Origin of the sequence: Ensifer sp. NM-2, from assembly GCF_003024455.1 — a bacterium.
Classification (GTDB): domain Bacteria; phylum Pseudomonadota; class Alphaproteobacteria; order Rhizobiales; family Rhizobiaceae; genus Ensifer; species Ensifer canadensis.
The window spans coordinates 113,985-171,655 of record NZ_PVZR01000014.1 but is presented as its reverse complement, the minus strand read 5'-3'; the positions used below and the strand labels follow the sequence as shown (position 1 = coordinate 171,655).

The window sequence follows — 57,671 nt, the reverse complement described above, 5'->3', positions numbered from 1 at the left end:
GAAATGTCGAGCGCCTGCGCCGCGTTGCGTCCTGCCGCCACGGCCCGGATGCGATGTTCGGCCGTACTCCACGGCACCTTTCCGAGCAGCCAGGAACCGGGCGCTGACGTCTCGAAAAGCTCTGTCTCGGCTTCGGGAACAGCCGCCAGGCTGATAAGCCGCTCCTCGAAACAGAAGGGGCGACCGCCGGCGAAATGCCGGCAACTCACTTCGAGCAGTCTTGCAGACGGCGGCAGGTCGAGCCGACCGGCATCGCTGCCCTCGGCCTTGCGGATGCTGCGTTCATCCAGGTGAAAACTGTAATCCAGTCCAAGGGACTGAACCTCCAGCTTGACATCGTGGATTTCCATCACCGCCGACTGCACATGCGGGAAAGTGACGTAGCTCCCCGACTTGCGCCGCCGCTCGATCAGTCCGCGTTTGACCAGTTCGGTCAGCGCCTTGTTCACGGTCATGCGCGAACAGCCATATTGCTCGGTCAATTCATGCTCGAACGGGATGCGATGTCCAGGTGGCCACGCGCCGGAAAGAATGTAACCTTCCACATCCCCGAGGATTCTCTGGTGCAACGAAAGCGACTGGGGCTGGTTGCCCACTTCGTCGGCTGGCTGATCGCTCGGAATGTCGGCACCCTCAAATGGTTTGCTGTTGCCGGCAAGCTTAAACATTTCCCGGCGCCGCGACAGCCCTCCCCTCGCCCTTTCCCGCTTTTTCGCCAAAGCTTCCTCGGCCCTCGGGTTACGCGACGGGTGGCTGCAGCTTATGTAAGCGGCGCACGCACTTCCAACCGCGGACGCAAATCCTCGCGACACAGCTAACGGCAGCACCAATGACGCTTGCCGAGATCAGCCTCACTTCGGCGGCGTCCACCCCAAGCTGGGCGATAACTGCCCCGCGGCTCGCCCATTCCGGCGCCGGCCTCCACCATACTAACTTATTGTAATTTATGGCTTTATTTTCGTGTTCGGCATTGTTCGAAGCCGAGCGTTCAGCCGTTGCCGCCGAGTTGGCTCGATATCGCTTCTTGGACAAGAAGAGCGCGGGCGGTTGACAGCTGTCAACGTTGACGGCCAATCATTTTGGGCGCGTCATAAGCTCCCTGTTTCGCAACGAGGAGACGCAATCAAAAGAAGGTCCAGCGGCAAAGCGGCGTTCGGGCCGGACCCTGTGCGACGGCTGCATTGGCCACCGCACATTTTGGGCAACCAGGGTCGTATCAATAAAACAGATGCCAGGGCGTCAGGAAGGCGCGGGCCCATTCCTGATCGCGCTCGCGCTCACGATCGTCAGCCGGTTCGTGTGGCGTCAATTCAATGCGCGGCTTTACCGACTGCACGACGGCCTTCGGCGCTGGCGGCTCGAGGTAACCAAGTGTCATCCCGCCGAGATAGAACATGCTGCATCCCTTCCAGTCCACCTGACATCATCGTCATCGCACCACGATCTTGCCACAATTCAACTCGCTGTCAATAGTCGACTAAATCCATATTTTAATAGCCACAGTTTGCGATGGAGCATCAAGGCAGCGTTCTTCTCCCCCTCGGCTGCAAAACAGGTGCGCGCGCCGTTCACGGGGAGCTGTAGTTGCTGGTTGGAATCGGGCCGACATGTTAACAACCTGGTCGGCCGTCGCACGAGTTGTCCGCGGACAACTGGCGCCATTGCGCGCCCTCCGTTGCTTGAACCGGCAACACGGCCATTCGGCTATCCATTTGTACATTCAGGCCGAATCGGATCATAGTGCATCTGCGCATATTGCCTCGATATGACAATATTTGCGCAGTTTTTGGAGAACTCGATGTTGCAGCAGAAAATCCACGGCCTCGATGTACAGGAGCATTTGCCAACGCTCCTGGCTGCCGATGCCATGGAACTTGCGCACCAACTCCAGCAGCATCAGAAGAAAATCTTCCCGCCGCAAGCGCAAAAGACGTTGCGACTTTTCAGTCCGGCCGAGGCGGCCGCCTTTATCGGGATCGCCGAAGGCTACCTGCGCCAGATCGCCTCGGAGGGCCATGGGCCCGAGCCGTTGCCGAATGGACGCCGCATGTATGCGATCTCGGATATCGAGCGCATTCGACGTGTTCTCGACGAAGGTGGCAAGTCGGGAAAATACATTCCGCATCGCCGCGGCGACGAGCGGCTGCAGGTCATCTCGGTCATGAACTTCAAGGGCGGATCGGCGAAGACGACGACCTCGGCGCATCTTGCGCAATACCTCGCACTTCGCGGTTACCGCACGCTGGCGATCGATCTTGATCCGCAGGCTTCACTTTCGGCCCTGTTCGGTCACCAGCCGGAACTGGACGTTGGCGAGGCGGAAACGATCTATGGCGCCATTCGCTATGAGAACCCTCGCCCGATCGCAGAGATTGTCCGTTCCACCCATTTGCCCAATCTGCATTTGATCCCCGGCAACCTCGAACTGATGGAATTCGAGCACGAAACGCCGAAGGCCATGACCAGCGGTTCGGCGGAAACCATGTTCTTTGCGCGTATCGGCGACGTGCTGGCCGATATCGAGAGCTTTTACGACATCGTCATCATCGATTGCCCGCCGCAGCTTGGCTTTCTCACCATGTCGGCGCTGTGCGCGGCGACATCGGTGCTGATCACCGTGCACCCGCAGATGCTCGATGTCATGTCCATGTCCCAGTTTCTCTCGATGACCAGCGAATTGATGCGCGTCGTCGAGAACGCCGGCGGCCGGACCAGCTATGACTGGATGCGCTACCTCGTCACCCGGTTTGAACCCAATGACGGTCCGCAAAGCCAGATGACCGGTTTCATGCGCTCCATCTTCGGCAATCGCATGCTGCACAACGCCATGGTCAAATCGACGGCCGTTTCCGACGCCGGCGTGACCAAGCAAACGCTATATGAGGTGGAACGCTCGCAGTTTGTCCGCGGCACCTATGACCGCGCGATGGATTCCCTGACGCTCGTCAATGGCGAGATCGAGGACCTCCTGCGCAAGGTGTGGGGAAGGAAGTAACCCATGGCCCGCAAGAACCTGATCGGTGTTTCAGACAGTCATGCTGCAGATGGCGAGGATAATCGTCCGCTGGCCGGACGGCCGATCATCGGCCTCGATCCCGGCCAGCGACCACACGGCCCGATCGGCGGCATCACCCGGTCTCTGTCGAACATCACGCAGAAGGTGGAGCGAGCTCAAGAACTTGAACGCCAGCTTGCAGAAGGCCTGGCGGTGATAGAGCTCGACCCGGATCTGGTTGACGTTTCCTTCGTCGTCGATCGCCTCGGCGTCGCGGCCGATGTCGAACGCTCGCTGCTCGAACAGATCCGGGATCACGGACAACAGGTGCCGATCCTCGTGCGCCCGCATCCCAACGAGGACGGGCGTTATCAGGTCGCTTACGGCCATCGTCGTCTTGCCGCCACGCGTGAGCTTGGCAGCAAGGTCAGAGCTGTCGTCCGCGACCTCAGCGACGAACAGCTGGTGATTTCGCAAGGGCAGGAAAACAACGCTCGGACGGACTTGTCCTTCATCGAGCGGTCGCTGTTCGCCACCCGTCTCGAAGACCGCGAATTCTCGCGTGACGTCATCATGTCATCGCTTGGCGTCGACAAGGCGGCCCTGTCGAAGATGATTGCGATCGTGCGCCGGCTACCCATCGATGTGATCGAGGCAATCGGTGCCGCGCCGGCCATCGGACGGCGGCGCTGGGCGGAGCTTGCAGAGCTTGTTGAGAACGACGATGCGCTCATCAAGACCAACGCGTTCTTAGGGCGCACTGAATTCCTGGCAAGGGAGAGCGATCAACGGTTTGAGACGCTGTTTTCCTTCCTGAGCACTGTGAAGGCCCGGAGCCAGGCAGTTCCTTGGGTGGCGCCAGATGATACGCGCCCGGTGCGCATTCGAGAAACAAACAGCGAAACGACGCTTTCCTTCAACAAGAAGGTCGCGCCCGGTTTTGCAGATTTCGTGAGGCAGAGGCTCAAATCTCTGTACCTCGAATATCAAGAGGAAACAGGAGACTAACAGAGCAAAAGAAAAAGGCTTCCGAACGACTAGCGCAGCGGAAACCCTTCTCTCGTGTAGCAACTAGAGAATCCCATTTCCGCGAATCACTGTCAAGCGTTTTTAACGTCGTTTCGGCGAACGGACTTCTTTTGCCTTTGAAAAGGTGAAGAGAGATGGAGCGTGGAAATGTGACGACGCCCTTTGGGCGGCGCGCGATGACGCTTGGCATGTTCGCAAGCCAAGTCATCGCGAGCGAAATCGATTCGCAGCAGCCGATCGATAAATGGAAACTGTTTCGGACCGTCTGTGAAGCCAAGGCTGTCGTCGGCGTGTCCGACCGTGCTTTGGCCGTACTCAATGCGCTGCTCAGCTTCTACCCTAAGGTCGAGCTGACGTCAGGCAAGGGGTTGGTGGTGTTTCCATCAAACAACCAATTGGCCCTGCGCACCCATGGCATGGCAGGCACCACACTGCGTCGCCACCTGGCAACATTGGTGGAGGCCGGCCTTATCCTTCGCAAGGATAGCCCAAATGGCAAGCGTTACGCCCGTAGAGATACAAAGGGCGCCATCGGCGACGCCTTCGGGTTCGATCTGTCACCGCTGCTTGCACGCGCCCATCAATTGCAAACGGCCGCAGCCGCAGTCGCTCTGGCCCGACAGGAGGCGCAGCTTGCCCGTGAGCGTCTCAGCCTTTGCCGTCGCGATCTGACTAAGCTCATAGACGTGTTGCGCGAAACCGACCAAACTTCCAACTGGGACGACCTTCAAAGCCGTTATCTTCTCGCCGTCGACACCCTTCCGCGGAAACCTGGCCTCGCTGAAATCGAGCCTGTTCTCAAGCAACTGGACGCGTTGCGCGCGGAAGTGCTCAACCAATTGGAAAAACTGGTAAATCTTGAAAATTCGGACACCAATGATAGCCAAAATGGCTGCCACATACAGAGTTCACATCCAGACTCTTCTACTGAAGCTGAACCGGGCTTTGGAAGTGAAGCTGTGACGTTTTCGAACTCACGCCAAACGTCCGACAGCATGGCCGTTGTGCAGGCAAGCAATCGGACGGCAATTGCAACAGACGCGGCCTCCCAGACCGAAACACCGGAGGTAACCCGGGGTAAAACGCATCGACCTCCGCAAACCTTCCCGCTATCAACCGTGCTGAAAGCCTGCCCTGATATCGTCGACTATGGTCCTGGCGGGAAGGTGCAGTCCTGGCGTGATCTGATGATAGCTGCCGCTGTGGTCCGTTCCATGCTCAATGTCAGTCAGGGAGCGCATGATGAAGCGTGCCGGGTGCTTGGCCCAGAAGCGGCCGCGACGGTGCTCGCATGTATCCTGCAGCGCTCGCCGCACATCGCGTCTGCCGGTGGTTACCTGCGGGACCTGACGCGGCGATCTATGCGACAGGAGTTCGTGGTTGGGCCGATGGTCATGGCGTTGTTGCGTGCCAATCCCGGCAGTATGGCGCTAGCCAGCTGAGCTAGAACAACGCGGCTGTTTCGACGGACGTTGACAGCTGTCAACTGCGGCTAGTTGTGCGCCTCATTCGGCAATCAATGTCCAATGAGGCGGACTGGTGGCCGACCTGTGCAGGATGTTGAGATCGAGTTTGCCGGGTCCAACACCTCGCAGCAGCTGATCCCGATCCCTGCCAAATTGCAGCGTGCGCGGCGCTGAGTACCGGCTTGCGACGGGCAACGTTAGATCGGTCCCTTGGTGAGTTGACAGCTGTCAACGGTTTCACGTCAGGCCATTCGAATGGAAAATACCACAACCACCAGCCCGCTGCAGATCCGTACACTTAACCTCTATCGACGAGAGGGTCGTCCAGTTCGCGGACTTCTGATCAAGGTCTGCCCCACCGGCTCCTGTCCTCCCCGGCAGAAAGATGGCACAAACGCTGAGGCTGCAAGGTGTCTACACCCGCAAGCGGTCACAACCTCAACCGCGTCCTGAGGCCGTGCAGGCATGAAGCTGCCCAACCGCACCTTCAGACGAGCATTATTCTGTCAGGCATTGCATTGGGTGATTTTCCCCACGCGCTCGGGGTGTGACGGGGCGAAACGCGATCCGGCAAAGTTCTAATGCATTGAGGCTCCGGACATGCCGGAGGGTTGCCATATAAACCGTCGATAGATGTGATTGGTCGTTGGCCTGAGTTTGTTGTTACCCTCTGGCGGGGCCGATGTTGACAGCTGTCAACGCGTGACGGGCCGTTTTGTCGGAAAGTATCGCTCCTACACATTCGGCAGCATGAACGAACGCAAGCTGCTGCGTGGGCGCCATGCCCATCGCGATGCTAAGGCGAGTTAGTTTCGCCAGAGCGAGAAAGCGCCTGCGTGATAGGTTGCGCAATGCCTTTTCGGCCCAGAGAAGGGCAGGGGCCACCTGTCGCATAGACGCGTGTTGACAGCTGTCAACACGCAGGCGTTCGTCTGGCATCCCCAGCTCGAACCGCTATCCGTCCGCAATCCTGTCCGGCCTGACCCCTGTCGACTTCGATGACCAAAATCCCTTCACGACCGTCTTTCGAGACGTTAGCCGAATGGAAAGGAAATGCTGCTATGTTGGCAATGCTGGCCTTCCTGCGTTGCGAATGGCCCTCAAGAGCGTACAATGTGATGGTCGAATTCGTCGATTCGAATCCGGTTTGCGCTCATTTGAAGCGCTAAGAAGGCGATTCTACCCTTCCGTACTGGTCAACGCAGAAACCCGACGACAAACATCCCGGTATCCGCTAAAACGGCATGTCATGTGTGTCGGAAGAAAACTGTCCGTTTTCCTTCCGTTTGCCAGAAATAGCGTGTGATTGTAATGCGATACCAAATCCCGGAATTAGTGCTGCAGACGCTGTTTTCCGCAACGATCGAAGCTGAAGATCGGTTGGCGCGGCTGGATGAGCGTGCCGGCCGCCATCCCGTCGCCGAAGGCTTTCGCGAGCGTGGTCAGTTCTTCGATGCGGCCGGTGCCCTCTGGGTTGCCGGCGAGTTGGTCCATGTCGAGGATCTGGTGCTGCATGATGCGCATATGGATGCCCGTGCGCCGACACACGAGTTGACGATCGCGCATGCAGTCTTGCGTGCGCGCCGGAGGATCTGGTTGTCCGACCCTGATTGGGCGCTATCGTCCGCCGGTCTGGCGGTCCTTCGCGGCGAACAAGTCGGCGGCGAGACACCGTCGATCGAGATGGACCGAGGCGTTCCGCCGGGGACGGCGGATGACGATAATGTCATCGCTGACGGCGATGACGACGACAATCCGCTTTCCCTCGAGTTCGCGGAGATCGATGCTGCGATCGCGCGATCGCAACGTCTGCTCGATGAACAGGCGGATGAAGTCGGTGACAGCGGATTTGGGGGGACAGAGCGCCCGTCCGCCTCAGAGCCCAAGGGACAGTTGGGGCTGCTTTTCGATGACGAATGGGACGAGGGCGCGCGGCTCGAGGCGTGGCGATCCCTGATTGCGGCTGCGGACCGAATGCCGGCCTGCCTTGGCGCGGCGATGCTCTTCGATGCCTGGGAGCAGATCGAGCCGCTTCGCAGGCAGCATTGGCTGGGAGGGTTGCTCGTTGGCGCCTACCTGCGCGCGCGTGGTAAAGTGACGTCGCATCTCATCAGCTTCCATACGGGCCTGAAGACAATTCGCCACGAACGGCGTCGTGCAAGAGATCAGGAGGTTCGGCTGAGGGCGTTTCTGGAGGCTCTAGTCCTCACCGGCGAACTTGGCCTCAAGGAGTTGGATCGACTGTTTCTCGCCAAGACCCAGATGGAAATGCGCGTGCGCGACCGTCGCTCAAATAGCAGCCTGCCAGGCCTGATCGAGCTTCTGCTGTCTCGGCCGATCGTTTCCGCCGGGCTGGTGGCGCGTCATGTCGGCGTCACCCAGCGGGGCGCGCTCAATCTTGTCCGCGAACTTGGGGCCAAGGAAATGACCGGCAGGGGGCGTTACCGCGGTTGGGGGATATTGTAGCCGGTTGCGCAGTTGCACAGGCGGCAAACGGTCTTGACCGGATGTTCGGCTCACCGCGGCTTACATGGGGAACTTCGGGTCAAGAACTTTTAAAGGTCCATCGCATGTTTCCTTCGGTCGCTCTTTCGGCATCCAAGGCTGAGCCTGTTCGCGTGAACGGGCCTGTTTCCATTGCCGGTTCAAACTCACATTCGGTCGCCGCGCCGAGCGGCTGCACCATCATTCCGCTTGCGTTGCGGCAAAGGCTCAGGAGGACGAGACCATTCTTAGTAGCGGCGTTTGAAGCCATGTCGCGGATCGGTTCGTCCCCCCTGGATCCGCCAGGATTGATCGCTCCTGGAAGATTAGAGAATGTGGCTTGTGTGCATTGTCAGGCCGTCTTTAACACCGCGCCCTCGATGACAACGCCGGCGATCACATATTTCCATAGAGCAACCAACAATTTGCGTGCCAGCGCCACGATCGCGCTCTTCTTCGCGCGCCCACCGCTGGATTGCACGCGGGCCGTAAACCACTGGCTCAACGCTGATTGCGGCTGATGGCGCAACCACAACCACGACAGTTGGATCATCGTGGTACGCAGGCGCGGGTTGCCCGCCTTCGAGACGCCTTGCTCGTGATCGATGGTTCCACTCTGCCAGGGTGTCGGTGCCAGCCCCGCGTACGCAGCAACCTGTCGCCGGTTGTCAAAATGGCGAAACAGCCCTTCGGTCCAGAGAACAGCCGCGAATTCCAGACCAATGCCTTTGACTTCGCACAACATCGCCCCAGTTGGGATCAGCGTTGCCGCCACGCTGTTCTTTTGCGCCGCCAGGAGCGTATCGCGCTCGTTCTCCACCGCTGTAATTTGCTCTAGCAACAATTCAAGGCGATCAAGTTCACGGCTTATTTGAGTTTTGAGGTGGGTCGGCAAAGGACGGCCATCACCCGTGTGAAGCTCGTCCAGTTGCTTGCGCCGGTTCTTGCGCAGCGGCTCGTAACCACTTATGCCCTGACCGAAGAGCAGGCCTTTAATGCGATTGACATGTTTGACGCGCTCGGCGATCAGAACCTTGCGCTCCCGGCAAAGGCGACGGCGATCTTCTTCCTCGGGGCTTGGCGCATTGACCATGGCGCACACCCGCGGCTCTCCGCGTTTGAAAGCCAACAGCGCTCGGACCAGCGCCTCACCATCCAATTTGTCCGTCTTCGCTCGCCGGCGCCTGCGCGAGGTTGCTATCGAGGCTGGATCGACGACGTATCTTTCTATCCCGTTCGCCTTCAGCACACGATCGATCCAGAAGCCGTCAAGCCCGGCTTCCTGAATGCTCACGATCGGAACCTGATTGCCCGTACGAGATCGCACCTTCTCCTGGAGCTGAGTAAAACGACCCAGCAATGCCGTCACATCGCCGCCAACCACAGAGTGCTTCGACATCTTCTCGCCGTTTCCCGGCGACAACGATGTGATCGGCCAGGTTGAGCGAGAGAGTTCCAACGACACGAAAATTGCGGCAAGATCAGTGCGGATAGCGGTCGGCGAATGCGGTTGGGAAGTTCCAGCTTCCATGACGGCGTCTCCTATGAGGTGAGTGCGTTATTGCAGCCTCACTCTGCCAGAGCGCCGGCCGCTATTCACTCCCCATGGAATCTTTGTAGGTCAACTCAGGCGTCAGCTCTTGATCCTTGAACGACGGTGCCACGGTCGACGGCGGGCAGCAAAGATCGCAGCGCAGCCCGATTATTCGGCATAGTCCTACAGGTGATCCAGACCACAGTCTTGATCCGGGGGGCAACGAATGCCTGCCGCTCGCTGCTCCCTGTCGGCAATCAGCCTAGCAGGTTGCGGATCGTCCGCATGAAGGCGCGAGCGCCCACCTCGATCAGTGCATCGGGAAAGTCGTAGTCCGGATTGTGCAGGCGAGGGTGGTCCTCACCTGCACCGAGGAAGAACATTGCTGAGGGGGCGACGCGGCCGAAAAGGCCGAAATCTTCCGATGCCTTCATCGGCAGGGCGGTCGGGCCCGCGTCGTGGCTGATCCGCTCCTCGCCAAGAGCGCGGCGCAAATGGTCGACGGCCGCCGGCGCGTTGCTGCACTGATGGAAGATATCTTCGTAGCTGATCGACGATGTGAGCCCGCCGGCCGTCGAATGTTTATGGACGAGAGCTTCGGCACGCCTCACCAGCTCACCCATCCGCTCGTCCGTCAGCGTGCGCAATGTTGCCCAGATCTCGGCATGGCCGGGGCTGATGCCGAAGGCGGGTTCGCCGAGGCGCGCGTGGGTCACGGTTACCAGCGTGAAATCGGCATCGAGCGAACCGCCGGCGCCAAGTGCAGTCAACTCACTCAGGAGATGAGCCATGGCGGAGGTCGGGGCGACGCCATCTTCCGGGCAGGACGCGTGCGCGGTCTTGCCCGAAAGCACGAACCTCATGCCGCGCGAGGCGCAATTGACCGGCCCTTCGGCCAACGCAACGTGCCCCAGCGGCAGGCCGGGAAAGTTATGCAGCGAAAACACAAAGTCCGGTTTCAGCGGCTCGAATTTAGGATCCGCCAACACGGCGGCGGCACCGGCACCATTCTCTTCGGCCGGTTGGAAAAGCAGGATCGCCCGCCCGCGTGCCGGTCTTTTCCGGGAGAGCCCTTTGGCGAGCGCCATTAGGATTGCCGTGTGGCCGTCGTGTCCGCAGAGATGCCCCTTGCCGGTGATCTCGGATCGGTGCGGCGAAGTTGAAAGTTCTTCGATCGGCAAGGCATCGAGTTCGGAGCGGATCATCACGGTCGGACCATGGGTCGCTCCGTGATAAACGGCCGCCACCCCATGCCCACCGAGGTCAGTGACGATCTCGTCCGGTTGGCTCGACCCCAGCGCCCGTGCGACCATTCTGGCCGTCTCGACCTCTTCGCCTGATAGCTCCGGCTTGCGATGGAGTTCACGCCGAAACGCGGTGATCTCGTCCAGTTCGCCACCATTCAAAAACATGCGCAATATCCCAACCAGTGTCCGCCTCGGTGGGGCGTGTCGATCGAGCCCCGGTATCGGTGGGGAATGTGAAGCGGCGCTCCAGCTCTGTCTAGTCGGGAAAGTGCAAGTCGGCGAAGTGTCTGCATCGAGACCGCGAGTGCCGGGTAGTGTTGGAAGACGATATCGGTCGGGACCGCTGTAACCCAATCGACTTTCTCCACCGCCCGGAAAGCAGGCGGTGGAGAGATCGAGGAGGGCCGCTAAGGTCCCCATTCTCCCGAGGCGGCGTCCGCCACCAGACGCACCAGCATCTTGCCGTGGTTGGCACCCCTGAAGAGGTCGATGAAGGCGGAGGGAGCATTTTCGAGACCGTCGACCACGGTTTCGCGGATTTTGACCTGCCCCGCCTTCAGCCAACCGACCATATCGAGGAGCGCCTGGGCGTCTCGGTTTTTGAGATCGAGGGCCGCAAGGCCCTGCTGACGCGCCAGGGCCATGTGCTCTATCGGCGCGGCAAATCGCTCGTCGACGAAGCCACAAGACTGGAGCGTGCGGCGAGAAACCTCGCCAAGGGCCAGGAGCAGGAACTTCGCCTTGCGGTGGAGGGGCTGTTTCCCACATGGCTCTTGCTGCGCTGTTTGGACCAGTTCGCAGCCGAATACCCGGAGACGCGGATCGAGCTTTTCGAAACCGTCATGGGCGGCACGGACGAAATGCTGCTCTCGGGCGCCGTCGATCTTGCGATCTGCGCCGATACCCTGCCGGCCGGCCACAGGGGCGAGGTGCTGATGCGCTATCGGGCGATCGCGGCTGCCGCCCCGTTCCATCCGCTGCATCAGATCGGCCGCGAACTGGCAATGGAGGATCTGAAAGGGCACCGCCACCTCGTCATCCGTGACAGCGGGCTGCAACGCGTGCGCCATAGCGTCTGGAATGTGACTGAACAGCGGCTCACCGTCAGCCACAAATCAACATCCATACGGGCGGCCTGCATTGGCATGGGTTTTGCCTGGTATCCGGAAGACTGGATCCGCGAAGAACTGGCCGCAGGCCAGCTCAAGCCCTTGCCGCTCAGGGAAGGGGCGGAGCGCTGGGGCGCGATGTATCTGGTTTATCCCGATCCTGATGGTGCCGGACCGGGCGCCCGCCGGTTGGGCGATATCATCATCCACGCGGCACAGGGCGTCGCATGAGCGATTGACCTGGGTCGAACAGCTATCTTCGGGCGCCACCAACGAGCGAGATCGAGCGCGCCGCGGCGGTCACCAGCGGAGCAAAGCGTTCTTCCGTTTCCTCCGGCGTGTAGCGGCTGCGCGATACCGCGATGTTGATCGCGCCGTAAGGCGTGCCATTGGCATCCAGCACCGGTGCGGCGATCGACAGGTCGCCGTGGAAATATTCCTCGAATGCGGTGGCATAGCCCTTGGTCGCCGATTGTTTCAGCTTTGTCTTCAGCGCATCGATGTCCCATGTCGTGTGCGGCGTAAACGGGTAGAGATCCGATTTTTCGAGGATTGCATGGGCGGTCTCCTCCGGCAGGCCCGAGAGGATGGCGATCCCCGGAGCCGTGCAATAGGCCGGCAGCCGCGTGCCAGTGATGACGTCGTTGTTCAGCACGTGACGGCTCATGAAGCGCGACACGAAAACAATGTCGGTATCGTCGAGCACGGTCAGGTTGACGGTTTCTTCGGTGGCTTTGCTCAAGTGCAGAAGATAGGGCATGCCCCTTTCGACGAAGCCGCTGGCGCGGGTGTAGTGATAGCCGAAATCAAGCGCCTTCACCGTCAGCTCAAAGCGCTTCGTATCGGCGTTTTTGCCGAGATAGCCGAGCTTGGCGAGCGTGTGCGTGAAGCGCTGGGCGGCGCTCATGTCGAGCCCGGTTTCCTCGGCGATCTGTGACAGGCTGAGGTTCGGGCGGCGACCGTCAAAGGCTCTGAGAACCCTGAAGGCTTTCTCGACCGACTGCACCAGCAAGGGATCGCGGTCTTCTCCCGGCGTTTCGTTTTCGTCTGTCGCAGCCTTGTTCGCCTTGCGCGCCATGTATCCCCGTTCCCTGCGGTTTCCCACATATCGATAACAGAATCGCCAAGCATCGGAAAAGGTGCTTGACAGCTAAAATAAACCTAATCACACTATGACATAACAATTATCGCATTGCAATAGTTGTTTAATTGCAACGGAGAAAATCATGGACCGCTTCATCCTGACAGAACGGCGTGGCGAGGTCGGCGTCATCACGCTGAACCGCCCCGAAATCCTCAATGCCTGGCACAGCCCGATGCGCCAGCAGCTGGTTGCTGCCTTCACGTCGTTCGAAGAAGACGAGACGGTCCGCGCCATTATCCTGACCGGTGCCGGTGATCGTGCGTTCAGCGCAGGCCAGGATCTGAACGAGACGCGCACATTCGACGGTGCCCGTGGCCAGGAATGGGTGGGCGAATGGGAACGGCTCTATGATGCGATGCGCTCGCTGTCGAAGCCGCTGATCGCGGCACTCAACGGCGTTGCTGCCGGTTCTGCGTTTCAGGTGGCACTTCTCTGCGACTTCCGCGTCGCTCATCCGGGCGTGCGTATGGGGCAGCCGGAAATCAATTCCGGCATCGCCAGCACCACAGGCCCGTGGATGATGCGCGAGATGATCGGTCTTTCCCGCACCATCGACCTGACGCTCAGCGGTCGCCTGATGCAGTCGGATGAATGCCAGGCCATCGGCATCATCAACCGCATCGTTCCGCAGGAACACGTCATGGATGAAGCCCTCTCGCTTGCCCGCGAACTCGCCGCCAAGCCGCCGGTCGCCATGCGGCTTGACAAACAGCGCTTCAGGGAGATGACAGAGGCTGGTTTCCGCGACTGCCTCGAAGCCGGCGCTCGCATCCAGCGCGAAGCCTACGCCTCCGGCGAACCGGCGCGGATGATGGAACAGTTTCTCGCACGGCGTGCGGCAAGCAAGGCCTGACAAGGGCCAGGCCGCTTATGGGAGGCGGCGCGCAATCCAAAACAAGAGGGTAGAACAATGACCAGCAACAAACGCATACTGATTGACCGCCGCAGCCTGTTGAAAATCGGCGGAGGCCTGGGCGTCGCCCTGGCCGCGCCTGCCGTCTTCACGCGGTCCGCATTTGCCGCCGAAACCCTGACCGTCGCCGATCCCGGCGGCCCCTACAGCCCCGGTTACCGCAAGGCATTCTACGATCCCTTCGAACAGGCGACCGGTATCAAAGTTATCAATGTTGCCCGCGACGCCGAACCGACCGCCCAGTTCCGGGCGATGGTCGAGACCCAGTCCTATAGCTGGGACGTCTGCACGCTGACGCTTTCCGCCCGCGACATTCTCGAAAAGCGCGACCTGCTCGAGCCGATCAACCTGCCGGCAGCCGACGTTCCCGGGCTGATGCCCGACGCCCTGACCGAGCTATGGCTTGGCGTCGACGTCTATTCCACCATCATGGCCTATCGCACCGACCACTTCGACGCGGCCAACGGTCCGAGTTCCTGGGCCGATTTCTGGAATGTCGAGAAATTCCCGGGGCGGCGTGCCCTGCGCAAGAACCCGATCGATACGCTGGAGCAGGCGTTGCTGGCCGATGGCGTGCCGATCGCCGAACTCTACCCGCTCGACATCGAGCGCGCCTATGCCAGCCTCGAAAAGATCAAGCCGCATGTCGATGTCTGGTGGACAGGCGGCGCCCAGTCGAGCCAGTTGATCCAGAGCGGCGAAGTTGACCTGATCGCCCTGTGGAACGCCCGGGCCCAGGCGGTGATCGACGGTGGTGCGCCGGTCAAGATCGGCTGGAACCAGGGGCTCTACTCGATCGAGGGCTGGGGCATTCCGAAGGGCTCGCCGCGTGCCGATATCGCCCGGCAGTTCGTCAAGTTCTGCGCCGATCCGAAGCAGCAGGCGCTCTTTACCGAGTTCCTCGCCTACGGCCCGACGAACCTGAAGGCCTATGAGCATATTCCGGCAGAACGCGCTGCCGCCCTGCCCACCTCCGAGGCAAATCTGAAGGTCATGACCATTGCGCGGGAAGACTGGTGGAGCGCCAACCGTTCCGAAATGACCGAGCGCTTCAACGCCTGGATCCTGGGTTAAGGGGAAATCTGATGCTCGCGAAGCCCGAACAAGCCACTCGCCCAAAACTTCTCGTCGACGGATTGGCCAAGAGCTACGGCGCCACCGTTGCTCTCAAGCCCACGCACGTCGCGGTCCAGACCGGCGAGTTCCTGACGCTTCTCGGGCCTTCGGGCTCCGGCAAGACCACCTTGCTGCAGATGATCAGCGGGCTGGTCCTGCCAACGGAGGGCCGCCTGTTCATCGACGGCAGCAATGAGACGGAAACGCCGGTACACAAGCGCGACATCGGCCTCGTTTTCCAGCACTACGCCCTGTTTCCGCATCTGACGGTCGCCGAGAATATAGGCTTTCCCTTGAAGATGCGCGGCAAGATCACTGCCGAGATCGACAGGCAGGTCAAAGGCGCACTCGACATGGTTCAGCTCGGCCATCTGGCCGGGCGGTTCCCGCGCGAACTTTCCGGCGGGCAGCAGCAGCGCGTGGCGCTTGCCCGCTGCTTCGTCTACCAGCCGTCGATCATCCTGATGGACGAGCCGCTGGGCGCGCTCGACAAGAAGCTTCGCGAGCATATGCAGTTCGAGATCAAGCGGCTGCACCGGCAGACCGGCGCCACGATCATCTTTGTGACGCATGACCAGGAGGAGGCACTGGCGCTCTCCGACCGCATCTGCCTGATGAATCATGCCATGGTCGAGCAGATCGGTCCGCCGCAGGAAATCTACGCCCGGCCACGCACCGCCTTTGCCGCCGATTTCATTGGCATCTCCAACATCTTCCGCGGCCGCGTCGAGCTTGGCTCGGGCGGTGTCGCGCACCTTTCGACCCCGAGTGGACGCTTCCGGATCGATGGCACCGGCCTTTCCAACAATGCCGAGATGGCGCTGGTGGTGCGGCCGGAGCATCTCGAACTCGGCTCGACTGGCGCAAACGAGATCAGCGGTCGCGTCGCAGAGGTCGTCTATGCCGGCTCTGAAACCCGACTGCTCGTCGACATCTCTGTCGGTGAGCTGGTCACGGTTCGTGTCCTTCCCGGTAAGCCGTTGCCTGGTATAGGCGACAACATCACGCTGAACTGGGCGCCGGAAGCCGCCGTGTTGGTGACGCCATGACCGCGGCGGCTGTCTCCACTCCGCGCTCTGTGCGCTCCAACCGCTTCCGCTTTGGGCCGCTTTGGCTGGCAGCGCCCGGCCTTGCCTTCCTTCTGATTTTCTTCCTCGTTCCCGTCGCAAGGCTGATGGGCCTCAGCCTCGAGGACGCCGACACCGGCGCGATGACCGCCAGCCACTATGCGAGGATCTTCGAGACCGACGTCTATTTCCGCGTTCTGTTGATCACCTTCCGCATCGCCGGACTGACGACGCTCTTCTCTCTGCTTCTCGGCTATCCCCTGGCCTACTGGTTGTCGCGCTTGCCGGATCGGACGCGCGGCACGATGATCCTGCTCGTGATGGTGCCCTTCTGGACGAGCTACCTCGTCAAGAGCTTTGCCTGGGTCATCGTGCTGGGACGCACCGGGATCATCAACCAGATCGGCCTGGGATCAGGTGTGCTCAGCCAGCCGCTGGAGCTGTTGCACAATGAACTCGGCGTTATGATCGGCATGGTTCATGCCATGGTGCCGCTCGCCATCCTCACCATGCTGCCTGTCATGACCGGCATCGACCGCCGGCTGACGCAAGCATCGGCAACGTTGGGCGCGACGCCTGCGAAGGGCTTCTGGCTCGTCTATTTCCCGCTTTCGCTTCCGGGTGCGGCGGCTGCCGGCCTGCTGACCTTCATCTCCTCGCTCGGCTTCTTCATTGTTCCGGCCCTGCTTGGTGGGCGTCAGCAGACGATGCTCGCTCAATTGATCATCGTCCAGGTTCAGGAAATCCTGAACTGGGCCTTCGCCGGGGCTCTTGCCGCGATGATGCTGCTGGCGGCACTGGTGACGTGCTGGGTTTACGATCGGGTGTTCGGGCTCTCCAGCCTTTCGGGCGAGCCGTCCGACGGCAAGGCCGGCAAAACCGGTTTCCTGCGCGCCCTTGGCCTGGCGATCCTCGATCGGGTGGCGAGCATCAGCAGCGCCATTGCGTCCGGCAGCCACCGGCTGTTGGGAGCGGCGGTTTCAAGCCGCATGCTCGGCATCTACAGCGTCTTGCTGTTCGCCTTCCTGATGCTGCCGACGCTCGTCGTCCTGCCGATCGCCTTTACCAGTTCGCAGTTCCTCGAGTTCCCGCCGCCGGGATATGGCCTGGAATGGTTCCGGACCTATTTCACCTCCGACCTCTGGGTCGCGGCCACCATCCGCTCGTTCGGCGTCGCCTTCGCGACCGCCATCGTTGCAACGGTGATCGGTGGCTTTGCGGCGCTGGCGCTTGCCCGTTCGCGTTCGCGCTGGCGCGGCATCATCTTCGCCTTCTTCCTGGCGCCGATGATCGTGCCGCGTATCGTCATTGCCGTCGGCCTGTTCTACCTCTTTGCCCAGATGGGACTTGTTGCCACCGACCTTGGCCTGGTGATCGGTCACACGGTGCTGGCGCTGCCCTTTGCCTTCGTCGCCATTGCCGCTGTGCTGAAGAGCTACGACTGGCGGCTCGACCAGGCTGCGGCAACCCTTGGGGCAAATCGGGTTCAGGCCCTGCGGTTCGTGACCGTGCCGCTGATCAAGAGCGGCCTGACGGCAGCGTTCCTCTTTGCCTTCATCACCTCGTTCGACGAGCTGACCGTGGCGATCTTCGTCAGCGGCGGCGTCAAGACGACCCTGCCGAAGCAGATGTGGGATGACATGATCCTGCAGCTCAACCCGACGCTCGCGGCGGTTTCGGTCGTCGTCTTCATCGTCGTGACAACACTTCTCCTGGCGGCGGAAAAACTCCGCCGCTCCACCTGACACCATATCCGAGATCCTCCCATGACCGTATCTCTCGAAGGCTTCCTCGGAAGCTTCACGACCAAGGCTGCCCGCAAACCGGAACAGGTGTTCGCCCGTTTCAATGGCGAGCCGATCACCTTTGCCGCCCTCGATACGATGTCGGCAGCACTTGCCGCCGACCTCCGCCAACGCGGCCTGAAATCCGGTGACCGCGCCGCCGTGATGATGCGCAATTCGCGCCTGTCGCTGGCCGTGCTCTTCGGACTTGCCAGGGCCGGTGTCGTCTGGGTCCCGGTCAACGCCCAGCTTCGCGGCGAAGGCCTGCGCTATATCCTGGAGCATTGCGAGCCGGGCGTCGTCATCTGCGACGCTGAGCTTGCCGAAACCATCAATGAAAGCGGTGCTGCTGTGCCCGCTGCCGGGATAATCCTTGCAGGCGAACAGGCTGGCCCGGCGTCGCTGGAAGCAATTCTGTCGTCGGGTGGTGTCGCTTTCAATGAGGAGCCGCCTGCGGCCGACGATCTGTTTGCGATCATGTATACTTCCGGCACCACCGGCCGACCGAAGGGCGTGCTGGTGACCCACGGCATGATCCGGCTTGCGGGCGAGGCGGTGCGCACGCTTTCGGTGGGAGGGCCGGGCGACGTCTTCTTCGTCTGGGAGCCGCTCTATCATATCGGTGGCGCCCAATTGATCGTGCTGCCGATCATCGAGGACCTGTCGCTCGCCATGGTCGACAAGTTCAGCGCCAGCCGCTTCTGGGATCAGGTGCGCACCTATGGTGCCACCCATATCCACTATCTCGGCGGCATTCTGCAGATCCTGCTGAAGCAGCCGGAAAGCGAAGATGACCGCAAGCATCCGGTGCGCATCGCCTGGGGCGGCGGCTGCCCGAAGGAGGTCTGGCCGCAGTTCAAGGAACGCTTCGGTGTCGAAATGCGCGAATGCTACGGCATGACGGAGGCCTCCAGCATCACCACCTGCAACGCCACCGGCGTCGTCGGCGCCGTCGGGCAGCCGATGCCCTGGTTCTCGGTCGATATTCTCAACGAAAAGGGCGAGCCGGTGCCGGCAGGCGACAAGGGCGAGATCGTCGTGCGCACCTCGCTTGAGGGCGCACTGTTCAAGGGATATCTGCGCAATCCGGAAGCGACGGAAAAGACCCTTCGCAACGGTGCGCTTCATACTGGCGATTCCGGCTCCTTCGATGTCGACGGCAATCTCTGGTTCCACGGTCGGCTCACCGACAGTGTGCGATGCAAGGGCGAAAACGTCTCCGCCTGGGAGGTCGAGCATGTTGCCGCCGCCTACCCAGCGGTCGAGGATTGCGCCATGATCGGCGTTGCCGCCGATGTCGGCGAGCAGGACATCAAGCTCTTCGTCAAGCCGAAACCCGGCAGCGCCATCGATCCGATCGATCTGTCAGGATGGCTGGCCCATCGGCTCGCGCCCTACCAGAACCCGCGCTACATTGCCGTCGTCGACGAATTCGAGCGCACGCCGAGCCAGCGCATCATGAAACACCGGCTGCCCGCCGGTCTCGACAATTGCTGGGATCGGCTGGCACGACAGTAGGACCGAGGTGTCTAGGGCGAACACGGCGAATGAAGAGAGGCGACGAGATGGAACAGTCAGAGGAAATCGTGTTGGTCGGCTGCGGCAACATGGGTTTTGCCTTGCTCGAAGGCTGGCTTGATCGGGCCGGTATTCCTGCAGCCCAAATTCATGTGGTCGAGCCTGCGGAATCTCTTCGCCACCGCGCCGCCGCGCGTGGCGCAACGGTTTATGATGATGCGGCCGGCTTGCCGGCTGCCTTGCGGCCGCGCGCCGTCATAATCGCCGTCAAGCCGCAGGTCGTCGGCTCGATGCTTGGCGCCTACCGCCGGTTCAGGGACACGTCGGTGTTTGTAAGCATCGCCGCCGGCGTGCCGATCTCGACCTTCGAGAATACCCTGGGCAACGCCGCGATCGTGCGCGCCATACCCAATATGCCGGCCTCGATCGGCATGGGGGTGATTGCAGCCTTTGGCAGCACTCACATCGACGACAATCAGACGGGTTTTGTCACCGATCTTCTGGCGGCCGTCGGCAGTGTTCACTGGCTGGCGGAGGAACGGCTTGTCGATGCGGCAACGGCGATATCCGGTTCAGGGCCGGCCTATCTCTTCCATTTCATCGAGTGTCTGACCGACGCGGGAATTGCCGTCGGCCTGCCGCCGGAAACCGCTCTTGCCTTGGCAAAGCAGACGGTCAATGGCGCCGCTGCTCTTGCCAGCACCAGCGCATTTTCGCCGGCAGAGCTGCGCCAGCAGGTGACCAGCCCGAACGGCACGACCGCCGCCGCGCTCGAGGTCCTGACGGCTGAGCCAAGTCTGGCCGATCTGGTGAAGCGGGCGGCCGCGGCTGCGCATCGCCGGGCGTTGGAACTGGCCCTCGGCAACTGATCGCCAGCCGAGGATGTTTCCGCATCAGGGCGTGGTAAACGACGCGTCGCGCACGCCCGGAATGTGAAACGTCTGCTGGAAATAGGACCGCAGCGCCTGCATCGGCGGCGTGAATTCCGCTCCCCGCCGCCAGGCAAGGCCGACATCCATCGCTGGGACGGGATCGCGCACGTTGATCGTCTCGATGCGCCGGCCCTCGAGCGACCAGGGGCGATGGACCATGTCGGAGAGTATGGCAACGCCCTGGCCATTGGCGACCAGCGAGCGCACCGCCTCCACCGACGAGGTCCTGAGGATGACGCGCGGCTGGTAGGTCGACGTGCTCCAGTATTTCAGCGACGAATGCGCGGCCTCGTCGACCGTCAGCATGATGTAGGGCTCCTCGGCGATCTCGCGAAAACCGACGCTGTCGCGTTGCAGTAGCGGATGCTGGGCCGGCACCCAGAGCCGTCGCGTCGAGCTCATCAGCTTTTCGGTCGTCAGTGCCGGGTTGAGAATGTTCGAGCTCAAAAGCACCGCCATGTCGTAGCGGTTGGTGAGCAGGCCCTCCTCGATCGATTCCCGCTTGAGTTCGAACAACTGCAGCTCGAGTTTCGGAAACAGGCGTCGCAGCCGCTCGATATGCTGCGGCAGGAAGTAGCCGATGACGGTATAGGTGGCGGCGATCGCAAGTGTACCCTCGACGGCGCTGCTGACGATGTTCAGATGGGTCGCTTCGTCCACCTTCTTCAGGATCTCGTAGGCATGGGAGAGAAACTGCCGCCCCGCCATCGTCAAGTCCATGCCGCTTGGCGTGCGCAGGAACAGGTTGGTGCCGACGATGCGCTCCAGCTCCTTGATCGCCGTGGTCACCGCGGACTGGGAGATCGAGAGATCGACCGCCGCCTGGGATATCTGACCAAGTTCTGCCGTCGCGACGAAATAGCGAAGCTGGCGAAGACTGATCGACAAAGCCCATCTCCCATCTGATTATTTTATACAGCGGCTCGGAAAATCAGAAAGTCTGCCACGTCTTTGAGCAGTCGTCTGGTCATCCCTCAGGCATTTCACCGTAAGCCGCTCTAAACACGCTAATTTTCGCAGGCGTTTTTTGCAACTGCGAATTCTGAAATTCAGATACTCGGCATGTGAAAATAGAATTTTTCAAATGCTCTGTTTCACCCTAGCGTTCCCTGGAGGTCAGGGTTGCCGGGAGAGCAATCTCCAGGAGAGCGACCTGCAACAGAGGGATGAGGCATTGCTCGACGTCGTCGATATCAATTGCGATATGGGAGAAGCATTCGGCCGCTGGCGCATCGGCGATACCGACGATGCGGCACTGATGCCGCTGATCAGCTCCGCCAATATCGCTGCCGGCTTCCATGGAGGCGATCCCAATCTGATGGATGAAACGGTCCGGCTCGCCGCCGAACATGGCGTCGGCATCGGCGCCCATCCCGGCTATCGCGACCTGCAGGGTTTCGGCCGCCGCAAGATAGCAGGCACTGCCCGCGAGCTCGTCAACGACATGGTCTACCAGGTCGGCGCGATCCGCGAATTCGCCCGCCGGCACGGTGCCCCTCTGCAGCATGTAAAGCCGCACGGAGCGCTCTACATGGAGATGGCCGTCGACCGCGAACTCTCCCAGATCTTCATGCAATACATGCGCACGGTCGCGCCCAATGCTTTTGTCTTCTGCATGGCCGGATCGGCGACGGAGCTTGCAGCTCAGGAAGTCGGCCAGCCAGTCATTCGCGAGTTCTATGCCGACCGCGACTATGACGACAGCGGCTCGATCGTCTTTACCCGCGATGCCGGCCGGCCCGATGCCGCGGCGATCGCCCGCAAGGTCGTTCGCGCCTGTCGGGAAGGGCGGGTGCGCACGGTCACGGGCGCCGATATCGCGGTTCCGTTCGAATCCATTTGTTTTCATTCCGATACGCTCAGCGCGCTCGATATCGTGCGCCTCATGCGGGAGGGGCTGAGTGCCGAGGGCATTCGCATCGCTCCCGTCTCTCAGGTCAAAACCAGATAACATAGCGGAGGCAACCATGAGCAAGCACGAAATCCGATCGCCCCTTCCAGGAACCTTCTATCGCTCGTCTGCTCCGGATGTCCCGCCCTTCAAATCTGATGGCGACGATGTTTCTTCCAGCGATGCCATTGGCCTGATCGAAGTCATGAAGACCTTTCAGGAGATCCAGGCCGGTGTCGCGGGCGGCAGCATCCGCTTTCTCGTCGACAACGAAGAACCTGTGATGGCAGGCCAGGTGATCGCCGAGGTCGAACAATGAAACTTCGCTCGGTCCTTATCGCCAATCGCGGAGAAATCGCCGTCCGCATCATCCGCGCCGCCAAGGCGCTCGGTATCCGCACGGTTCAGATTTATAGCGCCGCCGATGCCGACATGCTGGCCGTCAAGCTTGCCGACGAGGCGATCGAGATCGGACCGCCGGCGCCGAAGAAATCCTATCTCGACATCGCGGCCGTGATTGCGGCGGCCAAACGCGCCAATGTCGATGCGGTTCATCCCGGCTATGGCTTCCTGTCGGAGAACGGCGACTTCGCCGACGCCGTGGTTGCCGCCGGCCTGATCTTCATCGGGCCATCAGGCGATGCGATCCGCCTTCTGGGTGACAAGGTCGCCGCCCGTGCCGTTGCCGAGAAGGCCGGCGTGCCGACCGTTCCCGGCAGCGACGGCCGTATCTCCAGCCTTGCCGATGCACATCAAGTGACCGAGCGCACCGGCTTTCCCGTGATGATCAAGGCGGCAGCCGGCGGCGGTGGTCGTGGCATCCGCATCGTCAACAATGCGGTCGAGCTGGAGACACAGTTTCCCCAGGCATCGGCCGAGGCGCTGGCCTCCTTCGGCGACGGCGGGCTCTATCTGGAAAAGGTGATCACCCGCGCCCGCCATGTCGAGGTCCAGATCCTTGGCGACGGCAACAACGTCGTGCATTGCTTCGAGCGCGAATGCTCGCTGCAGCGCCGCCGGCAAAAGGTCTGGGAGGAGGCTCCGTCCTTCCTGCTTCCGCCCGAGGTCAGGCAGAAACTCTGCGACAGCGCCGTCGCGTTGGCGCGCTCCGTCGGCTACCGCGGGGCCGGAACGGTGGAATATCTCTACGACGACGAGACCCGCGAGTTCTACTTCATCGAGGTCAACACCCGCATCCAGGTGGAGCACCCGGTGACCGAGATGATCACCGGCATCGATCTGGTCGAGGAGATGTTCCGCATCGCCGCCGGCGCGCCGCTCTCTGTCCGCCAGGCCGACATCGCCGTCAACGGCCACGCCATCGAATGCCGGATCAATGCCGAGGATCCGAGGCGCGGTTTCATGCCGGCGCCAGGCAGGATCGAAAGGCTCGACGTACCTGAGGGGGAAGGCATCCGTTTCGACACCATGCTCTACGAAGGCTACGTCATCCCGCCGTTCTACGATTCATTGCTCGGCAAGCTGATAGTCTGGGGCGAGAACCGAGCGGCGTGCCTCGCCCGCCTTTCGCAGGCGCTGGCGCAGCTCACGATCGAGGGCGTGCCGACCACGATCCCGTTGCATCGGGCATTGGCTGCCGACGCGCAGATCGCCAAGGGCGCCTTCCATACGCGCTTTCTCGAGACATGGCTTGAAACTGAATTTGCCGCCGATGGCGGCTGTGCCGCGGAGGTCGCGTGATGCCGACACGATACACGTTCGGAGGCGACGAGCACCTGTTCGTCGAATGCAGCGACGAGATGTCGTTGGAAGCCTTCTTCAAGAGCCTCTCCATGGCCAACGGTGTCAAGGAGAGCTGCGTCAAGGGGATCACCGAGATCTGCCCGGCCAATGCGTCCTTCCAGATTAAATTCGACCCGGATCAGATCAAGCCCGATGACGTGCTGAGGGAAGTGCGGGCGATCGAGGGCGCGGCCGAGCGGGCCGAACCCGTCATCCGCACCCGTATCGTCGAAATCCCGGTCTTCTACAACGACCCCTGGACGCACGAGACGCTGATGCGCTTTCGCGAGCGCCACCAGGAACCGTCAGGAACTGACCTCGACTATGCCACGCGGATCAACGGCTACGGTGACGTCGACGATTTCGTCGCCGCCCATTCCGGCTCGCCCTGGTTCGTGTCGATGGTCGGCTTCGTTGCCGGCCTGCCGTTCATGTACCAGATGGTCGAGCGGCAGCGGCAGATCCAGGTGCCGAAATATCTGCGCCCGCGCACCGACACGCCGCGGCTGACCGTCGGCCATGGTGGCTGCTTCGGCTGCATCTATTCGGTGCGCGGTGCGGGCGGCTACCAGATGTTCGGCATCACGCCGATGCCGATCTTCGACCCGACGCAGACCACCAGCTATCTCCGCGATTTCATGGTGTTCTTCCGTCCGGGCGACATCGTCAAGTTCAAGCCGATCGACCGGGACGCCTATGATCAGGCAGTCGAGGATGTCGACAAGGGGCGCTTCAGCCCGCCGGTCCGCGAGGTCAGCTTCGACCTGCGCGAGTTCCAGAAGGATATCACTGGCTACAACACCCGGCTGGAGGGCATGCTCAATGGCCATTAAGGTTCTGCATCACGGTCTGGCAACCACCGTCCAGGACCTTGGCCGTCCCGGTTACTTCCATCTCGGCATTCCACTCGGTGGAGCGATGGATCGCTATGCGATGCGGGCCGCCAACCTGCTGGTCGGAAACGACGAGGGTGCTGCCGGGCTGGAAGCGGTGTTCCTCGGCCCGAAGCTCGAATTTACCGAAGACACGCTGGTTGCGGTCACCGGAGCGGACATGCCGGCAAAGGTCGACGGGGTCGAGCAACCCGGGTGGACGGCTTTCCGCGTTCGCGCCGGCCAGACGCTGACGTTCGATTTTCTCAAGTCCGGCGCCCGTATCTATATCGCGGTTGCGGGCGGCATCGACGTGCCGCTGGCGCTTGGCAGTCGCTCGACCTACCCGATCGGCGCGCTCGGCGGCTACAACGGCCGGCCGCTGGCACCGGGTGACGAACTGCCGGTTGGTGCCGGCAATACCTCCGGTAAGGGTCGCTCGGTCGGCGCGCAGTTGCGGCGCCTGCCGGCCGCACCCGTGGCGCTGCGTGTCCTGCCCGGTCTCTACTGGGATCGTCTTTCCGACGAGGCGAAACAGAGCTTCTTTGCCGACGAATGGAAGGTGGCGCCGGAAGCCGACCGCATGGGGTACCGCTTCCGCGGCGGCCGCAAACTCTCCTTCGTCGAGCGCGAGCAGCCGTTTGGTGCCGGTTCCGACCCGTCCAACATCGTCGACAGTTGTTATCCCTATGGCTCGATCCAGGTTCCCGGCGGAACCGAGCCGATCATCCTGCATCGCGACGCGGTTTCCGGCGGCGGTTACTTCATGCTCGGAACCGTGATCTCCGCCGACATGGACCTGATCGGCCAGATGCAGCCGCATACACCGACCCGGTTCGTGGAGGTGACGATGGATGAGGCCCTCGCCGCACGGGCTGAGGAGAACGACCGGCTGGACGCGCTGCGCGCGTCGCTGAGCTGACGGTTCAGGGAAAACGGAGGGAAAGATGGAGCGCGGGCATCGAAGCAAGAGATCGGCAGCCGCGCTCGCTCCCTCGGGTCGCAATTGCGGGCGGCTATTCGACCACGCGTGTCAGATAGGCGGCGGTGACGCTCGGGCCCGGAATGATTGCGACGATCTTCATCTGCGCGATCGTGCGGTTCATCGAGGCGTCGATATGGTTCTCCAGCATCGCCGCCGCTGCGGCGGTCGCGCCACGCGTCATCAGTTCCACGATCAGCCGGATTTCCGCAATCACCGCGGGATCGCCGGGAAGGCCCAATTGCCGCAGCAGCCGTTCGGTCGCGGTGACCGGCAGCAGGTTGTTGCGGATCAGTTCGCGCAGCCGCTCGTTCGGCATCGCCAGCACGCAGCATTCGGTAAACTGGGTGCGGATTTCCTCAAGGCTCTGCCAGGCGTCCGCCGCCTGCGGGCCGTCGAGTTCCGTCAACCGGACGAAGAGGGCCGCAAGTCGCTCACGGTCGATATGGCCGGCGCCGAGCGCAAGCGCCTGCGGCTCGAGCAGGCGGCGCAGCATGAAATGGTCCTTGACGGTCTGGGCCGTCAGCGGGCCGGCAATCCAGTGCGAACTTTGGTTCTTGCGCACCAGCCCGCGCTCGCGCAGCCGTGTCAGCACATCGCGCACCACGGTGCGGCTGACGCTGAAGTGGTTGGCGAGTTCGTTTTCGATGATGCGATACTGGCCGAAGATGACGCAGCCGGCGACGTCGTTCTCGATCTCGGTGTAGATGCGCTCCCAGGACGAGCGGCTTTGCAGCGCCTCGTCGGCGTGTTGCGGAATGGTGAGCCCGAGCGATTTGATGTCGGTGCGGTTGGGTTCGATCGCGCGGCCTGGTGGGCCGACGAGATAGCCGCGCCCCTTGAAGCGGTGGACGAGCCCGTCGCTTTCCAGTTGCAAGAGCGCACGCTGAACCGGCGCACGCGAAATCTGCAGGATCTCGGCAATCGGCCCTTCGAGAAGAACGAGGCCGGGCGGCAGGATGCCTTCGGCGATGTTGCTGCGCAGAACGTCCTCGGCAATTTCGTAGCGGCGCTGGGTATTCTGGCCGAGGCGTGGCTCGCTCATGCGGTCGGGCGTCTTCCGTTTGGCTGGCAATTTCGTCCTCTTTCTTTACGCCACTTGCCGGGGAATGTGACAGCTGAAAATAAATGCATTTTGCATACACGTTGGCAAATTAAATGTGCATCTGTTTGCGGCATTTGGTGTTGATGGGGTGGATGCCTGCTGCCGGTGAATGGATTTTCGGTGAGTCAGGCGCAATCCGGTAGCGCCCACACGGAAGGGTGGAATCGTTCTACCTTCGGGATTGCAGGGTGTTTAGGGCGGCTTGATGCGTGTTCTAGCCTGGATGGCTGCCAGCGGAGCGAAGCCGTATTTCATTCCGGTCTAAATGACGAATAAAAGTCTATTGCATACAAAAATCATTCATGTCATTGTTCGTGACATGCAAGCGCTCAGAAGAAGCGTGCAGGTGGAACTTATTTTTTGAACCGCAAAGGACCTTCATCCCCGACGCGCATGTGACCATGCGCGAACGCGATCGCATGTCCGTTCGGATGCCTCGTCGGCTCCGGCGACGGCGAAGCTTTGGGTGGAGAACGTCCGGACGGCAAACTGGCAGGAAACCAATGTCGACGGTCCTTCAGCTCAAGAACATCACCAAAACCTACGGCGACATGCGCGCGCTCAACGGCATCGATCTTGCCTTGCCCGGCGACGCCTATATCTCGCTTCTGGGGCCGAGCGGCTCCGGCAAGACGACGCTCCTGAGGGTCATTGCTGGTTTTGAACATCCGGATGGCGGCGCCATCCTGTTTGACGGCAAGCGCATCGACACCGTGGCGCCGCACAAGCGCGGCATCGGCTTCGTCTTCCAGAACTTCGCGCTCTTCCCGCATCTCTCCGTCGCGCAGAACATCGCCTTCGGCCTGGAAAACAGGGAGGACGAGCCGGTCACCGACCGGCGCGTCGTCGAAGCCAGGGTGCGCGACATTATCAGCCTCGTCGGCCTTTCCGGTCTGGAAGGCAGGGCCGTCACCCAGATCTCCGGCGGCCAGCGCCAGCGCGTCGCCTTGGCGCGCACGCTGGTCACCGAGCCGCGCATGGTGCTTCTCGACGAGCCGCTCGGCGCGCTCGACGCCAATCTGCGCGCCAGGATGCGGGCGGAGTTGAGGGCTATCCGCGAGCGCTGCGGCGTCACCTTCCTGCATGTGACCGGCAGCGAGGCCGAGGCCTTGGCCATGGGCGACACGGTGCTGGTGCTGGAAAGCGGCCGCATCGCCCAGTCGGCGGATTCAGACACCGTCTACAACAGGCCCGCCTCTCCGGCGGTTGCCCGCTTTCTCAACTGCTACAATCTCTTTCCCGGGCGGATCGAAGGCGGCGCCTTCGTCGGCGGCGTCGGCCGGTTTGCGCTTGGGGCAGCGGCGCCGACGCGGGCGACGTCGCCGGCCTATGCGATCCGCTACGATCGTGTTTCGGTCCGGCCGCCCGAGGCAGCCATCACTGAGGACGAGATCCGCATTGAGGCCAATTTCGTCGCCAGCGAATATTCCGGCGCGGCGGTCAATTCCTTCTTCGCGCTCGATGACGGCCGGGTTTTCGAGGTCGAAAGCCATCTCAGCCATGCAGCGCCCGAGACCTATGCCGAAAAGGGCCGCTACGCGCTCGTGTGGAAGCGGGAGGACGCCCTTGTCTACGTCTGAAATCCTTTTGGAAAAACCCGGCGCCTGCGCGCCGCACCGTTCCTGCCCGGAGAATGAGAGATGAGCATGATGGCCGTTGCGGAGCAGACGGAAACAGAGACCGTCGCCGAGAAGAAACCACCGGGAAAGGCGCTTTGGCTGCTGGCACCCGGTGTCATCTGGATGACCCTGTTCCTCGTCCTGCCCATGCTGATGATGGTCTACGTCTCCTTCTGGACGCAGACGACCTTCACGATCGAACCGACGCTGACGCTGAAAAGCTGGATTACCTTCTTCACCAGCGACACCTATCTTGGGGCGCTGTGGACGACGGTGCGCATCTGGCTGATCGTGCTCGTTGCCACCGTGCTGGTCGGTTATCCCGCAGCCCTTTTCGTCGGGCTGTTCGTCAAGAACAAGGCGCTGCAGACGGTGCTTCTGGTGCTGTGCGTCATCCCCTTCTGGACCTCGTTCCTGATCCGCGTTCTCGCCTGGCGGCCGATGCTCGGCAAGGAGGGCGCGATCAACATGATCCTGATGAACCTCGGCATCACCGACGCGCCGATCGAGGTGCTGCTGTTTTCCGAACTGTCGGTGATCATCGGCATGACCCAGATCTACTGCGTCTTCATGGTCGGTCCGATCGCCTTCATGCTCGGCCGTATCGACACCTCGATCATCGAGGCCGCGCAGGATCTCGGTGCCGGCTTCTGGCGGATCTTCCGCACGATCATCCTGCCGCTGTCGATGCCGGGCGTGGTCGTCGGGGCGATCTTCGTCTCCGTCATGGTTCTCGGTGAATTCGCAACCTCGGCCGCCCTCTCCGGCCGCAAGGTCAACCTGCTCGGAAACATCATCGTCACCCAGGTCGGTTCGCTGAAATGGGCCTTCGCGGCGGTCGCCGGGGTCGTGCTTACCATTCTGATGGGCGCGGTCGTGGCCGCGCTGCTCAGGGTCGTCGATCTCAGGAAGGAGCTCTGATCATGAATGCCAGCGGCATGAAACTCAGCCTTGGCGCCTACACAGCGCTCTTCCTCGTCTTCCTCTATGGCCCACTCGTCGTGCTTGCCATCCTGTCCTTCCAGACGGGGCCGGAAGGCGGGCCGCAGTTTCCGATCATCGAATGGTCGACCTATTGGTACAAGCACCTCTTCGGCCTGACGCCGCCGTCGCGCATCGCACCGTTGCCGATCGAGCAGGCGCTGGTCCGCTCGCTGGGGCTGGCGGTGATGACCATGATCGTCTCGACGGTGTTGGGGGTCTCGGCGGCCCAGGCCTTCCGCCGCAAGTTCCGCGGCTCGGGCGTGGTCTTCTACCTCATCGTTCTCGGCATGATGGTGCCCGGCGTGCTGGTCGGTCTCGGCATGGCGCTCGTCGCCAATACGCTCGGCGTCGACCGCCACTGGTGGAGCACCGCTTTCGTTCTGCACGTGGTCTACACCTTTCCCTTCGCCTTCCTGGTGATGCTGGCGATCTTCAACCGCTTCGATCCGAGCATGGAGGAGGCGTCCTGGTCGCTCGGGGTCACGCCGGCGCGCACCTTCCGCAAGGTGACGTTCCCGCTGATCTTCCCCGGTGTGCTCTCCGCCATGCTCTTTGCCTTCACGCTCTCCTATGACGAGTTCTCGCGCACGCTCTTCGCTTCCGGCCGCGACTTGACGCTGCCGCTGGCAATTTACGGCACCTTCTCCGTCGAAGTGCATCCGAACGTCTTTGCCTTCGGCGTGTTGACGACGCTGTTCTCCTTCGCGCTGCTCGGCACCTATGCGGCGCTGATGATGCTTTCGGTGCGCCGCGCCAAGCGTATGGCGATCCAGGAGGAGGCGTGATGGCCAGCTCGGCTCTTGGTTCGGCAATCGTCACGGGTGCCGGTTCCGGCATCGGTCGCGCCATCGCGCTGCGGTTGGCGGCCGACGGTTATGCCGTCGTCGTCAATGATCTGTCGCCGGAGCGCTCAGAGGCGGTTGCAGACGAGATCGCTGCTGCCGGCGGAGTGGCGCTCGCGATATCAGGCGACGTCTCAAATGAAGCCGACGTCGCCGCGACGGCCGAGAAGGCAGCGCAATTCCACGGCCCCGTGGCGCTGCTCGTCAACAATGCCGGCATCGCCCATCAGGCGCTGTTCGAGAATCTCGAGGTCGCCGATTTCGACCGGATGTTTGCGGTGCATGTGCGCGGCACCTTCCTGATGACCAAGGCGGTGCTGCCGGCCATGCTTGCCCGCGGCGAGGGCGTGATCGTCAACATGGCCTCGCAGCTCGGCCAGATCGGCGGCGTCGAGCTCGTGCATTACTCGTCGGCCAAGGCTGCGATCATCGGCATGACCAAGGCGCTCGCGCGCGAAGTTTCGAGCCGCGGCGTGCGCGTCAATGCGGTCGCGCCCGGTCCTATCAACACGCCGCTCGTCATGGGGCTGTCCGAGGATTGGCGGGCCGCCAAGAAGGCGCAGCTGCCGCTCGGGCGTTTCGGCGAGCCGGACGAAATCGCCGCGACGGTCGCGTTTCTGGCCTCGCCGTCGGCGAGCCTGTTCGTCGGCCAGACGCTCGGACCGAACTCCGGCGACGTGATGCTCTGACAGGAAAGATGAAAATGCCAAATCCTCCCAAGACGTCCCGCATTGTCATCGTCACCGGTGCCGGCATCGGCATTGGCCAGGCGACCGCCAGAGCTTTTGCCGCCAACGGCGACCATGTCGTCGTGACCGATATTCTCGAGCCTGAGGCATCGGCCACGGTCGACGCCATCCGGCATGCCGGCGGCTCCGCCGAGTTCGCCTACTACGACGTCCGCTCGACGTCAGCGACCGACGCGCTGGTCGCTGATCTGGAAAAACGCCACGGTCGCATCGATGTCGTCGTCGCCAATGCCGGCATTGCCCATCGCACCCCGCTTGCCAGGCTGACCGACGACAAGTGGGATCTGACCTTCGACATCGACCTCAAGGGCATCTTCCGACTGGCGCGTGCCGTCGCACCCGGCATGCGCCAGCGCGGCGAGGGCAGCATCGTCGCGCTCTCCTCGATCATGGGCGTTGCCTATGGCTGGGACGAGCACGTGCATTACTCCGCCGCCAAGTCCGGCGTCGTCGGCCTGGTGCGGGGGCTTGCCGTCGAGCTTGCCGGCGACGGTGTTCGCGTCAACGGCGTTGCGCCCGGCTACATCCGCACAGCCCAGCTGCTTTCGGAGGAAAACTCGCTCGGGCCTGACGGCGCGGAAGCCGCTGCCGCCTTCATCCCTATGAAAAGGCTCGGAACGCCTGGCGATATCGCCGACGTCATCGCGTTCCTGGCATCCGACGGCGCGAGATACATGACCGGCCAGGTGCTGGTCGTGGATGGGGGCCTCCTGGTGGGGCGTTACTGAAACGCCGCGCACCGCGGCGAATGAACAAGGGGCGCGTGGCAAACGGGCTCCGGGGAACAACAACAACTGGAGAAGAGACAATGCCAAATATGGAACTCAATCGCCGCTCCCTCCTCAAACGGTCCGCCGGGATGATGGCGCTGGCGATGGGCGGCGGCACGCCGTTCCTGTCGTCGCGCGCTGCCTTTGCGCAGGCCGCCGACCTCGCAGGCCAGCAGCTGCGCACCATCGGCCTTTCGGTCACCGTTCAGGAGCGCATCCTCGAGCAGTTCAAGGCTGCTGCCGGCGTCGGCGGCACCTCCGGTACGGCGGCGACCTTTCCGGACGCCCAGACGAAGATCCTCTCCGGCTCCAAGGACTATGATTGCTGGGAGATCATCGCCGAGCGTCTGCCGTCGATCGTCATGACCAACAATGTCGAGCCCATCCCGGCCTCGGCGCTGAAGAACTGGGCCAACATCCGGGATACCTTCACGACGGCCAGCGACAAGTGGGATCGCTCCGCCCAGATCATCGGCCAGATCTGGACAGACGAAAGCCAGACGGCGCTGAACATGGTGCCCGCCGTCTATAACTACGATTCCATCGGCTACAATCCCGATGTGCTCTCGGCCGAGGAAGCCAACAGCTGGACCGCGATCTTCGATCCGAAGTGGAAGGGCAAGTCCGGCATCAACACCGACCCGCTGATCGCGATCGGCCAGGCGATGATGGCGATGAACTCGCTCGGCCTTTCCGACGTCAAGAACCCGGGCAATGCGACCGCAGCCGAAATCGACGAGGCTGCCGCCTTCCTGATTTCCAAGAAGAAAGAGGGCCAGTTCCGCGCGCTCTGGGGCGACTTCGGCGAACTCGTCAACCTCATGGCCTCGGGCGAGATGGTGGTCTGCGACGCCTGGCAGCCGGCGGTCATGGCGGTCAAGGCCCAGGGCAAGCCCTGCCGCTACGCCGTGCCGAAAGAAGGCTATCGCGGCTGGGCGATTGGCCCGGCGATGATTGCCGGCACGGCCAACAAGGAGGCTGTCATTGCCTATGCCGACTATTGGCTTTCGGGCGAGCCGGGCATCACCGTCTCCGAGCAGGGTTACTATTCGCCATCGACCAACATCAAGAACGTCATGGCGCCGGAGAAATATGCCTTCTGGTACGAGGGCAAGCCCTGGGTCGGCGCCGAGGAGCGCGGCATCAAGGAAGGCGACCTGCGCGACGGCGGCTCGCTCGAAGAACGCGCCAAGAACGTCGCCTACTGGCACCAGTGGCCGGACGAATACGACCACCTGATCCAGAAGTGGGACGAATTCCTCAACGCCTGATGAAGGACGGCCGGGGCGCAAGCCCGCCCCGGCCTTTCCCCCAACGCATCCGCTATTAGAACCGGAGAACGACTGTGATCTTCGACCTCGAACTCAACAATGTCGGCAAAGTCTACGACAACGGCACCCCCGCCGTGATCGATTTCAACCTGTCGGTTTCCAAGGGCGAGTTCATCGCGTTCCTCGGCCCGTCCGGCTGCGGCAAGACGACGACGCTGCGCATGATCGCCGGCTTCGAGCAGATCTCTTCCGGCGAGATGCTGATCAAGGGCAAGCGTATGAACGACATCCGGCCGGAACACCGGCCGACGTCGATGATCTTTCAGAGCTACGCGCTCTTTCCGCACATGACCGTGCGGCGCAATGTCGGCTACGGGCTCGACGTCAAGGGCATGGCCAAAGCCGAACGCGACGCCAAGGTCGATCGTATCCTGGCAACGCTTGGGCTCGAGGACATCGCCGAGAAGAAGCCGGACCGGCTCTCCGGCGGCCAGCGCCAGCGCATCGCGCTTGCCCGCGGTCTTGTCGTTGAACCGGATATTCTGCTTCTCGACGAGCCGCTGGGCGCGCTCGACGCCAATCTGCGCAAGGCGATCCAGAACGAACTGAAGCTGCTGCAGAAAACGCTCGGCGTCACCTTCGTCTTCGTCACCCATGCGCAGTCCGAGGCGCTCGCGCTTTCCGACCGTATCGTGGTGATGAACCAGGGCAGGGTCGAGCAGATCAGCCCGCCACACCAGCTCTACACCCGGCCAAACACCGCCTTCGTTGCCCAGTTCATCGGCAACAACACGATCTTCCAGGGCGAAGTCGAAGGCGCATCGGACGACCGGACGCTGGTTTCGACGCCGCTCGGGCAGCTTTCCGGCCGGCCGAACGGGGCCCTTTCCAAGCGGTCACGGGTCAATGTCGTCATCCCGGCCGAAGCGATCGAGGTGCATCCGGCGGCCCTGGTTTCGCGTGACCAGATTGCCCATGCGGTCGGCGGCAACGTCGTCAGCGCCAGTGTGCGCCGCTTCGACGTGGTCGGCCATGTATCCCACCTGACGGCGGGACTTGCGGACGGACGCACCGTTTCGCTCGAAGCCCATGTCGACAAGTACCAGCCCGATGCCTTTCCCGTCGGTGCGGACATTCTTTTGAGCTGGCAGCCGGGCGAAGCCACCGTCATCCCAGCCTGATCACGCGAGCGGGATGAGGAAAAGTGTGTGCGGTTTTCCGCCCGCATCCCGCTCTGACTTATGAGAAGAGAAAACACGAAGGAGACATACCATGGCCAAGGAAATCCTCTGCAGCTTCGGCATCGACGTTGACGCGGTCGCCGGCTGGCTCGGATCCTACGGGGGCGAGGATTCGCCCGACGATATCTCGCGCGGCCTTTTTGCCGGCGAGGTCGGCAGCCCGCGACTGTTGAAACTGTTCGAACGCTTCGGCATCAAGACCACCTGGTTCATTCCCGGCCACTCGATCGAGACGTTCCCGGAACAGATGCAGGCTGTGGCGGACGCCGGCCACGAAATCGGCATTCACGGCTACACCCATGAAAACCCGATCGCCATGACGCGCGAGCAGGAGACCGAAGTCCTCGACAAGAGCATCGATCTCGTCACCAAGCTCTCGGGCAAGCGCCCGACCGGCTATGTTGCGCCATGGTGGGAGTTCTCCAACGTCACCAACGAGCTGCTGCTGGAACGCGGGATCAAGTACGATCACTCGCTGATGCATGACGACTTCACGCCCTATTATGTCCGCGTCGGCGACAAGTGGACGAAGATCGACTACTCCAAGAAGCCGTCCGAATGGATGGTGCCGCTGCAGCGCGGCAAGGAGACCGATCTCATCGAAATTCCGGCCTCCTGGTATCTCGATGACCTGCCGCCGATGATGTTCATGAAGAAGGCCCCGAACAGCCACGGCTTCGTCAATCCGCGCGACATCGAGCAGATGTGGCGTGATCAGTTCGACTGGGTCTATCGCGAGATGGACTATGCGGTGTTTCCGATTACGATCCATCCTGATGTTGCCGGGCGGCCGCAGGTGCTGATGATGCTGGAGCGGCTCTATGCCCACATGATCAAGCATCCGGGCGTGAAGTTCGTGACCATGAACGAGATCGCCGACGATTTCGCCAAGCGCTTCCCGCGCAAGAAGTGAGCGACTGACGGGGGCGGTCCGAGCGCCGTCCCCGCTTTTTACACCGATTGGATCAAACGATGTGCTCTCTCTGCGGCGTCCTTGGAGGCAACGAACACTGGGCCGATGCGGTGGCGCGGCCAGGCGTCTATACCCGCAATGTCGAGCGCATCGATCGAAGGCGCGAGCGCGCCAACCGGGTGCGCATCGCCAATGCAATGCTGGCGCGCTTCGGTCTGACCATCTCCGATTGGCAGGGCGCGTCCTTCGTGTTGTCCACACGGACGGGCAAGACTGAGATCATCGAGGATCTCGGTCATCTCTGGCCGGCCGCCGAACGGCTTTGCGGCCGTCCCTGCGATCCGCTCGATGTGGCCCTGGTTACTGCTGCTGAGGCCGCGATCGATGACTGAGCCGCAGATCCCGCTGCTGACCCCGATCAACCTGCTCACGGGCTTCCTCGGCTCCGGCAAGACGACTCTGCTTGCGCGACTGCTCGCCGATCCGGCTCTTTCGGATGCAGCGGTCCTCATCAACGAATTCGGAGAGGTCGGGCTCGACCATCATCTTGTCGAGCGCATCGACGATACCATGGTGCTCTTACAATCGGGCTGTCTCTGCTGCACGGTGCGCGGCGAGCTTGCCGATGCCATCAAGGATCTGCATTCGAAGCGGGAGCGCGGGCTGGTTCCACCTTTCCGCCGCATCGTCGTCGAAAGCACCGGGCTTGCCGATCCGTTCCCGGTGCTGTCGACGATCAAATCCGACCCGGTGCTGCGCCACCATTTCCGCCCGGGCAACGTCATCACCACCGTCGATGCCGTCAACGGGCTCGGCCAACTCGGCACCTATGTCGAATCCAACCGGCAGGCTGCTGTTGCAGACCGGCTGGTCGTCACCAAGGCCGATCTGGCGCTGCCGGCCGATGTCGCCCGTCTTGTCGAGAAATTGCGCAACATCAATCCGGACGCGCCGCTGCTGATGGCGACCGATCTGTCCTTCGCCGTTGCCGAGCTTGTCGACGAGAACCTCGGCCTGCGCGCCGCCGCGCTGCAATCGACCAGCGGTTTCTATTGCGAGGCGCCGGTTCAATTGGCAACTGCGGAAGGCTCCGTGCACCAGTCCGCGGTGACCTCCTTCGTCATGACCGTGGAGCGCGCCATCGACTGGACGGCTTTCGGCCTCTGGCTGACAATGCTGCTCAACCGTCACGGCGAGAAGGTGCTGCGGGTGAAGGGCATTCTCAACATCGCAGGCGAGGAGCGCCCTGTCGCCATTCATGGCGTTCAGCATTTGGTCCACACGCCTGTTCATATGGAGCGCTGGCCGGACGAAGATCGCCGCTCGCGCATCGTGTTTATTGTTGACGGTCTGGATGTCGAACTGCTGAAACGGTCGTTCGAGGCTTTTGCCCTCGACCGGTCCTCCGTCGAGGATGCGGCCGTCCCGAAACGCAGTCTTCAGGAACGTCAGTCGTCTTCATGAACAAGCACCTGCCTGACCAAGCGACGATGGCGACGCCATCCCTCCATCTCTCCGGTCGCCCACGCCTGCGCGTGCTTGGCACGGCGATTTCTCTGCTCGAGGAGTTGCGGGTTCGCGCCGAGGCCGATCTCGGCATCGAGGTCGTATTCGACAACAACGACTTCCTGACCACTCAGCACAAGGCGGCGCAGGAGCCGGATAGTTACGACATCTACGACCAGTGTTTCCATAATCTGGATATCGTCTGGTACTGGCGGGCGATCCAGCCGATCGAGATTGGCCGCATCGCGCTCTGGGACGAGATCAACGATCTGACGAAGACCGGCCATATCGGCCCGAATGCCAGGCTGGGGCAGGGGGATGCGCCGGTAAAGAAGCTGTTCGTGCAGCCCAATCTCGAACTGGGCGACACGCCGTCGAGCACGATCTCGATGCTGCCGACGACGCATAATTTCGACAGCTTCGCCTACAGGACCGACGTTGCCCCCAATATGGTTTCGATGAACAGCTGGGCGGCGCTGCTCGACGAGCGCTGGGCCGGACGCGCGGCGCTTGTCGACGAGCCGGCGATCGGTATCTTCGATGCAGCCCTTGCCGCGCAGGCATCCGGCCTGATGTCGTTCGACAATATCGGCGCCATGACTGTTGACGAGATCGACCGGCTGATCGGTCTGCTTGAGGAGCGCAAGAAGAACGGCTATTTCCGCGCCTTCTGGCGGACGGCCGAGGATGCAGCGCGGCTGATGGTGCGCGGCGAGACCGATATCCAGAGCATGTGGTCGACGGGCATCAGCATCCTCAACGGCCAGGGCGTTCCGGTGGAACAGGCGGTGCCGGCTGAGGGATATCGTGCCTGGCATGGCGGCCTGTGTCTCGCACGCCATCTGTCGGGCCGCATGCGCGACGTCGCCTATGAGTATCTCAACTGGTGGATATCCGGCTGGCCGGGCTCGGTCGTGGCGCGGCAAGGCTACTACATCTCGACGCCGGAGCGTTCGCGGCAATTCATGTCGGTGGCCGAATGGGACTACTGGTACGGCGGTCTGCCGGCGGCATGCGACCTGCCGGGCCCGGACGGCACCATACGCATTCGGGCAGGATCGGTCAGGAGCGGCGGCTCCTACTGGCAGCGTGCCAACTGCATCGCGGTCTGGAATACCACCATGGACGAGCACAATTATCTGGTTCGCCGCTGGATGCAGCTGGTCGAACGATAGAGGGAAACGGGATGACGCAGGACTTCAGTGGACGGTCGATCGCGCAGCTGTCAGTGCTGCTGCAGTCCGGTGCGCTCGATCCGCGTGAGCTGACACGCTGGACGCTTGAGCGGATCCGCAGTCACGACGACCAAGCGATCTTCACCACGATCCTGCCGGAGCGGGCGATGCGGGAGGCGGAGGCCTCCGCCCGGCGCATCGCCGCCGGCCGTTCATTTGGGTTGCTCGACGGAATTCCCGTTGCGTGGAAAGACCTGTTTGCCATCAAAGGCGTGGCGACGACGGCGGGATCGGTGGTGCTGAAGGACGCGCCGGCGGCACAAGAGGACGCGGCGATGGTGACCGCGCTCGGCCATGCCGGCATGGTCAGCGTTGGTCGCGTCAACATGAGCGAATTTGCCTTCTCCGGGCTCGGCATCAACCCGCATTACGGCACGCCGCGCAATCCGCGGGCGCGCGATGTCGACCGCCTGCCGGGCGGTTCGTCCTCCGGCTCCGGTGCCGCCGTAGCCGCCGACCTCGTGCCGGTTTCGATCGGCACGGATACGGGCGGATCCATCCGCATTCCGGCCGCCTTCAACGGTATCGTCGGCTACAAGGCGACGCGCGGCCGCTATTCCATGCGTGGCGTCTTTCCGCTCGCCAAGAGCCTCGATTCGCTCGGTCCCCTCTGCCGGACGGTGCAGGACGCCGTCTGGGTCGATGCGGCGATGCGAGGTCTGCCCGCGCCGGAAATCCGGCGGGGCAGTCTCGACGGCCTGTCGCTCATGGTGCCGACAACGGTGGTTTTCGACGGTGCGGAAGACGGTGTCGTTTCGGCCTTCGAGGCAGCACTCGACCGGTTGCAACGGGCAGGTGCCCGTGTGCGCCGCCAGCCGTTTCCGGCATTCGAGCGCATTTTCGAGACCATGGCGCGGCACGGACCGCTGGTCACGGCCGAGGCCTTCGCGCTCCATCGCGACCGGCTCGAAGGGTCGCAGGCGGCATCGATGGACCAGCGCGTCGTGGCACGGGCCCGGCTCGGGCAAAACATAAGCCTCTCCGATTATGTCGAGACGCTAAACACGCGGGAGGCGCTGATCGCCGAGATCGCCGCCCATATTGGGTCGAACGAGCTTGTCGCTTATCCCACCGTTGCCCATGTGGCGCCACCCACGGCGCCGCTTCTCAATGACGACGCCCTGTTCGTCGAAACCAACGCCCGGACCCTGCGCAACACCTCGATCGGCAATTTCCTTGACTGGTGCGGCGTCTCTCTACCGTGCGGCATTGGCGCCGCCGGTATGCCGGTCGGCCTGCTGCTTTCCGCCCAGCCGCATCACGATGCGCATCTGTTGTCGATGGCGCTTGCGGCCGAGGCAATCGTTCGTGCCGATTGAGGGGCAGGTCGCTCGGAAACTACGCCTACCGACAAGAGCGAGCGCACTTTGCGACTAGCCGGGGCGGGAAAGAGATAGTCTACTGCTTGACGACCTTCCGGAAACGCCGGTCGCAAAGGCCCTGAAGAGGCCGCGACATTCAAGGCAGCCGGTCAGGAAGAATAGGCCGCGATCGGCCGTCGCCTTGGCAACACGGGAACAGCTGAAGCAGACGGACGGCGGACTGGATGGGAGCTTCGCATGGACGTGAGTTATTCCACGGCAGGCACGGTTGCGTTCGAGCGCAAGCGCTATTGGGACGAGGCGGTATCGAGCACCTACTTCCCGCTCGATCTGCGCTTCCAGAACTCGGCGGAGTTTTCCGGCGAGTTGAACGTCTGGGATCTCGGCGCGGTATCGCTGTCGCGGCTTGAATCCGACGGGCTGCTCTATCGCCGACAGAAACGGCACCTGCTGCATGAGCGCGAAGAAAGCTATCTGATCACCGTGCCGGAGACGGCGGAGATCAGCTTCGAGCAGGCCGGTAAGGCAGTGCGCTGCAAGCCGGGGGCCTTCCTCGTCGAGCGCAGCCATCTGCCGTACGAATTCAGCTATACGGCCAAGAACACGCTCTGGGTGCTGAAGGTGCCGATTGCCACGCTGCGTCCGCGTGTCGGCCTTCCCGAACGTATCGCGTCGCTCAGCTTCGATTCCACCCGTGGCACCGGCGCATTGTTCGTCGACATGATCCGGCTTGTTGCGCCGCGGCTTGTCGAGATGGATGCGCCCGCCCGCGACATGACCGGCAAGCACCTGGTCGATATCCTCGCGATGTCGCTGATCTCCGACGAACGCATGCTGACGTCGGACGCAGGCTCGGTTCAGGTCGGCCACCTGCATCGCGTCGAGAGCTACATTCGCGCCAATCTCGCCCGGGCCGATCTCGGTCCGCAGGTGATCGCCGATGCCTGCGGCATCTCGGTGCGCTACCTGCACCAACTGATGAAGAGGCAGGGCACGTCCGTGTGCCATTGGATCCGGGTCCAGCGGCTTCTGCGCTGCGACGAGATGCTGCGCGATCCCACCTGCCGCAAGCTGGTTTCGGAAATCGCCTATGCACTCGGCTTCAGCGACCACGCGCAGTTGAGCCGCCACTTCAAGGCGCATTTCGGCTACAGCCCGAGCGAAGCGCGCGAGCGCTCCCATCTGACGAGCCCGAGCAGCCCCGGCTGAGCCGGACGGCGACAAACCCCAGACGGACGTGAGCGGTCGCACGCCCGACCGGGCGAAGGGCGAAGCCTTGCCCGATTTTCAACGGATGCCCGCTTTTAAACGGATGAAAGACAGGAGACGGATTTTGCAGAACCTTCGAGTTGCGGTCGATGTCGGTGGCACCTTTACCGACATCTGCATCATGGACGAGACCACGGGCCGGATCCGGGTCGAAAAGACGTCGTCCTCCGCCGATCCGATCGACGGGATCATGTCTGGCGTCGAAAAAGCCGGCATCGACCTGTCGAAGGTGGCGCTGTTTTCGCATGGCACCACCGTTGCCACCAACGCCCTGATCACGCGGCGCCTGCCGCGCACGGCGATGGTTTGCACGAGAGGTTTCCGCGACGTCATCGAGATCCGCCGCGCCAACAAGGAAGACCTCTGGGATACCTACAAGGACGTAGTGCCGCCCTATGTGCCGCGGCGCGACCGGTTGGTGGTGACGGAGCGTGTCGACGCGCAGGGCGGGATCGTCGCCACGCTCGACGAAGACGAGGCCCGGGAGGTCGCACGCATTCTCAAGCGCCGCAATGTCGCGGCCGTCGCCGTCTGCTTCATGAACGCCTTCATGAACGGCGCCAACGAGCGCCGCATGAAGGAAATCTTGATGGAGGTGATGCCCGGCGTGCCGGTGTCGACCTCGTCGGAAGTCCTGCCCGAGATCTTCGAGCATGAGCGGTTCTCCACGACCGTCGCCAATGCGGCGTTAAGCCCCGTTGTCGTCGACTATACATCGCGGCTCGGCAAGCGGCTGCAGCAGGAAGGCTATGAACGCGATCTTCTGCTTTTGCACACAGGCGGTGGGGTAATGACCCCGAAGAGCGTCGAGGACTTTGCCGCACGGCTTGCCGGTTCCGGCATTGCTGCCGGTGCTATCGCCAGCAAATACATCGCCGAGCTCTGCGGCTTCCGCAATTCGATCGGGCTCGACATGGGCGGCACATCGACCGACGTGTCGCTCGCCTATGACGGCCAGTCGCGCATCACCAAGGACTGGTTCATCGAATTCGGCTATCCGATCCGCTTCTCCTCGATCGAGGTTCTGACGATCGGTGCCGGCGGCGGGTCGCTCGCCTGGACCGACGAGGCGGGATCGCTGCGCAACGGTCCGCAATCGGCCGGCGCCAGTCCGGGCCCTGCCTGCTACGCCAAGGGCAACCGCCAGCCGACCAACACCGACGCCAATGTCGTGCTCGGTCGCCTCGGTACCAGCCTTGCCGGCGGCAAGATCACGCTTGACGCGAACCTTGCCCTCGAGGCCGTCCGCGAAGGGGTCGCCGAGCCGTTCGGGCTAGAGCCGCATGCGGCCGCCGATGCGATCATCCGTGTTGCCAATGCTAATATGTCGGACGCGGTGCGGCTGATCTCGATCAGCCGTGGGTACGATCCACGCGATTTTGCGCTCGTCGCCTTCGGCGGTGCCGGAGCCCTGCATGGCGCGGCGATCGCTCGCGAACTGTCGATCCCCGCGGTCATCGTTCCGCCGAACCCCGGCGTCACTTCGGCGCTCGGCTGCCTGCTCGTCGACATGCAGCACGATTTTTCCGAAAGCTACCTGAAGGCGGCCGCCGACGCCGACGCAACGGCGATCGAAGAGGCCTTCCTCCGCCTCGAACAGGAAGCATCGGAGCGGCTTGCCCATGAAGGTGTCGCGGCTAAGGACGTGGTGCTCCAGCGCAGCATCGACATGATGTATCTCGGGCAGTGGCGTTCGCTCTCCGTCACCGCACCAGCGCCGGTCACCGACATCGCGCCGCTGGTCGAAGCCTTCCACCGTGAGCATCAGCGCGAATACAATTTCCGTCGCGACGAAACGCCGGTCAGCCTGTTCCGCATCAACTTGAAGGCCGTCGGCATGGTGCCGAAGGCGTCGCTGGCACGCCACGAGCCGACGGGAGTGATCCCCGAGCCGAAGACGCGGCGGAGCGTATGGTTTGAAGCCGAGGCCGCGCTCAATACGCCCGTCTACGATCGCGAAACCTTGCCCGCAGGGTTCGTCTTCAAGGGCCCTGCCATCGTCGAGCAACTCGATTCGACCGTCGTCGTCCCGCCGGGAACGACCGCGGAAGTGGACACCTATCTCAACATCATCATCCGCATCGAAGGTGAAGCGAATGTCTGAACAGCAAAACCTTGACCCGGTGACCTTCGAGGTCCTGAAGAACTCCTTCATCACCAGCGTCGATCAGATGGCCGAGCAGATCCTGAGAACCTGCTATTCCTTTGTCATCTACAACCGCGACTTCTCCAGTGCCCTTCACGATGCCGAAGGCAATTCGGCCGCTCAGGGCAACCAAGACATCGCGGTGCATGTCGGCACCCTGCATTTCACCTGCAAGGACGTCATCCGCGCCTTCGATGGCGACATGCATCCCGGCGACGTCTACGCCATCAACGATCCCTATGCCGGCGGCACGCATTTCAACGACGTCCGGCTGATCCGGCCGATCTTCGTCGACGGCAGGATCATCGCCTTCAGCCAGTCGAACGGACACTGGTCGGATCTCGGCGGCAGCGTCCCAGGCTCCTTTGATGTCGCCGCCAAGGAGATGTTCAGGGAGGGGATGCGCATCACCCCGATCCGCCTGTTCGACAAGGGGCGGTTCTGCAAGGATGTCGCCCACCTCATCGCTTCCAACACCCGCGACCCCGCCTCGATCATCGGCGACATCCATGCCCAGGCGCAGGCGACCCAGGTCTGCGAGCGCGAGATCCTGCGGCTGGTCGGCAAATACGGCGAGGGCACGGTGAAACAGGGGCTCGGCGCCGTGCAGGACTATGTCGAGCGCGCCATGCGCCAGCGGATCGCCGCACTGCCGGACGGCGAATGGGAAACGCAGGACTTCATCGACCGTGATCCGGCGGGCAACGAGGGCATGATCCCGATCAAGGTCAAGCTGACGATTAGGGGTGACCGGGCGATCTACGACTTCACCGGCAGCCACCCGACCATCGGCTCGATCTACAATTCCGCCTTCGGCGCGACCTTCTCGGCGGTCGCCGCGGGGATGAAGACCTTCTTCCCCGACCTGCCGCTCAACAGCGGCTTCTACCGGGTGTTCGAAATCATCGCGCCCGAAGGCTCGATCGTCGATGCGAAGTGGCCGGTGGCCGTCACCGGCTTCCTCATGCCCTTCGAGAAGATCATGAACGCGATCTACGAGATCTGGTCGAAGATCATCCCGGAGCGCGCCATCGCCTGTGCCTTCAACCTCGAATACCTGCTGACCGGCGGGCGTGATGCACGCGCCGCGGAAAAGCCGATCTTCATGTTCTACGACTGGCTTCCCGGCGGTTGGGGCGGGCGCAACGGCATGGACGGCTGCAATGTGACGACGGCCTGCTTCGGAACCGGCCTGATGGCCCAGCCGGTCGAGGGACAGGAACGGGCAAATCCGATCCTGACCACCGAGTTCGAGGTGCTGACGGATTCTGCCGGCCCCGGAAAGTGGCGCGGCGGTGCCGGTGTGCTCAAGACTTCCCGCATGCTCGAAGCCGAAAATACCGTCATTTCCTATATCTGCGACCGCGAGCGCGCCATCGTTTGGGGCATCGAGGGCGGGCTGCCGTCGATGCCGCACGGGCTAACGCTGACCCGTGAAAAGACCGGCAAGACGGAATGGCTCGGCGCTACTTTCTCCGATGTGGCAATCGAGGCGGGGGACGTCTTCTCGCGCCCGACCGCGGGCGGCGGCGGCTTCGGCGATCCGCTCGAGCGCGATCCGCAACGGGTGCTGGCCGATGTCATCGACGACTACGTCTCGGTCGAGCGGGCGGCGAAGGATTATGGCGTCGTCATCGATCCCGTCGATCCGGAAATCTGCGCCTACGAGATCGATGCCACCGCGACGGCCGAACTGCGGCGACAGATCCGGGCAGACCGGTTGGGTTGGCTGGGCGCAGATCCGGCCGAGGTCTCGGCAAAGTTCAAGGCGGGGGAAATCAATGCGCTCGACGCGGTGCGCCGCTATGCCGTGATCCTCGACTGGGATACGGGCGATCTGCTACCCGTCTCCACCGAACAGTTTCGCAACATGTATCGCAAACGCTCAGTGGCTGCCTGGCAGTAGCAACGCAAATGCTTGGTGGGTGGGCGGTTCGCCTACCCGAATACGGGGGGATGTCATGGCGGGTGTTACGATCGTTGCGGCCGCTGAGGCCGATAGGTCCGCATGGAACGAGCTTCATGCGGGATTTGCCGCCTTCTACGGGGTTGATCAGACCGACGAGATGCGGGATCGGGTCTGGGGCTGGATCCGCGACGGCCAGCTCGAATGCCGGCTGGCGCTCGATGGCTCGGGTCGCCCGATCGGGTTGACCCATTTTCGCGAATATATCCGGCCGCTGATGGCGGCGCGCGGGGGTTTTCTCGACGATCTCTTCGTTGCGCCCGAGGCGCGCGGCAGCGGCGCAGCACCGGCGCTGATCCGCGCCGTTGCCGATATCGGGCGAGAGCGCGGCTGGTCCGTCATCCGCTGGATCACGCGCGACAACAACTACCGGGCTCGCGGCCTTTATGATCAGCTGGCCACCAGAACGGATTGGCTGACCTATGATATCGCCTTGTAACCACGCACCAGAGTGATCATGCATCAAAACGGGAGACGCCGATGACCGCACAGCCTAATTCCACCGAAGCGCGGGACATGGCCTACCATCTCCATTCCTACACCAATCCGCGCAAGCTGGAGCGGGAAGGGCCGCTGATCATCGACCGCGGCGAGGGCATCCACGTCTTCGACAACAGCGGCAAGCGCTATATCGAGGGCATGGCCGGGCTTTGGAGCGTGGCCGTCGGCTTCGGCGAGAAACGGCTGGTCGAAGCCGCGCGCAGCCAGATGGCGAGGCTACCCTACTATCATACCTTCTCGCAGAAATCGCACGGGCCGGTGGCGGATCTGGCGGAGAAGCTGGTCGGCATGGCGCCGGTGCCGATGTCCAAGGTTTACTTCGCCAACTCCGGATCCGAGGCGAACGATACAGCGATCAAGCTGGTCTGGTATCGCTCCAACGCGCTAGGCAAACCGGAAAAGAAAAAGATCATCTCGCGCATCAAGGGTTACCACGGCGTGACGGCGCTGAGCGCCAGCCTGACGGGCCTCCCCAACAACCATCGATCGTTCGATCTGCCGTTTCCCAACATCCTGCACACGACCTGCCCGCATTATCGCACCGGTGCGGAGCCGGGGCAGGATGAGCTTGCCTTTTCGCGCTGCTGTGCAGAAGAGCTGGAGGCGCTCATCCTCGAGGAGGGGCCGGAGACGATCGCCGCCTTCATCGGCGAGCCGGTTATGGGGGCCGGCGGCGTCATCGTTCCGCCGGAGGGCTATTGGGCGGCCATCCAGGACGTGCTGCGGAAATACGATATCCTGCTGATTGCCGACGAGGTGATCTGCGGTTTCGGGCGCACCGGCAACATGTTCGGATCCGAGACCTTCGGCATGCGGCCGGATATCATGACGCTCTCCAAGCAGCTGTCATCGTCCTATCAGCCGATCGCGGCTCTCATGATCAACGACAACGTCTACGAGCCGATCGCCAATGAGGCAGATCGGATCGGTGCGCTCGGGCATGGATTTACCGCCAGCGGCCATCCGGTCGCCGCTGCAGTCTCGCTCGAAAACCTGGCGATCATCGAGGAGAAGGACCTGGTCGGCAATGTCCGCCGTCTTGCGCCGCATTTCCTCGGTCGGCTCAATGCGCTCGAACGGCATCCGCTGGCTGTCGAAGCGCGCGGCGTCGGCCTCATCGGTGCGCTCGAACTCGAGGCGGCGGATGGGGCGGCCGCAGGCGCAACGGGCGCGCGGGTTGGTGCGATCCTGCAGAGGAACGGCCTGATCTGCCGCAACATCGGCGATTCCATCGCCTTCTGCCCGCCGATGATCATCACCGCCGCCGAGATCGACGAGATGTTCGATATCGTCGAGGCGAGCCTTGAGCAACTCGGTAGGCAGGCGGCGGCATAAGCATCCCGGCATCGGGCCCGCATCATAGTGCGGGCTCACGGTACGCCGGGCTGCGGGCGTCTTCACGACGACGAAATCAGGAACGCCAGAGGCCGCCATGACGTGGCGACCATACCTGTGAGCCATCGCCCTTCGATCAGAACCGATATCCGACGAACAGCGACCCGGTCGGCTGCAGCTCGCGCTCGACAGTCCCGTTTGCCGTACCCCCAAGTCGCTGCAATCGCAGAGATCTTGATGGCTGCGATGCCTTCATTGAGCCGGCTTCCAGCCATTGGCATCCGCGCCGCCGGCGATCGAAGCCTCAGCAATGATGCCTGTCCTCGACCGCTTCTTCATCCTTAGTCGTAGCGAAAAGACGCAGATTGACACGCGTTCAATCCTGGACATATCATTAAGTCAAATTACTTGACTTATTAAATGCGTCATCGAAACCTGGAGGGGAGTTCGTCATGCCGGCAGTCGAGGAAATGCGGTCCAGACCAATTGTAACGGGGACCGGAAACATCATCAGCAGAGTTTCGGCAAGGGTGTTCGGCGGGGTCATGGCCGCGTCATTCGCCATGCTTGCAGCGGGCCAGGCGCAGGCCGAGTCCGTTCTGACCATGCATATCGAAGAGCAGACGAGCTGGGTGCAGAACTTCAACCCGTTCGACCTCGGCGGGCGGCGCCAAAGCACCATGGACTTCGTCTATGAGCCGCTCGTGATCTTCAACGACTATGACAGCGGCAAGCCGGTCTGGCGGCTGGCAACCGGCTACAAGTTTGCCGACGATCTGAAGTCGATCACCTATACGCTGCGCGATGGCGTCAAGTGGTCGGATGGCAAGCCGCTGACATCGGCCGACATGAAATTCACCCTCGAACTGATGCTCAAGAACCCGGCGGTCGACATCGTCGGCGTCGGCGAGAGTGTCGCTTCGGTCGAGGCGGTGTCGCCCACGGAGGTCAAGATCAACCTCAAGGGCGTCGATACACATTTCCCGGAATCGCTCGCCGACTTTCCTGTCGTGCCCGAGCATATCTGGAAGGATGTTGCCGATCCGCTCGCCTTCAAGAACGAGAAGCCTGTTGGTTCCGGCCCGATGACCGAGATCCGCCGCTTCACGCCGCAGGTCTACGAGCAATGCCGCAATCCCAACTACTGGGACGCAGCGACCCTGAAGGTCGATTGCCTGAAACTGCCGCAGATTGCCGGCAATGACCAGATGCTGGCGCTTCTGCCCGAGGGGGGCCTTGACTGGTTCGGCTCGTTCCTGCCGCAGATCGACAAGACCTATGTCGGCCTCGACCCGGAGCACAATGCCTATTGGCAGCCACCGGCCGAAACGGTTTCCTTCCAGATGAACCTCAAGTCGGCCAATGCCGGCAACGCCGAAGCCTTCAACGACATGACCTTCCGCCGCGCCTTCAGCCTGGCGATGGATCGCGTTTCCATGGTCGACATTGCCGGCTTCGGCTATCCCGTCGTCAATGCGCATGCGAGCGGCCTGCCGCCTCGCTTTGATAGCTGGCGCAACAAGGCGGCCGAGGGCGCCCAGGACGAATGGCTCGCCTACGACATCGACAGGGCCAACAAGCTGCTCGACGATGCCGGCTACAAGAAGGACGGCGAAGGGTTCCGCACGACGCCGAGCGGCAAACCCATCACCTTCCCGATCATCGTCCCCAACGGCTGGACCGACTGGATCGATGCGGTCCAGATCGCCACCGAAGGCCTGCGCAAGATCGGGATCAATGCTTCGGTGGCCACGCCCGAATACGAGCAATGGCAGAAGCAGATCCTCGACGGCTCATTCGAGGCCGTGATGAATTCGCGCGCCGACGGGCCGACCCCCTTCCGCGGCTATTTCCAATCGCTGTCGACCGCCTTCGGCGGACGGATCACCAGCGCGCCTTCGCGCTACTCCAATCCGGAACTCGACAAGGTGTTTGACGCATATCGCCGGGCGACGACGGACGAGGACCGCAAGAAGCTGTTCGACCAGGTGCAGCTGATCGTTGCCGACAATCTGCCCGTCGTTCCCGTCTTCAACGGTCCGACCTGGTACCAGTTCTCGACCAAGCGCTTCACCGGATGGGTCTCGAAGGAAGAGCCCGCGATGAACCCCGAGGATCACGACAACAACCGCATGCGGTTGATGCATCTGTTGCGGCTGAAGCCGGCCGAATAGGCTCAGGGAAGGGCTGACTGATGCGACTTCCTCGCCGACGGCTTGCCGTCTACTGCGTCGCGTTCCTGTTTGCGATCGTGATGAACTTTGCGGTTCCCCGGTTGATGCCGGGTAGCCCCGTCGACAGCATGATCGCCCAGCTCGGACCGCGGGCAACGCCCGCGGCGATCGAGGCGATCAAGGCGCGGTTCGGCGCCATCGAACAGCCGATGTGGCAACAGTTCGTCGACTACATAGTCGGGCTGGCGCATTTCGATCTCGGCGTATCGGTGAAGTACTACCCGCAAACGGTGCTCGAGGTTCTCGGGCGGTCGGCCGGCTGGACGGCGTTCCTGGTGGTAACCGCAATCGTCTTTTCGCTGTCGATCGGGGTCTCGCTTGGAGCCTTGGCAGCCTGGCGTCGCGGCGGCCGGTTCGACAGCTTCGTCTCGCCGTTCTCGGTGGTGATGATCGCTGTGCCGCCCGTGATCATCGCGCTGGCGACGCTGTTCATCTTCGGCGTCACCCTTCGCCTGCTGCCGGTCGGCTATGCCTACGATCCGAGCCTCGATCCGGGGTTCAATTTCACTTACTTCGGCAGTGTCTTTCTGCATGCGATCATGCCGGTGCTGACGCTCTCTCCCTACCTGATCGGCGAGTTCCAGACGACCATGCGCTCCAGCATGATCTCCGTGCTCGGCGAGGATTATGTCACCATGGGTCGCGCCAAGGGGCTGTCCGAATCCGCTGTCATGTTCGGCTATGCCGCCCGCAATGCCATGCTGCCGGTGCTGACCAACCTCGCGCTGATGCTCGGCGCCGTGTTCGGCGGATCGATCGTGACCGAAATCGTCTTCAATTATCCCGGCCTCGGCCTCACGCTCTATACCGCCAGCGTCGCGCGCGACTATCCCGTCATCCAGGGGCAGCTGCTGTTAATGACGATGGCCACGCTCGGGGCAAACCTGCTTGTCGACATTCTCTACGGCGTCGTCGACCCGCGTATCCGGGAGGGGCGCGCATGACCTCGGGTCTTACATTGTTATGGCGGCAGAAGAAGGCCGTTGCCGGTCTCGCCATCATCGTCGCGCTTTGCCTGATGGCGCTTCTGGCGCCGCTGATCGCCCCCGGCGATCCCGGCGAACGGGTCGGGCGCTCGCATCAGCCGCCAACGGTCGAGCATGTCTTCGGCACCACCAAGATGGGGCGCGACGTCTATTCCCAATTCGTCTGGGGTGCACGTCCGTCGCTCGCCGTCGGTTTTGCGACCGGCCTTGCGATCACAGCACTCGGCACGATCGTCGGGCTGGTGGCCGGCTATTTCGGCGGGCGCACCGATGCCACGCTCGATCTCGCGACCAACGCCGTGCTGGTCATTCCCAACATACCGCTGCTGATCCTGCTCGCGTCCTTCGCCGGCACGGTCGGGCCGCTGGCGATCATGGCGATCATCGCGCTCACCTCCTGGCCTTGGGGCGCCCGCATGACCCGCTCGCAGACTTTGGCGCTGCGCAACCGCGAATTCGTCGTTGCCGCCCGCATGGTCGGCGAGCCGCACTGGCGGGTGATCTTTGTCGAGATCCTGCCCAACCTCGTGCCGTTGATCGGCATCAACGTCGTCGGCAGCATCATCTACGCCATCGTCGCCCAGACGACGCTCGAATATCTCGGCTTCGGCGATCCGCTGCGCGTCACCTGGGGCACGATGCTCTACAACGCCCAGAACTCGTCGGCGATCATCATCGGCGCCTGGTGGGATATCGGTGCGCCGGCGGCCGGCATCGCGCTGGTCGGGCTCGGCCTCGCGCTTCTCAATTTCACTTTCGACGAGATTGCCAATCCGCAGCTTCGTTCCGGCCCTGCGCTCAGCCGTTGGCTGCGGCTCAACAGGCGGCGTAACCGCGCGCTGGAGGTGGGACGATGAGCGAGCCGCTGCTGCAGGTCCGCAATCTCGATGTCGATTACCTGCTCGACGACGGCGCCTTTCGTGCGGTCAGGAACGTTTCCTTCGACATCAACCGCGGTGAGCTGTTCGGACTTGCCGGCGAGTCCGGTTGCGGCAAGAGCACGATTGCCTACGCGATCACCCGCCTGTCGAAACCGCCGGCCTGGGTGGCCGGCGGCGAAATCCTGCTCGAGGGCCGCAACCTGCTGCAGATGCCGGAGACGGCCTTGCAGGACGTACGCTGGCGGCGCATCGGCATGGTGTTCCAAAGCGCGATGAACTCGCTCAACCCGCTGATGCGGGTCGAGGCGCAGTTCCATGACGTGCTGCACCGGCACACCGGCGCGACCCGGGCACAATCACGGGCGCGGGCCGAGGAGATGTTTCGCCTGGTCGGCATCCCGGCCAGCCGGCTCGATGACTATCCGCACCAGTTCAGCGGCGGCATGCGACAGCGCATCGTCATTGCCATCTGCCTTGCGCTCCGGCCCCAGTTGATCATCATGGACGAGCCGACGACGGCGCTCGATGTGGTGGTGCAGCGCGAAATCCTGGAGCAGGTCGTTGATCTTCAGAGCACCCATGGCTTCTCTGTCCTGTTCATCACCCACGACCTGCATCTGATGGCGCAGCTCTGCCATCGCATCGGTGTGATGCTGAAAGGCGAACTGGTCGAGGTCGGCGACGTCCGTCAGATCAGCCGTGCGCCGGCTCACGACTATACCCGCAAGCTCTGGGGCGCCATTCCGCAGCTGCCTGCTTCCGTCAAGAGAGTGGGGGCCGTAGAATGAACGTCATGCCCGTTGCTTCCCCTCTTGCGCCCGTGCCGACGGACGCCATCGTCCAGCTCGATGCGATCACCCGCAGCTTTGGTCACGTCGAGGCGCTGCGCGGTATCTCGCTGGCGTTGAGACCGGGGCGGGCGCTGGCGCTGGTTGGCGAATCCGGCTGCGGCAAGACGACATGCGCCCGCATCATTGCGCGCATGGACGCCCCGACGGCGGGGTCGATGCAATTTCGTGGCCGCGATATCACCGCCACCGGTAGTGCGGCTGCAGAGAAGGCCTATCGCCGCGCGGTGCAGATGGTGTTTCAGGACCCATTCGCCTCACTCAACCCGGTGTTCACGGTCTATCATCATCTGGCAAGACCGCTCGCCCTTCACGGGCATGCCAGGGGCAGGGCGCAATTGCGCGAAGCGGTCGACACGCTCTTGAGCGATGTCGGCCTCGATCCCGGCTTGACCGCACACAAGTTTCCGCACGCGCTTTCCGGCGGACAGCGCCAGCGCGTCAACATCGCCCGGGCGCTTGCGGTTCGGCCCGACGTTCTGGTTGCCGACGAGCCGACATCGATGCTCGACGTCTCGATCCGCCTCGACATCCTCGAACTCTTGGCCGGCATCAAGCGCGATCGCGATCTCGCCATGCTCTACATCACCCACGATATCGCCACCGCCGCGCATATTGCCGAAGACGTCGTCGTCATGTTTGCGGGCCAGATGGTCGAGTGGGGCGCGACGGAAGCCGTGATCGGTGATGCGCGCCACCCCTATACGCAGCTGCTGCTCTCCGCCGTGCCCGACCCGGATCGCCCGTTCGTGCCCGGCGCCAGCGCCCGCTTTCTCGGTCACGCCGAAGAGGTTCGCCGCATCAGCCGGCCGGTCTCGAGCGTGGTCGAACAGGTCGGTCCCAACCACTTCGTGCGCGCACTCGGCGTCGCCTAATTCCAACATCACAGGTTTGCTCATGGATTATCTCGTCAATCTGTCTCTGCTTCGCCCAAAGCCCGACCTCGACCAGCGGATGGATGCGGCAGGGGTGACGATCAGGCGTGCCCTGGCACCCGAGTTCGAGCTGGTGATCGCGTGGGTCCGGGAAAAATTCGGATCGGGCTGGGCCGGCGAGACCGCCGTCGCGCTCACCCGCCAGCCGCCAACCTGCCTTCTCGCCACGCGTGATGGAAAGCTCATCGGCTTTGCCTGTCACGAGGCGATCGCGCGCGGGTTCTTCGGCCCGACCGGCGTCGATGAAGCAGCACGCGGCGAAGGAATAGGCCACGCGTTGCTGCTTGCTTCTTTGCTCGATTTGAAGACGATGGGCTACGCCTATGCCATCATCGGCGATGTTGGTCCGTCGGCGTTTTACGAGCGGACCGTCGGCGCCATGCCAATCCCGAATTCCGCGCCCGGCATTTATGCCGGCATGCTCAAGATCGACGACTAACCCTTCTGGAGATGATGATGACGATCGCTACGAAACCGGTATTCCGTCTGGAAACGCTCTGGACGCCGGCAAAGACGGACACCCCAGCGGTTTATTCGCTGACACTGACGAACGCCTCCGATCGCCCGCTTCGGGATTTTCGACTTTGCGTTTCGGGACCTGCACGCATCGACCCTGCCGCCGCCGTCGAAGGCGGAGAGTTGTTGAGCCGGCTTTCCAACTATTCCGAGTTCGCGCCGCCGGCTGACCTGGTGCTTCAGCCGGGAAGCGTGTGGATCGTGAAGGCGCACGGTATGAGCTTCGAGCCGCAGCACTGGACCGACGGAGCCAACTCCGCCTATCTCGTCCTTGCCGACGGCAGCACCGCGCCGATCTCGGTCGTGCCGTCGCGCGCCCACGGCGACAACGCCGAGCTGAAACGTGGCGCGGTCATCTATCCCGTGCCAAAGGTAGCACCGGTTGCCGTTTCGGTCGTGCCCTGGCCGCAGGACGTATCCGTCTCCGGCCGCCTGACGCCGCCATCAGGGCTCGACCTTGCGCCGGAAGGGGCAGAAGCCGAAGCCGCAGCACGCGCATTTGCCGAGCTGACGGGGAGCCTGTTTCCGGTCGAAGGACTTGTTCGGCCGGTAGCGGAAGGCGGCCTTCCGGCCGCGCTATCGCTTTCGGGCGACCTTGCGGAGGAAGCCTATGTCATCCGCTTCTCGCTAGCTGGCGTCGCTGTGACCGGCGGCACGCGCACCGGTCTCCTCTATGGCCTGATCACGCTCGGGCAGATCCTGCGGGGTGCTAAGCTTCATCCCGGCACATTCCTGTTTCCGGCAGGCGGCGAGATTCGGGACGAGCCGGCGCTCGGCTGGCGCGGCACGCATCTCGACGTTGCCCGCCAGTTCTACAGCACCGCCGAGGTCTCGCGGTTCCTGCGGCTGATGGCCTGGAACAAGCTCAACCGCTTCCACTGGCACCTCTCGGACGACGAGGCCTGGCGGATCGAGATCGACGCCTATCCGGCGCTGACCGAGGTCGGTGCCTGGCGCGGCCATGGCCGCAAGATCCCGCCGTTGCTCGGCTCCGGCCCGCAGGTGACGGGCGGTTACTACACCAAGGCAGCCATTCGCGAGATCGTTGCATTGGCGGAAACCTTGGGGATCGAGGTGATGCCGGAGATCGACGTGCCCGGACACTCCTTCGCGATGCTGCAGGCCATTCCGGAGCTGCGCGATCCCAACGAAGCCGGCAGCTATTATTCCGTGCAGGGCTTCCCGGACAATTGCCTCAACCCGGCGCGCGAAGAAACCTATCGTGTGCTCGAAGTCGTCTTCGACGAACTGATCGAACTCTTCCCGTCGAAGATCATCCATGTCGGTGCCGATGAGGTGCCGCTCGGCGCCTGGTCGGGCTCGCCAGAGGCACTTGAGCGGTTGCGGGCGGTGGCTGGCGAAGAGGTGGCGACGACCCACGCCAAGCGGCTCAATGTCGTCACCAACACCCACGGGGCCGACGAGATCGACGGATCGGGTGCCGCCGTGCTGCAGGCGGAGTTCCTGGCGCGCGTCCAGGGGTTCCTCGCAAGCCGTGGCTGCGTTACCGGCGGCTGGCAGGAGGCGGCCCATGGCAACGTCATCGACAAGCAGAAGTCGCTGCTCTTCGGCTGGCGAACGGTCGAAGCCAATGCCGAGCTTGCCGGCGAAGGCTACGACATCGTCGTTTGCCCGGGACAGGTCTACTATCTCGACATGGCCAACAGCCCGGCCTGGTCAGAGCCCGGCGGCAGCTGGGCCGGCTGGTCGGACCCGGAAAAACTCTACCTGTTCGACCCGATCGAAGGCTGGACCGATAGCCAGAAAAAGCATCTGCGCGGACTGCAGTGCTGCATCTGGTCGGAGCCGATGACCGATCGCGGTGTGTTCGATCGCCTGGTGTTCCCGCGGCTGTCGGCGCTGGCCGAAACCGGCTGGACCCGTCCGGAGCGCAAGAATTTCAAACGCTTCGAGGCGCTGGTCGGGCTGATGCCGGTTCTCTACGGCTTTTACTCTGACCAGTAATCCTGTGGCTGAACGGGGGTGTCAAAGCCGTTTGATGCCCCGTTTCCCGTGCGTTTTTGGGTGGGCAGACGTCGCGAATCAACGTTTGCGGCGCGACTGCCACCCGTGACATAAGGGCGCCGCAACGTTTCGGGCCCCTAAAATATGATTCGTATCGAGAATATCAGCAAGCAGCTCAGCCACCGGATCCTCTTCATCGAGGCATCCGCGGCGCTCAACAAGGGCGAGAAGGTCGGCCTCGTCGGCCCCAACGGCGCGGGCAAGACGTCGCTCTTCCGAATGATCACCGGAGAAGAGATGCCGGACGAAGGCCAGGTCGCCGTCGATAAGGGCGTGACGATCGGCTATTTCAACCAGGATGTCGGCGAGATGTCGGGGGGCAGCGCCGTTGCCGAGGTGATGAACGGTGCCGGGCCGGTGAGCACGGTTGCCGCCGAGCTGCACGCGCTTGAAGCCGCCATGGTCGACCCCGACCGTCTCGACGAGATGGATGCGATCATCGAGCGCTACGGTGAGGTGCAGGCACGCTACGAAGAACTCGACGGCTACGCGCTGGAAGGCCGTGCACGGGAAGTGCTGGCGGGCCTCAGCTTCTCCCAGGAGATGATGGACGGCGACGTCGGCGCGCTTTCTGGCGGTTGGAAGATGCGCGTCGCGCTCGCCCGCATTCTGCTCATGCGCCCTGACGTGATGCTGCTCGACGAACCGAGCAACCACCTGGATCTGGAAAGCCTGATCTGGCTTGAGGCCTTCCTCAAGGGCTACGAAGGCGCGCTGCTGATGACCTCGCACGATCGCGAGTTCATGAACCGGATCATCACCAAGGTGATCGAGATCGATGGCGGCTCGCTCAACAGCTATTCCGGCGACTATGCCTTCTACGAGCAGCAGCGGGCGCAGAACGAAAAGCACCAGCTGGCGCAGTTCGAGCGCCAACAGGCGATGCTCGCCAAGGAGATCAAGTTTATCGAGCGCTTCAAGGCGCGCGCCTCGCATGCAGCCCAGGTGCAGAGCCGGGTCAAGAAGCTCGAAAAGATCGACCGGGTCGAACCGCCCAAGCGCCGTCAGACCGTGACGTTCGAGTTCCGGCCGGCGCCGCGCTCAGGCGAAGACGTGGTCAACCTCAAGAACGTGCACAAGAAATATGGCGAGCGCAGCATCTATGAGGGCCTTGATTTCATGGTGCGCCGTCGTGAGCGCTGGTGCATCATGGGCATCAACGGCGCCGGCAAGTCCACGCTTCTGAAGCTGGTGACCGGCTCGACCGATCCGGATGAGGGCAGTGTGGCGCTCGGCGCCAGTGTCAAGATGGGCTATTTCGCCCAGCACGCCATGGATCTGCTCGATGGCGAGCGCACGGTCTTCCAGTCGCTGGAAGATGCATTCCCGCAGGCAGGGCAAGGTCCGCTCAGGGCGCTGGCCGGTTGCTTCGGCTTTTCAGGCGACGACGTCGAGAAGAGATGCCGGGTGCTTTCTGGCGGCGAGAAGGCACGATTGGTGATGGCGATGATGCTGTTCGATCCGCCGAACCTGCTGGTGCTCGACGAGCCCACCAACCACCTCGATCTCGACACCAAGGAAATGCTGATCAAGGCGTTGGCGCAGTACGAGGGTACGATGCTGTTCGTCTCGCACGACCGCCATTTCCTGGCGGCGCTGTCGAACCGCGTGCTGGAGCTGACGCCGGACGGCGTGCATCAATATGGCGGCGGTTACACCGAATATGTCGCCCGCACCGGCCAGGAAGCGCCGGGTCTGCGCAGCTAAAATCAATCGGTCGCGGCGTCGCCGTGACGACTCTCCGAAACGACAAGAGCCGAAGCACGTTGCGCGTGCTTCGGCTCTTTTTGCTTCCGACGATCCTATCTCGAAAAAAGCTGCGCTCGTTCGGATGACAAGCGTCAGGCGCGTTCTTCCCAGACCTTTGCCAGCTCGACCAAGGTCTTGACGGCCCGTTCCATATCCTGGCGGCTCACCCATTCCAGCGGCGAGTGGAAGGCATGGCCGCCGGCGAAGATGTTGGGGCAGGGCAGGCCCATGAACGACAGGCGCGAACCGTCGGTGCCGCCGCGGATGCTGCCGCGCACCGGCGTCATGCCCGCACGCCGCACCGCCTCGAGCGCATTGTCGGCGATCTCGGGATTGCGGGCGAGGATCGCCTTCATGTTGCGGTACTGCTGCTTGACCTCGAAGGTGTAGGATGACCCCGGATAGGCGGCGATCACGTCCTTGACGATGCCTTCGAGCATGGCTTCCTTGGTCGCCAGGCCCTCGTCCTCGAAATCGCGGACGATCAGGCTGAGGCTGGCCTTTTCCATCGTGCCGGTGACGCCGGTCGGGTGAATGAAGCCTTCGCGGCCTTCCGTGCTTTCAGGGGCGATGTCCTTCGGCAGGCGATCGATGATGGCGCCGGCGATCTTGATGGCGTTCTCCATCTTGCCCTTGGCAAAGCCCGGATGGATGGCAACGCCTGAAATGGCGATCTCGACACCGTCGGCGGAGAAGGTCTCGTCTTCGATATGGCCGGCGGTTTCGCCGTCGATGGTATAGCCGAACTGGGCGCCGAGCTTCTTCAGGTCGACCTTGTCGGCGCCGCGGCCGACTTCTTCGTCGGGGGTGAACAGGATGCGGATGGTGCCGTGCCTGACGTCGGGATTGTCCATCAGGAATTGTGCTGCCGACATGATTTCGGCAACGCCGGCCTTG

The 57,671-nt window shown here is 62.6% G+C and carries 49 protein-coding genes (2 of these 49 cut by a window edge); 41 read left to right on the top strand and 8 right to left on the bottom strand.

All coding sequences use genetic code 11. The annotated features are described in order from the left end of the window. Positions 1–668: the 5' portion of a histidine utilization repressor gene (gene hutC, locus C6558_RS25015; protein WP_082523472.1), read on the bottom strand. 133 nt of this gene lie to the left of the window's left edge; 668 of the gene's 801 nt are visible here — the first part of the coding sequence; the start codon lies at positions 666–668; the stop codon falls past the left edge of the window. Positions 669–1,216: 548 nt separating this feature from the next. Beyond that, the gene (locus C6558_RS25010) at positions 1,217–1,396 is read right to left on the bottom strand and encodes a hypothetical protein (protein WP_025429633.1); all 180 of its coding nucleotides are present in this window, start codon (positions 1,394–1,396) and stop codon (positions 1,217–1,219) included. Positions 1,397–1,798: 402 nt separating this feature from the next. Between C6558_RS25010 and repA the strand changes: the two genes are divergently transcribed. From repA to C6558_RS24985, 4 genes are all read left to right on the top strand, one after another. Continuing rightward, positions 1,799–2,995 carry a plasmid partitioning protein RepA gene (repA, locus tag C6558_RS25005; protein WP_025429634.1) on the top strand — a complete coding sequence of 399 codons (1,197 nt, stop codon included), beginning with the start codon at positions 1,799–1,801 and terminating at the stop codon, positions 2,993–2,995. A gap of 3 nt (positions 2,996–2,998) precedes the next feature. After that, on the top strand, positions 2,999–4,003 hold the full coding sequence (gene repB, locus C6558_RS25000) for a plasmid partitioning protein RepB (protein WP_025429635.1): 1,005 nt from the start codon (positions 2,999–3,001) through the stop codon (positions 4,001–4,003). Between the two features lie 155 nt (positions 4,004–4,158). Then, positions 4,159–5,466 (top strand): plasmid replication protein RepC, encoded by a 1,308-nt coding sequence (gene repC, locus C6558_RS24995; RefSeq protein ID WP_057205828.1) that lies wholly within the window; start codon positions 4,159–4,161, stop codon positions 5,464–5,466. Positions 5,467–6,801: 1,335 nt separating this feature from the next. Next, positions 6,802–7,956, top strand: coding sequence for an RHE_PE00001 family protein (locus tag C6558_RS24985; protein WP_025429638.1), 1,155 nt, complete (start codon positions 6,802–6,804; stop codon positions 7,954–7,956). 370 nt (positions 7,957–8,326) lie between these two features. Here C6558_RS24985 and C6558_RS24975 read toward each other — a convergent pair whose 3' ends face one another. Both C6558_RS24975 and C6558_RS24970 read right to left on the bottom strand, forming a co-directional pair. Next, positions 8,327–9,505 (bottom strand): IS110 family transposase, encoded by a 1,179-nt coding sequence (locus tag C6558_RS24975; RefSeq protein WP_107027878.1) that lies wholly within the window; start codon positions 9,503–9,505, stop codon positions 8,327–8,329. A gap of 260 nt (positions 9,506–9,765) precedes the next feature. Continuing rightward, positions 9,766–10,920, bottom strand: a complete 1,155-nt coding sequence (locus tag C6558_RS24970; protein ID WP_025429640.1) for an amidohydrolase — start codon at positions 10,918–10,920, stop codon at positions 9,766–9,768. Between the two features lie 299 nt (positions 10,921–11,219). On the opposite strand from C6558_RS24970, the gene C6558_RS24965 reads away from it, so the two are divergent. Next, positions 11,220–12,095 (top strand): LysR family transcriptional regulator, encoded by an 876-nt coding sequence (locus C6558_RS24965; protein WP_084815180.1) that lies wholly within the window; start codon positions 11,220–11,222, stop codon positions 12,093–12,095. 22 nt (positions 12,096–12,117) lie between these two features. Here C6558_RS24965 and C6558_RS24960 read toward each other — a convergent pair whose 3' ends face one another. Further along, positions 12,118–12,942 (bottom strand): IclR family transcriptional regulator, encoded by an 825-nt coding sequence (locus C6558_RS24960; RefSeq protein WP_025429642.1) that lies wholly within the window; start codon positions 12,940–12,942, stop codon positions 12,118–12,120. Between the two features lie 148 nt (positions 12,943–13,090). Between C6558_RS24960 and C6558_RS24955 the strand changes: the two genes are divergently transcribed. From C6558_RS24955 to proC, 6 genes are read left to right on the top strand one after another with little or no spacing between them, the layout of a single operon-like run. Continuing rightward, positions 13,091–13,861 (top strand): enoyl-CoA hydratase/isomerase family protein, encoded by a 771-nt coding sequence (locus C6558_RS24955; protein WP_025429643.1) that lies wholly within the window; start codon positions 13,091–13,093, stop codon positions 13,859–13,861. 57 nt (positions 13,862–13,918) lie between these two features. After that, a complete protein-coding gene (locus C6558_RS24950; RefSeq protein ID WP_025429644.1) occupies positions 13,919–14,995 on the top strand; it encodes a polyamine ABC transporter substrate-binding protein in 1,077 nt (358 codons plus the stop codon). An 11-nt stretch (positions 14,996–15,006) separates the two neighbouring features. After that, the gene (locus tag C6558_RS24945; RefSeq protein ID WP_107027877.1) at positions 15,007–16,086 is read left to right on the top strand and encodes an ABC transporter ATP-binding protein; all 1,080 of its coding nucleotides are present in this window, start codon (positions 15,007–15,009) and stop codon (positions 16,084–16,086) included. Further along, a complete protein-coding gene (locus C6558_RS24940) occupies positions 16,083–17,849 on the top strand; it encodes an ABC transporter permease subunit (protein WP_057205839.1) in 1,767 nt (588 codons plus the stop codon). The genes C6558_RS24945 and C6558_RS24940 overlap by 4 nt, the downstream gene beginning before the upstream one ends. 21 nt (positions 17,850–17,870) lie before the next feature. After that, positions 17,871–19,406 (top strand): AMP-binding protein, encoded by a 1,536-nt coding sequence (locus tag C6558_RS24935; RefSeq protein WP_025429647.1) that lies wholly within the window; start codon positions 17,871–17,873, stop codon positions 19,404–19,406. A 47-nt stretch (positions 19,407–19,453) separates the two neighbouring features. Then, positions 19,454–20,275 (top strand): pyrroline-5-carboxylate reductase, encoded by an 822-nt coding sequence (gene proC / locus C6558_RS24930; RefSeq protein WP_057206143.1) that lies wholly within the window; start codon positions 19,454–19,456, stop codon positions 20,273–20,275. A gap of 24 nt (positions 20,276–20,299) precedes the next feature. On the opposite strand, the gene C6558_RS24925 is transcribed toward proC, so the two are convergent. Next, positions 20,300–21,226, bottom strand: a complete 927-nt coding sequence (locus tag C6558_RS24925) for a LysR family transcriptional regulator (protein WP_025429649.1) — start codon at positions 21,224–21,226, stop codon at positions 20,300–20,302. A 286-nt stretch (positions 21,227–21,512) separates the two neighbouring features. On the opposite strand from C6558_RS24925, the gene C6558_RS24920 reads away from it, so the two are divergent. From C6558_RS24920 to C6558_RS24900, 5 genes are read left to right on the top strand one after another with little or no spacing between them, the layout of a single operon-like run. Then, the gene (locus C6558_RS24920; RefSeq protein ID WP_107027876.1) at positions 21,513–22,289 is read left to right on the top strand and encodes a 5-oxoprolinase subunit PxpA; all 777 of its coding nucleotides are present in this window, start codon (positions 21,513–21,515) and stop codon (positions 22,287–22,289) included. A gap of 16 nt (positions 22,290–22,305) precedes the next feature. Continuing rightward, on the top strand, positions 22,306–22,548 hold the full coding sequence (locus C6558_RS24915; protein WP_057205843.1) for an acetyl-CoA carboxylase: 243 nt from the start codon (positions 22,306–22,308) through the stop codon (positions 22,546–22,548). Then, positions 22,545–23,930: an acetyl-CoA carboxylase biotin carboxylase subunit gene (locus tag C6558_RS24910; protein WP_057205845.1), complete on the top strand. Its 1,386-nt coding sequence runs from the start codon at positions 22,545–22,547 to the stop codon at positions 23,928–23,930. Before C6558_RS24915 ends, C6558_RS24910 begins: the two co-directional genes overlap by 4 nt. Continuing rightward, positions 23,930–24,805, top strand: a complete 876-nt coding sequence (locus tag C6558_RS24905) for an allophanate hydrolase subunit 1 (protein ID WP_057205847.1) — start codon at positions 23,930–23,932, stop codon at positions 24,803–24,805. Before C6558_RS24910 ends, C6558_RS24905 begins: the two co-directional genes overlap by 1 nt. Then, positions 24,795–25,766: a biotin-dependent carboxyltransferase family protein gene (locus tag C6558_RS24900; protein ID WP_107027875.1), complete on the top strand. Its 972-nt coding sequence runs from the start codon at positions 24,795–24,797 to the stop codon at positions 25,764–25,766. The genes C6558_RS24905 and C6558_RS24900 overlap by 11 nt, the downstream gene beginning before the upstream one ends. Before the next feature lie 94 nt (positions 25,767–25,860). Here C6558_RS24900 and C6558_RS24895 read toward each other — a convergent pair whose 3' ends face one another. Beyond that, positions 25,861–26,871: a GntR family transcriptional regulator gene (locus C6558_RS24895; RefSeq protein WP_025429655.1), complete on the bottom strand. Its 1,011-nt coding sequence runs from the start codon at positions 26,869–26,871 to the stop codon at positions 25,861–25,863. A 563-nt stretch (positions 26,872–27,434) separates the two neighbouring features. On the opposite strand from C6558_RS24895, the gene C6558_RS24890 reads away from it, so the two are divergent. From C6558_RS24890 to C6558_RS24770, 25 genes are all read left to right on the top strand, one after another. Further along, positions 27,435–28,511 (top strand): ABC transporter ATP-binding protein, encoded by a 1,077-nt coding sequence (locus tag C6558_RS24890; RefSeq protein ID WP_025429656.1) that lies wholly within the window; start codon positions 27,435–27,437, stop codon positions 28,509–28,511. Positions 28,512–28,580: 69 nt separating this feature from the next. Then, positions 28,581–29,471 (top strand): ABC transporter permease, encoded by an 891-nt coding sequence (locus tag C6558_RS24885; RefSeq protein WP_371412298.1) that lies wholly within the window; start codon positions 28,581–28,583, stop codon positions 29,469–29,471. Positions 29,472–29,473: 2 nt separating this feature from the next. Continuing rightward, the gene (locus C6558_RS24880; RefSeq protein WP_025429658.1) at positions 29,474–30,319 is read left to right on the top strand and encodes an ABC transporter permease; all 846 of its coding nucleotides are present in this window, start codon (positions 29,474–29,476) and stop codon (positions 30,317–30,319) included. Continuing rightward, a complete protein-coding gene (locus C6558_RS24875; protein WP_025429659.1) occupies positions 30,319–31,065 on the top strand; it encodes an SDR family NAD(P)-dependent oxidoreductase in 747 nt (248 codons plus the stop codon). The genes C6558_RS24880 and C6558_RS24875 overlap by 1 nt, the downstream gene beginning before the upstream one ends. A gap of 14 nt (positions 31,066–31,079) precedes the next feature. Further along, entirely contained in the window at positions 31,080–31,853 is a 774-nt protein-coding gene (locus C6558_RS24870) for an SDR family NAD(P)-dependent oxidoreductase (protein ID WP_025429660.1), read from the top strand. Positions 31,854–31,933: 80 nt separating this feature from the next. Next, positions 31,934–33,166, top strand: coding sequence for a PotD/PotF family extracellular solute-binding protein (locus C6558_RS24865; protein WP_025429661.1), 1,233 nt, complete (start codon positions 31,934–31,936; stop codon positions 33,164–33,166). A 74-nt stretch (positions 33,167–33,240) separates the two neighbouring features. Next, positions 33,241–34,347 carry an ABC transporter ATP-binding protein gene (locus C6558_RS24860; protein ID WP_057205859.1) on the top strand — a complete coding sequence of 369 codons (1,107 nt, stop codon included), beginning with the start codon at positions 33,241–33,243 and terminating at the stop codon, positions 34,345–34,347. A 91-nt stretch (positions 34,348–34,438) separates the two neighbouring features. Then, the gene (locus C6558_RS24855; RefSeq protein ID WP_107027874.1) at positions 34,439–35,320 is read left to right on the top strand and encodes a polysaccharide deacetylase; all 882 of its coding nucleotides are present in this window, start codon (positions 34,439–34,441) and stop codon (positions 35,318–35,320) included. A gap of 59 nt (positions 35,321–35,379) precedes the next feature. After that, on the top strand, positions 35,380–35,712 hold the full coding sequence (locus C6558_RS24850) for a hypothetical protein (RefSeq protein ID WP_025429664.1): 333 nt from the start codon (positions 35,380–35,382) through the stop codon (positions 35,710–35,712). Beyond that, positions 35,705–36,784 carry a GTP-binding protein gene (locus C6558_RS24845; protein WP_057205863.1) on the top strand — a complete coding sequence of 360 codons (1,080 nt, stop codon included), beginning with the start codon at positions 35,705–35,707 and terminating at the stop codon, positions 36,782–36,784. The genes C6558_RS24850 and C6558_RS24845 overlap by 8 nt, the downstream gene beginning before the upstream one ends. Continuing rightward, positions 36,781–38,001: a PotD/PotF family extracellular solute-binding protein gene (locus tag C6558_RS24840; RefSeq protein WP_057205865.1), complete on the top strand. Its 1,221-nt coding sequence runs from the start codon at positions 36,781–36,783 to the stop codon at positions 37,999–38,001. The genes C6558_RS24845 and C6558_RS24840 overlap by 4 nt, the downstream gene beginning before the upstream one ends. A gap of 11 nt (positions 38,002–38,012) precedes the next feature. After that, on the top strand, positions 38,013–39,380 hold the full coding sequence (locus C6558_RS24835) for an amidase (RefSeq protein WP_057205867.1): 1,368 nt from the start codon (positions 38,013–38,015) through the stop codon (positions 39,378–39,380). A 240-nt stretch (positions 39,381–39,620) separates the two neighbouring features. Beyond that, positions 39,621–40,592: a helix-turn-helix domain-containing protein gene (locus C6558_RS24830; RefSeq protein ID WP_057205869.1), complete on the top strand. Its 972-nt coding sequence runs from the start codon at positions 39,621–39,623 to the stop codon at positions 40,590–40,592. Positions 40,593–40,716: 124 nt separating this feature from the next. Continuing rightward, positions 40,717–42,756, top strand: coding sequence for a hydantoinase/oxoprolinase family protein (locus C6558_RS24825; RefSeq protein WP_057205871.1), 2,040 nt, complete (start codon positions 40,717–40,719; stop codon positions 42,754–42,756). Further along, on the top strand, positions 42,749–44,704 hold the full coding sequence (locus C6558_RS24820) for a hydantoinase B/oxoprolinase family protein (protein ID WP_057205873.1): 1,956 nt from the start codon (positions 42,749–42,751) through the stop codon (positions 44,702–44,704). Before C6558_RS24825 ends, C6558_RS24820 begins: the two co-directional genes overlap by 8 nt. Before the next feature lie 55 nt (positions 44,705–44,759). Then, the gene (locus C6558_RS24815; RefSeq protein ID WP_057205874.1) at positions 44,760–45,203 is read left to right on the top strand and encodes a GNAT family N-acetyltransferase; all 444 of its coding nucleotides are present in this window, start codon (positions 44,760–44,762) and stop codon (positions 45,201–45,203) included. A 41-nt stretch (positions 45,204–45,244) separates the two neighbouring features. Beyond that, positions 45,245–46,600 carry an aspartate aminotransferase family protein gene (locus C6558_RS24810; RefSeq protein ID WP_025429672.1) on the top strand — a complete coding sequence of 452 codons (1,356 nt, stop codon included), beginning with the start codon at positions 45,245–45,247 and terminating at the stop codon, positions 46,598–46,600. A gap of 545 nt (positions 46,601–47,145) precedes the next feature. Beyond that, positions 47,146–48,774 (top strand): ABC transporter substrate-binding protein, encoded by a 1,629-nt coding sequence (locus tag C6558_RS24805; RefSeq protein WP_244494183.1) that lies wholly within the window; start codon positions 47,146–47,148, stop codon positions 48,772–48,774. Positions 48,775–48,794: 20 nt separating this feature from the next. Then, the gene (locus C6558_RS24800) at positions 48,795–49,778 is read left to right on the top strand and encodes an ABC transporter permease (RefSeq protein ID WP_025429674.1); all 984 of its coding nucleotides are present in this window, start codon (positions 48,795–48,797) and stop codon (positions 49,776–49,778) included. Further along, complete coding sequence (locus tag C6558_RS24795; RefSeq protein WP_025429675.1) at positions 49,775–50,677, top strand: ABC transporter permease; 903 nt, start codon at positions 49,775–49,777, stop codon at positions 50,675–50,677. The genes C6558_RS24800 and C6558_RS24795 overlap by 4 nt, the downstream gene beginning before the upstream one ends. After that, a complete protein-coding gene (locus C6558_RS24790; protein WP_025429676.1) occupies positions 50,674–51,489 on the top strand; it encodes an ABC transporter ATP-binding protein in 816 nt (271 codons plus the stop codon). The genes C6558_RS24795 and C6558_RS24790 overlap by 4 nt, the downstream gene beginning before the upstream one ends. 5 nt (positions 51,490–51,494) lie before the next feature. Further along, positions 51,495–52,424, top strand: coding sequence for an ABC transporter ATP-binding protein (locus tag C6558_RS24785; RefSeq protein WP_025429677.1), 930 nt, complete (start codon positions 51,495–51,497; stop codon positions 52,422–52,424). Between the two features lie 22 nt (positions 52,425–52,446). After that, positions 52,447–52,923 carry a GNAT family N-acetyltransferase gene (locus C6558_RS24780; protein WP_025429678.1) on the top strand — a complete coding sequence of 159 codons (477 nt, stop codon included), beginning with the start codon at positions 52,447–52,449 and terminating at the stop codon, positions 52,921–52,923. Positions 52,924–52,934: 11 nt separating this feature from the next. After that, positions 52,935–54,965, top strand: coding sequence for a beta-N-acetylhexosaminidase (locus tag C6558_RS24775; protein WP_371412294.1), 2,031 nt, complete (start codon positions 52,935–52,937; stop codon positions 54,963–54,965). A 144-nt stretch (positions 54,966–55,109) separates the two neighbouring features. Beyond that, positions 55,110–56,732 (top strand): ABC-F family ATP-binding cassette domain-containing protein, encoded by a 1,623-nt coding sequence (locus C6558_RS24770; RefSeq protein WP_057205877.1) that lies wholly within the window; start codon positions 55,110–55,112, stop codon positions 56,730–56,732. Between the two features lie 134 nt (positions 56,733–56,866). On the opposite strand, the gene pepT is transcribed toward C6558_RS24770, so the two are convergent. Continuing rightward, positions 56,867–57,671, bottom strand: partial view of a peptidase T gene (gene pepT, locus C6558_RS24765; RefSeq protein WP_057205879.1) — the 3' portion only. The gene runs 428 nt beyond the window's last position; 805 of the gene's 1,233 nt are visible here — the last part of the coding sequence; the start codon falls outside the window, past its right edge — the gene reads right to left on this strand; the stop codon is at positions 56,867–56,869.

What these genes read in the sequence shown, in the direction of transcription:
- repA (WP_025429634.1), top strand. Translation starts at nt 1,799, where the DNA reads ATGTTGCAGCAGAAAATCCACGGCCTCGATGTACAGGAGCATTTGCCA.
- C6558_RS24775 (WP_371412294.1), top strand. Translation starts at nt 52,935, where the DNA reads ATGATGATGACGATCGCTACGAAACCGGTATTCCGTCTGGAAACGCTC.
- C6558_RS24840 (WP_057205865.1), top strand. Translation starts at nt 36,781, where the DNA reads ATGAACAAGCACCTGCCTGACCAAGCGACGATGGCGACGCCATCCCTC.
- C6558_RS24945 (WP_107027877.1), top strand. Translation starts at nt 15,007, where the DNA reads ATGCTCGCGAAGCCCGAACAAGCCACTCGCCCAAAACTTCTCGTCGAC.
- C6558_RS24955 (WP_025429643.1), top strand. Translation starts at nt 13,091, where the DNA reads ATGGACCGCTTCATCCTGACAGAACGGCGTGGCGAGGTCGGCGTCATC.
- C6558_RS24780 (WP_025429678.1), top strand. Translation starts at nt 52,447, where the DNA reads ATGGATTATCTCGTCAATCTGTCTCTGCTTCGCCCAAAGCCCGACCTC.
- C6558_RS24770 (WP_057205877.1), top strand. Translation starts at nt 55,110, where the DNA reads ATGATTCGTATCGAGAATATCAGCAAGCAGCTCAGCCACCGGATCCTC.
- C6558_RS24855 (WP_107027874.1), top strand. Translation starts at nt 34,439, where the DNA reads ATGGCCAAGGAAATCCTCTGCAGCTTCGGCATCGACGTTGACGCGGTC.
- C6558_RS24935 (WP_025429647.1), top strand. Translation starts at nt 17,871, where the DNA reads ATGACCGTATCTCTCGAAGGCTTCCTCGGAAGCTTCACGACCAAGGCT.
- C6558_RS24845 (WP_057205863.1), top strand. Translation starts at nt 35,705, where the DNA reads ATGACTGAGCCGCAGATCCCGCTGCTGACCCCGATCAACCTGCTCACG.
- repC (WP_057205828.1), top strand. Translation starts at nt 4,159, where the DNA reads ATGGAGCGTGGAAATGTGACGACGCCCTTTGGGCGGCGCGCGATGACG.
- repB (WP_025429635.1), top strand. Translation starts at nt 2,999, where the DNA reads ATGGCCCGCAAGAACCTGATCGGTGTTTCAGACAGTCATGCTGCAGAT.
- C6558_RS24910 (WP_057205845.1), top strand. Translation starts at nt 22,545, where the DNA reads ATGAAACTTCGCTCGGTCCTTATCGCCAATCGCGGAGAAATCGCCGTC.
- C6558_RS24950 (WP_025429644.1), top strand. Translation starts at nt 13,919, where the DNA reads ATGACCAGCAACAAACGCATACTGATTGACCGCCGCAGCCTGTTGAAA.
- C6558_RS24815 (WP_057205874.1), top strand. Translation starts at nt 44,760, where the DNA reads ATGGCGGGTGTTACGATCGTTGCGGCCGCTGAGGCCGATAGGTCCGCA.
- C6558_RS24895 (WP_025429655.1), bottom strand. Translation starts at nt 26,871, where the DNA reads ATGAGCGAGCCACGCCTCGGCCAGAATACCCAGCGCCGCTACGAAATT.
- C6558_RS25010 (WP_025429633.1), bottom strand. Translation starts at nt 1,396, where the DNA reads ATGTTCTATCTCGGCGGGATGACACTTGGTTACCTCGAGCCGCCAGCG.
- C6558_RS24830 (WP_057205869.1), top strand. Translation starts at nt 39,621, where the DNA reads ATGGACGTGAGTTATTCCACGGCAGGCACGGTTGCGTTCGAGCGCAAG.
- C6558_RS24915 (WP_057205843.1), top strand. Translation starts at nt 22,306, where the DNA reads ATGAGCAAGCACGAAATCCGATCGCCCCTTCCAGGAACCTTCTATCGC.
- C6558_RS24790 (WP_025429676.1), top strand. Translation starts at nt 50,674, where the DNA reads ATGAGCGAGCCGCTGCTGCAGGTCCGCAATCTCGATGTCGATTACCTG.
- C6558_RS24940 (WP_057205839.1), top strand. Translation starts at nt 16,083, where the DNA reads ATGACCGCGGCGGCTGTCTCCACTCCGCGCTCTGTGCGCTCCAACCGC.
- C6558_RS24880 (WP_025429658.1), top strand. Translation starts at nt 29,474, where the DNA reads ATGAATGCCAGCGGCATGAAACTCAGCCTTGGCGCCTACACAGCGCTC.
- C6558_RS24875 (WP_025429659.1), top strand. Translation starts at nt 30,319, where the DNA reads ATGGCCAGCTCGGCTCTTGGTTCGGCAATCGTCACGGGTGCCGGTTCC.
- C6558_RS24870 (WP_025429660.1), top strand. Translation starts at nt 31,080, where the DNA reads ATGCCAAATCCTCCCAAGACGTCCCGCATTGTCATCGTCACCGGTGCC.
- C6558_RS24820 (WP_057205873.1), top strand. Translation starts at nt 42,749, where the DNA reads ATGTCTGAACAGCAAAACCTTGACCCGGTGACCTTCGAGGTCCTGAAG.
- C6558_RS24795 (WP_025429675.1), top strand. Translation starts at nt 49,775, where the DNA reads ATGACCTCGGGTCTTACATTGTTATGGCGGCAGAAGAAGGCCGTTGCC.
- C6558_RS24810 (WP_025429672.1), top strand. Translation starts at nt 45,245, where the DNA reads ATGACCGCACAGCCTAATTCCACCGAAGCGCGGGACATGGCCTACCAT.
- C6558_RS24960 (WP_025429642.1), bottom strand. Translation starts at nt 12,942, where the DNA reads ATGGCGCGCAAGGCGAACAAGGCTGCGACAGACGAAAACGAAACGCCG.
- C6558_RS24905 (WP_057205847.1), top strand. Translation starts at nt 23,930, where the DNA reads ATGCCGACACGATACACGTTCGGAGGCGACGAGCACCTGTTCGTCGAA.
- C6558_RS24885 (WP_371412298.1), top strand. Translation starts at nt 28,581, where the DNA reads ATGGCCGTTGCGGAGCAGACGGAAACAGAGACCGTCGCCGAGAAGAAA.
- C6558_RS24835 (WP_057205867.1), top strand. Translation starts at nt 38,013, where the DNA reads ATGACGCAGGACTTCAGTGGACGGTCGATCGCGCAGCTGTCAGTGCTG.
- C6558_RS24970 (WP_025429640.1), bottom strand. Translation starts at nt 10,920, where the DNA reads ATGTTTTTGAATGGTGGCGAACTGGACGAGATCACCGCGTTTCGGCGT.
- C6558_RS24805 (WP_244494183.1), top strand. Translation starts at nt 47,146, where the DNA reads ATGGCCGCGTCATTCGCCATGCTTGCAGCGGGCCAGGCGCAGGCCGAG.
- C6558_RS24985 (WP_025429638.1), top strand. Translation starts at nt 6,802, where the DNA reads ATGCGATACCAAATCCCGGAATTAGTGCTGCAGACGCTGTTTTCCGCA.
- C6558_RS24785 (WP_025429677.1), top strand. Translation starts at nt 51,495, where the DNA reads ATGCCCGTTGCTTCCCCTCTTGCGCCCGTGCCGACGGACGCCATCGTC.
- proC (WP_057206143.1), top strand. Translation starts at nt 19,454, where the DNA reads ATGGAACAGTCAGAGGAAATCGTGTTGGTCGGCTGCGGCAACATGGGT.
- C6558_RS24900 (WP_107027875.1), top strand. Translation starts at nt 24,795, where the DNA reads ATGGCCATTAAGGTTCTGCATCACGGTCTGGCAACCACCGTCCAGGAC.
- C6558_RS24890 (WP_025429656.1), top strand. Translation starts at nt 27,435, where the DNA reads ATGTCGACGGTCCTTCAGCTCAAGAACATCACCAAAACCTACGGCGAC.
- C6558_RS24975 (WP_107027878.1), bottom strand. Translation starts at nt 9,505, where the DNA reads ATGGAAGCTGGAACTTCCCAACCGCATTCGCCGACCGCTATCCGCACT.
- C6558_RS24865 (WP_025429661.1), top strand. Translation starts at nt 31,934, where the DNA reads ATGCCAAATATGGAACTCAATCGCCGCTCCCTCCTCAAACGGTCCGCC.
- C6558_RS24800 (WP_025429674.1), top strand. Translation starts at nt 48,795, where the DNA reads ATGCGACTTCCTCGCCGACGGCTTGCCGTCTACTGCGTCGCGTTCCTG.
- C6558_RS24850 (WP_025429664.1), top strand. Translation starts at nt 35,380, where the DNA reads ATGTGCTCTCTCTGCGGCGTCCTTGGAGGCAACGAACACTGGGCCGAT.